The 57,671-nt window shown below is 55.0% G+C and carries 45 protein-coding genes and 1 pseudogene (1 of these 46 running past the window's edge); 15 read left to right on the top strand and 31 right to left on the bottom strand.

Annotation, left to right across the window (positions count from 1 at the left end; all coding sequences use genetic code 11):
• Positions 1–504: the final stretch of a glycoside hydrolase family 2 TIM barrel-domain containing protein gene (locus NB063_RS00595; protein ID WP_250926784.1), read on the top strand. The gene continues 2,031 nt to the left of window position 1, outside the view; only the last 504 of its 2,535 coding nucleotides appear in the window; its start codon lies off the left edge, out of view; it ends in the stop codon at positions 502–504.
• A gap of 178 nt (positions 505–682) precedes the next feature.
• Here the strand turns inward: NB063_RS00595 and NB063_RS00590 are convergent, their stop codons facing one another.
• From NB063_RS00590 to NB063_RS00560, 7 genes are all read right to left on the bottom strand, one after another.
• Positions 683–1,057 carry a hypothetical protein gene (locus NB063_RS00590; protein ID WP_250926783.1) on the bottom strand — a complete coding sequence of 125 codons (375 nt, stop codon included), beginning with the start codon at positions 1,055–1,057 and terminating at the stop codon, positions 683–685.
• Positions 1,017–3,305, bottom strand: coding sequence for a sugar-binding domain-containing protein (locus NB063_RS00585; protein WP_250926782.1), 2,289 nt, complete (start codon positions 3,303–3,305; stop codon positions 1,017–1,019). Before NB063_RS00585 ends, NB063_RS00590 begins: the two co-directional genes overlap by 41 nt.
• A gap of 12 nt (positions 3,306–3,317) precedes the next feature.
• Positions 3,318–4,610, bottom strand: a complete 1,293-nt coding sequence (eno, locus tag NB063_RS00580; RefSeq protein WP_250926781.1) for a phosphopyruvate hydratase — start codon at positions 4,608–4,610, stop codon at positions 3,318–3,320.
• The gene (locus NB063_RS00575; RefSeq protein WP_250926780.1) at positions 4,607–5,599 is read right to left on the bottom strand and encodes an aminoglycoside phosphotransferase family protein; all 993 of its coding nucleotides are present in this window, start codon (positions 5,597–5,599) and stop codon (positions 4,607–4,609) included. Before NB063_RS00575 ends, eno begins: the two co-directional genes overlap by 4 nt.
• Before the next feature lie 106 nt (positions 5,600–5,705).
• Positions 5,706–6,728 carry a beta/alpha barrel domain-containing protein gene (locus NB063_RS00570; protein WP_250926779.1) on the bottom strand — a complete coding sequence of 341 codons (1,023 nt, stop codon included), beginning with the start codon at positions 6,726–6,728 and terminating at the stop codon, positions 5,706–5,708.
• A 13-nt stretch (positions 6,729–6,741) separates the two neighbouring features.
• Positions 6,742–7,884: a carbohydrate kinase family protein gene (locus NB063_RS00565; protein WP_250926858.1), complete on the bottom strand. Its 1,143-nt coding sequence runs from the start codon at positions 7,882–7,884 to the stop codon at positions 6,742–6,744.
• Positions 7,885–7,886: 2 nt separating this feature from the next.
• Complete coding sequence (locus tag NB063_RS00560; RefSeq protein WP_250926778.1) at positions 7,887–9,401, bottom strand: L-fucose/L-arabinose isomerase family protein; 1,515 nt, start codon at positions 9,399–9,401, stop codon at positions 7,887–7,889.
• 116 nt (positions 9,402–9,517) lie between these two features.
• On the opposite strand from NB063_RS00560, the gene NB063_RS00555 reads away from it, so the two are divergent.
• The 8 genes from NB063_RS00555 (at position 9,518) to NB063_RS00525 (ending at position 17,840) form a co-directional block, all read left to right on the top strand.
• Positions 9,518–10,357 (top strand): helix-turn-helix domain-containing protein, encoded by an 840-nt coding sequence (locus tag NB063_RS00555; RefSeq protein ID WP_250926777.1) that lies wholly within the window; start codon positions 9,518–9,520, stop codon positions 10,355–10,357.
• A gap of 229 nt (positions 10,358–10,586) precedes the next feature.
• Positions 10,587–11,630: a DMT family transporter gene (locus NB063_RS00550; RefSeq protein ID WP_250926776.1), complete on the top strand. Its 1,044-nt coding sequence runs from the start codon at positions 10,587–10,589 to the stop codon at positions 11,628–11,630.
• Positions 11,631–11,807: 177 nt separating this feature from the next.
• Positions 11,808–13,271 carry a sulfatase family protein gene (locus tag NB063_RS00545; protein ID WP_250926775.1) on the top strand — a complete coding sequence of 488 codons (1,464 nt, stop codon included), beginning with the start codon at positions 11,808–11,810 and terminating at the stop codon, positions 13,269–13,271.
• Between the two features lie 163 nt (positions 13,272–13,434).
• Positions 13,435–14,565 carry a DUF899 family protein gene (locus NB063_RS00540; protein ID WP_250926774.1) on the top strand — a complete coding sequence of 377 codons (1,131 nt, stop codon included), beginning with the start codon at positions 13,435–13,437 and terminating at the stop codon, positions 14,563–14,565.
• Positions 14,566–14,593: 28 nt separating this feature from the next.
• Positions 14,594–14,728 (top strand): hypothetical protein, encoded by a 135-nt coding sequence (locus NB063_RS32155; RefSeq protein WP_261367152.1) that lies wholly within the window; start codon positions 14,594–14,596, stop codon positions 14,726–14,728.
• A gap of 233 nt (positions 14,729–14,961) precedes the next feature.
• On the top strand, positions 14,962–15,807 hold the full coding sequence (locus NB063_RS00535; protein WP_250926773.1) for a YciI family protein: 846 nt from the start codon (positions 14,962–14,964) through the stop codon (positions 15,805–15,807).
• A 349-nt stretch (positions 15,808–16,156) separates the two neighbouring features.
• Positions 16,157–16,549 carry a YciI family protein gene (locus NB063_RS00530; RefSeq protein WP_250926772.1) on the top strand — a complete coding sequence of 131 codons (393 nt, stop codon included), beginning with the start codon at positions 16,157–16,159 and terminating at the stop codon, positions 16,547–16,549.
• A 40-nt stretch (positions 16,550–16,589) separates the two neighbouring features.
• Positions 16,590–17,840, top strand: a complete 1,251-nt coding sequence (locus NB063_RS00525; protein WP_261367151.1) for an RNA polymerase sigma factor — start codon at positions 16,590–16,592, stop codon at positions 17,838–17,840.
• Positions 17,841–17,875: 35 nt separating this feature from the next.
• Here the strand turns inward: NB063_RS00525 and NB063_RS00520 are convergent, their stop codons facing one another.
• The 3 genes from NB063_RS00520 to NB063_RS00510 all read right to left on the bottom strand — a co-directional run bounded on the left by NB063_RS00520 (position 17,876) and on the right by NB063_RS00510 (position 21,270).
• Positions 17,876–18,061: a DUF1501 domain-containing protein gene (locus tag NB063_RS00520; protein ID WP_250926770.1), complete on the bottom strand. Its 186-nt coding sequence runs from the start codon at positions 18,059–18,061 to the stop codon at positions 17,876–17,878.
• A 474-nt stretch (positions 18,062–18,535) separates the two neighbouring features.
• Complete coding sequence (locus tag NB063_RS00515) at positions 18,536–20,713, bottom strand: dockerin type I domain-containing protein (RefSeq protein ID WP_407652516.1); 2,178 nt, start codon at positions 20,711–20,713, stop codon at positions 18,536–18,538.
• A gap of 113 nt (positions 20,714–20,826) precedes the next feature.
• Entirely contained in the window at positions 20,827–21,270 is a 444-nt protein-coding gene (locus NB063_RS00510) for a hypothetical protein (RefSeq protein WP_250926769.1), read from the bottom strand.
• Between the two features lie 304 nt (positions 21,271–21,574).
• On the opposite strand from NB063_RS00510, the gene NB063_RS00505 reads away from it, so the two are divergent.
• Positions 21,575–22,081, top strand: a complete 507-nt coding sequence (locus tag NB063_RS00505) for a MarR family winged helix-turn-helix transcriptional regulator (RefSeq protein ID WP_250926768.1) — start codon at positions 21,575–21,577, stop codon at positions 22,079–22,081.
• A complete protein-coding gene (locus NB063_RS00500) occupies positions 22,074–23,348 on the top strand; it encodes an NAD(P)/FAD-dependent oxidoreductase (RefSeq protein WP_250926767.1) in 1,275 nt (424 codons plus the stop codon). The genes NB063_RS00505 and NB063_RS00500 overlap by 8 nt, the downstream gene beginning before the upstream one ends.
• Here NB063_RS00500 and NB063_RS00495 read toward each other — a convergent pair whose 3' ends face one another.
• Positions 23,349–25,493 (bottom strand): FAD-dependent oxidoreductase, encoded by a 2,145-nt coding sequence (locus NB063_RS00495; protein ID WP_250926766.1) that lies wholly within the window; start codon positions 25,491–25,493, stop codon positions 23,349–23,351.
• Positions 25,494–26,323: 830 nt separating this feature from the next.
• Here NB063_RS00495 and NB063_RS00490 point away from each other — a divergent pair.
• On the top strand, positions 26,324–27,328 hold the full coding sequence (locus NB063_RS00490; protein WP_250926765.1) for an alpha/beta fold hydrolase: 1,005 nt from the start codon (positions 26,324–26,326) through the stop codon (positions 27,326–27,328).
• A gap of 509 nt (positions 27,329–27,837) precedes the next feature.
• Here the strand turns inward: NB063_RS00490 and NB063_RS00485 are convergent.
• From NB063_RS00485 to NB063_RS00475, 3 genes are all read right to left on the bottom strand, one after another.
• Complete coding sequence (locus tag NB063_RS00485) at positions 27,838–30,750, bottom strand: response regulator (RefSeq protein WP_250926764.1); 2,913 nt, start codon at positions 30,748–30,750, stop codon at positions 27,838–27,840.
• 151 nt (positions 30,751–30,901) lie between these two features.
• Positions 30,902–34,129 carry a S9 family peptidase gene (locus tag NB063_RS00480; protein ID WP_250926763.1) on the bottom strand — a complete coding sequence of 1,076 codons (3,228 nt, stop codon included), beginning with the start codon at positions 34,127–34,129 and terminating at the stop codon, positions 30,902–30,904.
• Positions 34,130–34,432: 303 nt separating this feature from the next.
• Positions 34,433–35,476: a hypothetical protein gene (locus NB063_RS00475; RefSeq protein ID WP_250926762.1), complete on the bottom strand. Its 1,044-nt coding sequence runs from the start codon at positions 35,474–35,476 to the stop codon at positions 34,433–34,435.
• Between NB063_RS00475 and NB063_RS32525 the strand changes: the two genes are divergently transcribed.
• Entirely contained in the window at positions 35,464–36,270 is an 807-nt protein-coding gene (locus NB063_RS32525) for an ArsR/SmtB family transcription factor (RefSeq protein WP_407652515.1), read from the top strand. The two genes, NB063_RS00475 and NB063_RS32525, sit on opposite strands and share 13 nt — an antisense overlap.
• An 85-nt stretch (positions 36,271–36,355) precedes the next feature.
• Positions 36,356–37,423 carry an ACR3 family arsenite efflux transporter gene (gene arsB / locus NB063_RS00470; RefSeq protein WP_250926761.1) on the top strand — a complete coding sequence of 356 codons (1,068 nt, stop codon included), beginning with the start codon at positions 36,356–36,358 and terminating at the stop codon, positions 37,421–37,423.
• Between the two features lie 165 nt (positions 37,424–37,588).
• Here arsB and arsA read toward each other — a convergent pair whose 3' ends face one another.
• The 17 genes and pseudogenes from arsA to NB063_RS00390 all read right to left on the bottom strand — a co-directional run bounded on the left by arsA (position 37,589) and on the right by NB063_RS00390 (position 55,935).
• Positions 37,589–39,373 (bottom strand): arsenical pump-driving ATPase, encoded by a 1,785-nt coding sequence (gene arsA, locus NB063_RS00465; RefSeq protein ID WP_250926760.1) that lies wholly within the window; start codon positions 39,371–39,373, stop codon positions 37,589–37,591.
• Between the two features lie 59 nt (positions 39,374–39,432).
• Positions 39,433–40,725: an arsenite efflux transporter metallochaperone ArsD gene (gene arsD / locus NB063_RS32725; protein WP_250926759.1), complete on the bottom strand. Its 1,293-nt coding sequence runs from the start codon at positions 40,723–40,725 to the stop codon at positions 39,433–39,435.
• 105 nt (positions 40,726–40,830) lie between these two features.
• On the bottom strand, positions 40,831–41,166 hold the full coding sequence (locus NB063_RS00455; RefSeq protein ID WP_250926758.1) for an ArsR/SmtB family transcription factor: 336 nt from the start codon (positions 41,164–41,166) through the stop codon (positions 40,831–40,833).
• Positions 41,167–41,485: 319 nt separating this feature from the next.
• Entirely contained in the window at positions 41,486–42,241 is a 756-nt protein-coding gene (locus tag NB063_RS00450; RefSeq protein WP_250926757.1) for an HAD family hydrolase, read from the bottom strand.
• A gap of 231 nt (positions 42,242–42,472) precedes the next feature.
• Positions 42,473–42,769, bottom strand: a complete 297-nt coding sequence (locus tag NB063_RS00445) for a hypothetical protein (RefSeq protein ID WP_250926756.1) — start codon at positions 42,767–42,769, stop codon at positions 42,473–42,475.
• 97 nt (positions 42,770–42,866) lie between these two features.
• Positions 42,867–44,423: a sulfatase gene (locus tag NB063_RS00440; RefSeq protein WP_250926755.1), complete on the bottom strand. Its 1,557-nt coding sequence runs from the start codon at positions 44,421–44,423 to the stop codon at positions 42,867–42,869.
• Positions 44,424–44,484: 61 nt separating this feature from the next.
• Complete coding sequence (locus tag NB063_RS00435) at positions 44,485–45,195, bottom strand: 3-keto-disaccharide hydrolase (RefSeq protein ID WP_250926754.1); 711 nt, start codon at positions 45,193–45,195, stop codon at positions 44,485–44,487.
• A gap of 14 nt (positions 45,196–45,209) precedes the next feature.
• The gene (locus NB063_RS00430; protein ID WP_250926753.1) at positions 45,210–46,484 is read right to left on the bottom strand and encodes a Gfo/Idh/MocA family protein; all 1,275 of its coding nucleotides are present in this window, start codon (positions 46,482–46,484) and stop codon (positions 45,210–45,212) included.
• 49 nt (positions 46,485–46,533) lie between these two features.
• Positions 46,534–48,000, bottom strand: coding sequence for a sulfatase (locus NB063_RS00425; RefSeq protein WP_250926752.1), 1,467 nt, complete (start codon positions 47,998–48,000; stop codon positions 46,534–46,536).
• The gene (locus tag NB063_RS32395; protein WP_322975031.1) at positions 48,001–48,513 is read right to left on the bottom strand and encodes a sulfatase family protein; all 513 of its coding nucleotides are present in this window, start codon (positions 48,511–48,513) and stop codon (positions 48,001–48,003) included. It abuts the gene before it with no gap.
• A gap of 18 nt (positions 48,514–48,531) precedes the next feature.
• Positions 48,532–49,371, bottom strand: a complete 840-nt coding sequence (locus NB063_RS32390; RefSeq protein ID WP_322975025.1) for a sulfatase-like hydrolase/transferase — start codon at positions 49,369–49,371, stop codon at positions 48,532–48,534.
• Between the two features lie 11 nt (positions 49,372–49,382).
• Complete coding sequence (locus NB063_RS00415; protein WP_250926751.1) at positions 49,383–50,819, bottom strand: Spy/CpxP family protein refolding chaperone; 1,437 nt, start codon at positions 50,817–50,819, stop codon at positions 49,383–49,385.
• An 8-nt stretch (positions 50,820–50,827) separates the two neighbouring features.
• The gene (locus NB063_RS00410) at positions 50,828–52,006 is read right to left on the bottom strand and encodes a twin-arginine translocation signal domain-containing protein (RefSeq protein ID WP_250926750.1); all 1,179 of its coding nucleotides are present in this window, start codon (positions 52,004–52,006) and stop codon (positions 50,828–50,830) included.
• A 14-nt stretch (positions 52,007–52,020) separates the two neighbouring features.
• Positions 52,021–52,950: a sulfatase-like hydrolase/transferase gene (locus tag NB063_RS00405; RefSeq protein WP_250926749.1), complete on the bottom strand. Its 930-nt coding sequence runs from the start codon at positions 52,948–52,950 to the stop codon at positions 52,021–52,023.
• Between the two features lie 38 nt (positions 52,951–52,988).
• A pseudogene (locus NB063_RS00400) lies at positions 52,989–53,732 on the bottom strand (alpha/beta fold hydrolase); the annotation flags it as partial.
• A 161-nt stretch (positions 53,733–53,893) separates the two neighbouring features.
• Positions 53,894–55,411 (bottom strand): LamG-like jellyroll fold domain-containing protein, encoded by a 1,518-nt coding sequence (locus NB063_RS00395; RefSeq protein ID WP_250926748.1) that lies wholly within the window; start codon positions 55,409–55,411, stop codon positions 53,894–53,896.
• The gene (locus NB063_RS00390) at positions 55,411–55,935 is read right to left on the bottom strand and encodes a sigma-70 family RNA polymerase sigma factor (protein WP_250926747.1); all 525 of its coding nucleotides are present in this window, start codon (positions 55,933–55,935) and stop codon (positions 55,411–55,413) included. The genes NB063_RS00395 and NB063_RS00390 overlap by 1 nt, the downstream gene beginning before the upstream one ends.
• Positions 55,936–56,571: 636 nt before the next feature.
• Between NB063_RS00390 and NB063_RS00385 the strand changes: the two genes are divergently transcribed.
• The gene (locus NB063_RS00385) at positions 56,572–57,381 is read left to right on the top strand and encodes an AraC family transcriptional regulator (protein WP_250926856.1); all 810 of its coding nucleotides are present in this window, start codon (positions 56,572–56,574) and stop codon (positions 57,379–57,381) included.
• Positions 57,382–57,671 lie beyond the last annotated feature (290 nt).

The following is a 57,671-nucleotide window of genomic DNA, read 5'->3' as shown; positions in this document are numbered from 1 at the left end:
ACCGATCGCGTCGAAGTGCTTCTCAACGGACGGTCGCTCGGCATCAAGAGTTTGTCGGACTTCCCCGACCGCATTTTTAAGTGGCTGGTCCCTTATGAACCGGGCGTCCTGGAAGCGAGAGCCGTTCACTGCGATGCGGTCATCCGCGATCGCTTAGAAACAGCCGGTCCACCCGCGTCCGTCTCGTTGACGCCCGACACAACCGATTTGGACGTCGACAACCGCGATGTCGCCCACGTGGTCGCACAACTCGTCGATGCAGATGGCATCCCCGTTAGAGACCAGGAGTTGGACGTGGTCTTTGAGATCGAGGGTGCCGTACGTGTCCTGGGCGTCGACAACGGATCAGGCAAGACCGTCACTCAGTATCAATCGAACCGAGTGGTCACGCACCAGGGACGTTGCCTGTTGTTGGTCCAGGCGACCGGAATGTCCGGCGTCGCAACCATCCGTGCTCACGCAGACAACCTCCAAAGTCGCCCGATTACGATCGACGTCCGGTAAACACGTTGGACGGTTGGCTCTCGCTCTGGTCGTAGAACTCGCCGCAGGACGTTGATTGTTTTAGTGCCTTTTTTAGCGGAACGGCGCAAGCCGTCCGGTCCCGAGTCACCGGACGGCTCGCGCCGTTCCGCTATATTTGAAATCCTTCAGTAATACAAACGACGTCCTCAGGCGAGACTCACCGCACGTTGAGAGACAGCGGTTTGCTGACGATGCCTGCCGCCGAAACAATCACCTCGCACCTTCCGCAATCGCGACCTGATCGAATCAATCCCAACGCTTGTCCATTGTGGGTGAGGACCGTTGATTGATAGTGAAAATCGACGTTCATCTCCCATCCGTTATCAACCGCGAGAAGTTCGGCGTCGCCGTTGACCTGGAACTGAACTTTTATCGCCGGATCATTGATTCGTCTTCCAAACGCGTCGAGTAATCTCACACGAACGTGTGCGATATCATACCCATCCGCCTTGAGAGTGTTTTTGTCGGACGACAACTCAATTTCGGCAAACTCACCGCTCGTGGCGAGAGTGTACTCCCGCGTGGACGCCATTCTCCGCGTAGCCTTTGACGGTCAACTCACCCGCAGCGTACGGAACCAACCATTTGATCACATGATCGTCCGGGAAGTCTGCAAGAGCTTGCTTTCCCAAACTCTTGTTATTCAGGAACAACTCTGCCTCGTCACAATTCGTGTAGACCTGAACGATAATGTCTTGATCGGGTTGGTAATCCCAGTGTTCGTTCACGCGGTACCATTCCCATTTCCTCAACGCACCCCAAAACGGAGGGTCTCGCATTTGCATCTCAAACTGCCATCCGTCTTCCTGCGAGAAAGAGTATTCCGATTCGGCAGACGGTGTTGTGACCATGTAAACCTTCGGCTCATCTTTCCACAAGCATTCGAAGAAGTGCCCTCGCGGCGTTTTGAACCCGGCATAGTCGAAGAACGATAGATTGAGTCCCTTTCGAGGCCACGGCCCTGCCTCGCCCAAATAGGCAAACCCCGTCCAAGCAAACATGCCGCTGACGAAGTCTCGATCCAGGACGTTCTTCCATTCGGAATAGGCTCCCCAATTTTCAGAGCCAATGATTTTCATTTCAGGGTACGTTTCGTGGGCCGCATCGTAGCATTCTGCTCGATAGTTGAATCCGGCAACGTCAACCGCATCGAGATACCCGCTGACCGCTGCCAGAGATGGACGAACGCTTCCGCACGTGACCGGACGTGAGGTATCGACTTCCTTCACCCATGCTGACAATTGCTTCGCGATTTTGGCGAGTGGATCGTCACCACCGGAAACTTGATCGAACACCGGTTTCACAATCGACGGGTCAAAGACGGGAATGGTTTTGCTTTCGACGGCATCCGGATTCAGCATCGCGAACGCTTTCGAATAGGCCGGGAAGGTCCACTCGATTTCGTTGCCGATGCTCCACATGATCACCGATGGATGGTTGAAGTCTCGTCGAATCAAGTCCTTCAAATCACGCTCTGCCCAACGCTCAAAACACTCGCTGTAACCACGTGCCTCGTTCAGGTCTTTCGCACCTTGGTCACCGATATAGCGAAGACTCTTGACCTTGGGCCGATCCCACTCATCGAAGAATTCATCCATGACCAACATTCCCATTTGGTCGCACACGTCCATCAACTCAACCGAATGAGGATTGTGCGACATGCGAATCGCATTCACTCCGATCGACTTCAGTTTCCCGACGCGGTATTCCCAAACAGACTTTGGCACCGCCGCTCCCAACGCCCCCGCGTCATGATGCAGATTAACGCCTTTGATCTTCATCGGCACTCCGTTGAGTGAAAACCCTTTGTCCGCATCAAACTCAAACGTTCGAATACCAAATTGCGTCTCGACGCGATCGACCACGATGCCGTTTTGCCGAATGGTCGTGATTAACGACGACAGGTTTGGCGAATCAACGCTCCACCGAGAGGGATTGAGCACCCTGAGTTGGCTCTCGTACAGCCCGTCTTTCATTTCGGCTTGCACCGACTCCGTGATCACGCCGTTAGCATCAATAACACGCGTTTCTACCTCGATGCCGTCGTTTTCGTCGCCAGCAATACTGGCCGGATCAACAGCCTCCTCTTCTCCGACAACCTCCGTCGTGACGTGAATGTCCGCAAAGGAAGAGGTGACCTGCGGGGTCGTGATCTGCACTCCCCATTGCGGTACGTTAACCGGCGAAGTCTTGACCAGTCGAACGTTTCGGTAGATTCCCGATCCGGTATACCAACGCGAGTCAACATAGGCAGAGTGATCGACTCTCACGGTGATCCGATTCGGTTTGCTGCCAAAACGCAGGTGTGGGGTGAGGTCGTACGAGAAACTGCTATATCCACTCGGACGGAATCCGAGATGGTGCTCGTTGATCCAAACGTCAGACTTGTAATACACCCCATCGAACTCAATCCGAATGGATCGGCCTCGATCCGATTCCGGCAACGAGAACGTTTTTCGGTACCAACCGATTCCACCAGGAAGAAACCCTGTACTCGCAGCAGTGTTTTCTTGTCGGTAGGACTCGCGAATGCTCCAATCATGCGGAAGCGTGACGGGGGTCCAATCAATTCCTTGGCGGTCGTTAACAAGAGCAGGTTGGCTGCGGGAATCGTGACGCAGAACATCCGAGTCCGCAAACTCTTGTAAGCCAAACTGCCAATCGAAATTGAAATCAACTACGGTTCGTGGCGAATCTTTCAAGGCCCGATCGGCGGCAATGCTTTCACCGCAGGCACATGAAACAACCACCAGAAACAGCGTTCGGATTGTCTTCATCATATTGTCTCGTCGTTAAACGCGTGCCAGTTGCGTGAAGATATTGCCGCCCTCGAAACGTGCCCGACGACCGAGTTGTCGTTCGATGCGTAGAACCTCGTTCCACTTCACCATTCGCTCGCTGCGGGCAAACGAACCAACCTTCAACTGACCGGCATTGGTCGCTACCGCGAGGTGACAAATAAAAGCGTCTTCGGTCTCACCACTGCGCGCCGAAACGACCGGTAACCAGCCCGCCTCCTGCGTCATGCGAATCGCGTCCATTGTCTCGGTCACTGTTCCGATCTGATTCAACTTGATCAAAACGCTGTTGGCGGCCTGGCGACGAATCCCTTCTCGGATGCGCGTGAGATTAGTCGTAAACAGATCATCGCCGACGATTTGGACGCGATGGCCTATCGCCCGATTGATCCGATCCCAGCCGTCCCAATCGGTATCCGCAGCGGGATCCTCGATCGAGATGATCGGATACTTTTCGCACCATTCGATTAATAGCGACGAAAACTCTTCAGACGTGAATAGACGATCTTCGAGGCGAAAGTGGTAAGTCCCCGTCGTTTCGTCATAAAGATCACTGGCCGCGATATCCAGCGAAATCGATGCTTCTTTGCCTGGCGTGTAGCCCGCTCGTACCATCGCTTCGGTCAACACGTCGAACGCAGCTTCGTTGGTTTCGAACTCAGGCCAATAGCCGCCCTCGTCTGCCAAACCGTAATACTTGTTTCGCTCACGCATGATATCACCCGCCGCGTGATAAACGTTGAAGGTGATCTCCAGCGTCTCGGCATAGTTCTTTGCTCCGGTCGCAATGACCAGGAAATCTTGAACATCGGTTCGCCAGTTCGCGTGAGCTCCGCCTCCGATAATTTGAATTTCAGGAAGCGGCAACAAATTGCCATCGGTCCCACCGAGGGATTCGTAAAGTGGCACGCCCTTTTCGGCGGCAGCCGCATTCGCCACCGCCATCGACACACCTAGAATCGCGTTCGCCCCCAAACACGCTTTGTTCGGTGTCCCGTCGAGTTCGATCATGGCGTGATCGATTCCGGATTGATCAAAAACATCGTGTCCGCGTAACGCGGTTGCGATTTTGGAACGAACATTTTCAACGGCTTGCAAGACTGACTTACCGCGAAAAAAATGCTTGTCACCGTCGCGAAGTTCCAAGGCTTCGAATTGTCCGGTCGATGCTCCGCTGGGGACAAGTCCATAACCTTTCTTTCCACTGCCCAATGTGACCTCGACTTCAACGGTCGGATTGCCACGGGAGTCATAAATCTGATAGGCGTCAATCGATTCAATTTTCATCTATTTATCAATGGCTGAAGAGTTTGGAACCAGTTCTCTGCGATTTGTTTTAAGGAAATGCCGTCACGCAAAATGTGTTCGTGTGTAAACGAGCGAACGAAATTTTGTTGATCGACGTTCAGGTACTCCACCGGACTCTTGCCATCGACACGTGCCAGCATGAGCATCGGCAACAACGTCGCGGCACGCGTTTCGACCTCGCGGTAATGCTCTGGATTACCGTCGCCGTAGCCCTCTCGCACGGCGGAGATTATTTCCGGCATCGGCAGTTCGACCGGGACGTGGAACAGACTTTTCAGAAACAGATGATTCAGCAAAAACGCGAGATCGAAAGCGGCATCGGCAAAACACGCGACTTCGCAGTCCAGCGGAACCAATCGGCCATTCAGATGCATGATATTCTTGGGACTGTAGTCGCCATGAATCAAACATTGACGGCTCCGTGTCAACCGATCCGCCTCCGCTAGTATTCTCGTTGCCAAATCAGCGTGCTTGTGTGCGGTCCCTCTGAGATAAGGATCAATCCGGAGCTGATCGAAATTGGGAATCGTGTCAAAGTCCGCTTTGACGCGAGGATCTCCCCACGTGCGTGAGTGAATTTCACCAACCAGAACGCCAGCTCGGCGCGCTAAGTCGACATCACAATGTCCCGCTAAGAGATCATCTTTCCAGTTTTGAAACTCCTCGAGATACTCCATCGAGAACAATCCCGCCTCGGCATCGCAGTGATAGATTTCGGGCATTGCGTCGGGACGAAAACTCGCGACGTATCGCATGTAGGCTTGTTCGGTTTGATTCCGCGACGTGTCGGCGAACCAGTCCTGCTGTACCTTCAGTTTCGCCAGTGCTCGCTTGACAACGAATCGTCGATCTCCGTCTTCAACAAGATAGATTTCACTGGAAACGCCACCGGTGAGCGGTTTCAAACTCGGCGTCGCGGTTTGCAGGAATCCGCGATCTCGCAACAGTTGCTCAAATGCGGTCGTCATGATCGGGCCCACTTGCAATCAGGCGGGTTCATCGAAATGCAAAATGCGTGGACGCACGCTGTTTGCGAAAATTCGAAAGACGACCTACTTGATCTCATGACGTCCCCTAACGCGCGTAGCTGAGTTCGGGGGCGGTCAGTTCGCTGTCTTGATCCAAGTCGCGTTTGGGTGCGATGCCGAGTTTTTGCAAATCGCCGTGATAGGCCTTCACGGCTTCTTCGGCAGAGACATCGCCATCGACAATCGCACGCAGATAGCGAACCATCGTTAACGGATGTTCGGCATCCTTGATTTTGCGACCATACAGAGCAACACGGGCGCCATACTTCTGAGCCTCGGAAAGCTGCTTGAATGCATCGTACGTCGTCCCGCTTCCGCCGCCCAAAATCCCAACGATCAACTCCGAGTCATACGCGGCCAGTTCCTCCATCGGCTTCGGACCGAAGTAGGGAATCTTTAGAAACTTGGGCCAGTGATCCCGTGCGACGCCCGCCAAAGCGCGAACGAGTGCGTCGTTCACAAACGAAGGAATGGCCTCCGGTGCGATCCCGCAATTTTCAACGTTGGGTGCAAAGACTTCCAGGAAGTACTCGAACCCGCACTGAGCCGCTTCAAAGCGAAACTCTCGAAACGCCATCAAATTGTTGATATCGGAATCGAGATCATTGTTGAACGTCATCGAGTACAACCCCAAGTTAACAACCGGTTTTTCGGTTACTGGTGCCGTTAGACTTCCGTACTGAGCTTCGTGCAAGAAACTCGTTCGGAATGGGCGTGACGGCTGGTCCCGATAATTTGCCGCACGACTGATCCAGACATCGGTGGTGTCGTTGGCACGTATCGCAGGCGTGACGGGGCTGTCATCAAACAAGCGTTCACGGTGCGCCAGCACACTCATCGCCGAGTTGGATGCCAACAGAATATCGATGTACCCGCTGCCTACCATCTCACGCATTTGGTCCATGAACTCCGGCATGGAATAGAACCGGGATTCACTCTGCGGTGGATAAGGCATCCCCGGAGAGGCGATCCCCCACGCCATGTCCGCATCCTTCGCATCCGCGATGATGAAGTCCGTCGCGTCCGGGTTGCTGCGCAGGTTATTGAGTTTCTGATCTAAGGTTTTCAAGAATTCGTTCCTCTTAAGAGACGATTGCGTCCGCCGCCCATTCGCGAAGGAACTGAATAAGTTGCGGCCATGAGGCGCTTTCGGCACGCCGCACGAAGTAGCCCGAACTGGCGTTGCCGAGTCGCAGTCGATCGGCAGGGTTGAGCTCTAACAACAGCCCGGCAAAGAATCCCGAGTTAAAACGATCACCCGCTCCGACACTGCGTTTGGGTTTGATGCAGTACGGACCGCTCACCGTTGTGACCATTTCCGTGGTTGCCGTTGTTGCCGAGTCGATGAGATGAATGCTGGTTTCGCTGATTTCGGCCCGCATCCGGATTTCGTTGGCCAGACGTTCCCAGGATTTCGCGTCACTTCCCGCTTCCTCGATCTTCAATGCTCTCGCGATCTGGTTCGCTTCGTTCCCGTTGACACTCAATGTGACCCGGCCGATGGATTCAAATCCCTTCAAGGCGTCGAGCATCTCAACCAACGCGTCTGCCGTCCGGCTCGCGGGATCCGCGAGATCGAAAAAGAAATGTGGGCGATGTGACATTCCCGCGAGGACTTCCTCAACCAGATATTTCCAACACTGCGTCATGTAGGGGTAGACCGACCAGCTCGTCAGCGCGATCCCCGACGCCTGCTCGCACGCGGTTCGGAACACGCCGTCGGCGAACTTTTTGCGGAGATACGAAGGTGTGAAGTTGGCAAAATGACTGAACGAACAGAACATCAATTTGCCGTCGTCGAATTCAGTGACGATCGCGCGTCCAGGGTCCATCCCGAGCGAGTCAACGGCCTCACACTTGGCAATGAAATCGGCGAACACTGGATGCGGCGGAGCCCCCACTCCCGAAAATGCAGTCAGCGGAAACCCCAACGTCGCGATGCCGTCGCCCATGTTGACCGTGCAACCGCCCGCGGTCACTTGCTCGCATACGAATTCTCGTAAACCGCTCTGTCCCGTAGCGGCGTTGGCCCACGCACCAAAGTCCGCAATGGTCGGCATCGGTAGATATGACTCCGGCGAGTGCCGTTGTCCAACAATGCGAATCGACTCATCGACGAACGCATCAAATCCCATCACCACCGGCAACCGATCGATCGTCACATCCGCTGACAAAAGCCGATCGGCCAATGCGTTGAGTTTGTCCTGATGATGGTGGCTCAGCATTTTCAACGACTCAGCCCATAGTTAGCGTTTGATTGGCGAAGTGGAATCTCCTTCAACCCACAGAAATGATTCAATATCCGAAGCTCCTCGTGCCAATGGCCGTACCCGACGCTCCAGTGATGATCGAGGCCGGCGTCAAAAATCGTTCCCATGATCTGTCCGACCGTGGTATCGCCCGTCGGCTTCATCAATCCATACGTACCTCGGTAGTCCAGTTCCGTGTCAACGAACTCACCCTCGAACGCGAACCAACGACTCGCATCGGGGGCGAGATACCGCATGACCGTGATCGGCCCGTTGGCCAAGAGAAACTCCAGCATCAAACCAACGGCCGTTTCAGGGTCACCATTTTCCAAAATCGAGTGACGCGTCGCGGCGAATTGAGTCCCCGGTTTGAGCAACCGGGTTGGAGACGCACCACAATGCCAAATGCCGAGTCGATCCTGCTTCAGTTTCCAAAGCGATAAATCCATCATCGTCGGTACGGCGTCACCGTTGGACAACAACCACAACGCCATCGACGACAGCAACCCGTTCATTTCGCCTTCTTCGGCAACGCAGAAACCAAAGTCGTTCATCATCGACACCGAGCCATCGATCGCGCAGTGATAACAATCAAACAGTTCAGGCCAACTCTTCACCGTGGCACCGATATAGCCGTGCTCCGCCGCGAGATCCAGCATTGCTAAACCGAATCGATAGGTTTGCAAAATTTGTTCATCAGGCACGCTCACCTTGGCGCAGTCAGGATGCCCAATCATGGCGTCTTTCAGACGAATAACATCGGCATCGGTGAAACGTTTGTTCGCGTGCTGAAAGACGGCTTCCAAATCTATCCGGTCGAAACGACACCCCAGGTTTCGCATGACCGCGAGTTCGTCGACTTCGCCGTCATAAAATGCCGTCACACGTGAGCCACCGGCATGCAGAAACTTAGAGTGTCGAAACTTGTCACGAGCAAACACAGCCCGCGCAAAGCATTGCAATATGCCGTGCGACGACGCATTAGTCTCTTCGTGCAACCAAGCGTAGGGCACCTCCATTTGCGTCCACATTTGCTGCAGGAAGTTTTGGCACGTCAGGCTGTTTGCTTCATTCGACGCTCGGTTGCCTGGCTCCGGCCACGCCCATGAAAGCAGTGGGACTTTGTGGTCGGTCAACCACCGGCCCAGATGACTTCCGATTTCACCCGCGGTATACGCGGCATGGAAGAACACGATTCCGGCCAGGCCCTCTCGCAGTTCTCCGTCGAGCAACTCACAGAGTGCGTCCGGATCCTCAAATGGCTCCGCGGCACGAACGATTTCAACCGGCAGATCTGCCGTGGCTTCGCACAACGCCGAGTACGCGGCATCGTATCGCTGACACGCCTTCCCCCACGGAAAATGGATCTTCACCCCACAGGCAACAATCAAAATCCTGCTCGGCGAGAGTGGACGTGGCGGACGCACTATCTCGGATAGCACATCGTTCAGAATGCCTTTTGTTGGCAACGCAAATGTGGAGTTGTTATTCATCCCATCAAGATCCCAGGTAGCCCCCGGCTCCACTACGCTTTGGCTCACAAAGACCTATACTATCTTCACCAGTTTTCGAAAAAACACGCCCGCAATGTGTTACCAGAGCAATTCACATGAAGATGATCTACGAGAAAGTCACCGTCGATGAGCAGGCGTCGTTTCGGTGCTTGGAGTGGATCGACAAGGACTTCGATTGTCCTCACCACTTTCATCCCGAAATCGAGATCACTCATATCATCGCGAGCAGCGGTGAGCGGTTGGTTGGGGATCAGTTCGATACCTATACCCCCGGTGATCTCGCCATGTTCGGGCCTCTACTGCCGCATCGTTACAAAAATTGGAAATGCAAGAAGTCGCACTCCCGGGTGGTGCAATTTCGCATCGACGCCCTGGGAGGTGACTTCTTCAATCTTGCGGAATGCCGTTCCATTCGCCAACTGATTCAAGACGCCTCACGCGGCCTGCAATTCTCCGATCCGGTTCGCAAAGAAGGCAGTCGCGTCATGACACGCCTTTTCAAAGCCCCCATCGGGCCGCAGCGACTCAGTCGCCTGATCGAGCTATTGGACGTTCTCAGCTCCGACACTCAGCGAGAACAAATGGCCAGTCATGATTTTATGGCGTCCGAAGACGTCGAACAGGACAAGCGACTCGAAAGGATTCTCAGTTACATCGACGCCCACTGGCAGGACACAATCCGCCTCGCCGACATCGCGAAAGTCGCGTGCCTGCACCCTCAATCGTTGAGTCGCTATTTTCGGAAACGGCTGGGCAGAACGTTCCAGGAATACGTTATCGAACTACGCCTCAGCCGGGCTGCTCGAGAATTGCTCGAAAGCAAACGCACCGTTTCGGACATCGCCTTCAGTTGCGGTTTCAACAATCTCGCAAATTTCAACAGACTCTTTTTGGCTCGCTACCACATCTCTCCGCGTGACTACCGGTCGAGATAACGCGTCGGCTACATTAGCTAACGCAAGAAGATGAACGTGAATCGATGACGCGTCATTCGCGGCGTGATCTGAGACCAGTTCATTGTCGACGACGTGGTCCGGGTAAGAAGCTCCAGTGACCACAGCCATGATGGCTACGTGACACTCACCGAGAGTTCAATATTTCACCGATTCAGTCGCTCGTTTTCAGATCCGCTGGCTTGGAATTGCCGGTCTGGATAGAAACGAAATGCGATTGATCCTCCAATCGGGGACCATCTTAACGGAATCCGTCTGCTCCCTTAGACTCCGCAACTGGAACATCCCGCAGGCACCGCGACATCCTTCGTCCGCTGTGAACGTAGGCGGGATTCCGATCTGCCTTCAATCGTTGGTTTCAGTGATCGACTATATCAAACTGCATTTCGTTATCTTGTTGTGGGGATTCACCGCGGTCCTTGGAAACCTGATCGACCTCAGCCCGACTCAACTGGTTTTCCTGCGCAGCCTGTTGTCCGCACTGATTTTAGTGGCAGTTTTACGATCGCGTTTGAAGATCGACACGAAGGTTGCTGCCATGCTGTTGGGCAACGGATTCCTGTTGGGGCTTCACTGGATCCTATTCTTTGTCGCAGTCAAAATCGCGTCGGTTTCCGTCTGCATGATCGGCATGGCGACGGTTTCGTTTTGGACTGCGGTTCTGGAACCAATGATGGTCTCGCGGGTCCGATTCAACGCGTTGAACTTGCTACTCGGCGTCGTTGCCGCAGGCGGTGTCGGGATTATCTACTACAGCCAAGCTCATTTTCAAACTGGCGTGATCGTTGCGGTTGTGGCGGCAGTCTTGGCGTGTTTGTTTTCAATCTTCAATGGACAACTGTTTCATCGTGCGCCGCCCATTGTCATCGTTACGTACCAAATGGCGGGATCGGCCATGTTTTGCGCCGCCGCACTTTTGTGTTTCGGTTCATCTGAACTAGGCCCCACCCTGAAACCATGGATTCCGCCGGTTTCCCAGTGGGGATGGATGATGATCTTGGTACTGGCCTGCACGATCTACGCTTATCACGTGTACGTGCGTCTGCTCGAGCGATTGAGTGTCTTCACGATCAACTTTGCGAACAACCTCGAACCGGTCTACGGAATCGCGTTGGGTTCGCTGCTCTTCCACGATCATCGTGACGTCAGTTTCAGTTTTTACGTTGGTGCCGCGGTCATCCTCATTTCGGTGTTGATTCAGCCATGGTTAAGCGAGGAGCGGATCGCGCCGCAAAGCTCTGAACCGCTGACCTGAATTCAGCGAACCGAAATTCAAAACCAACCCAATGATGCTCAAACGACAACGCTCGTCACCGCCGCGTTTGATGCTGCCTACACAAGTGATGAGTCGACATCAGCGAATGAGTTTGCCCGGCGGGTGCGCATTTCCATTTGGCACGAAACGTCGACTATGATGAGTGCGAAAATCCCCATGCCTCGAAACGAATTTGCCCTCATGAATTATCGGTATGTGATCTTAGCGTTAGGTTGCCTTGTCTTTGCGGCGGTTTCCGCGGCGGCGGATCCCAGCAACGTCGTGTTTCTGATTGCCGACGACATTTCTCAGGAGGACCTCGGATGTTACGGACACCCGAGTGTGCAGACTCCCAACATCGACGCGTTGGCCGCCCGTGGCTTGCGTTTTGACAACGCCTACCTGACGACGAGCAGTTGCAGTCCGAGTCGGTGCAGCATCATCACCGGGCGATACCCGCACAACACCGGTGCCCCTGAATTGCACACCGAGTTGCCCGCGGGATCCGTGTTGTTTCCCGAGTTGTTGAAAAACGCGGGGTATTACACCGTCTTGTCGGGCAAGCATCACATGGGCAATCACGCGAACGTCGCGTTCACCAAAATCTCCAAAGGCAAAGGCCCCGGCAAGGAAGAAGATTGGGTCGAAATACTGCGTGACCGTCCGAAAGACAAACCATTCTTTTGCTGGTTTGCCTCCACGGACGCACACCGTGCTTGGTCGATCAACGAGGACGCACCGAAATATGATCCCGCTGACGTGAAGGTCCCGCCTTATCTGGTTGACGGTCCGAAAACGCGTGAGGATCTCGCGAGTTACTATCACGAAGTCAGCCGGTACGACCATTTTGTTGGCGAGGTTGTCGCAGAACTCAAACGCCAGGATGTTTTCGATAACACGCTCATCATCGTGATGGCAGACAATGGACGTCCGTTTCCCCGCTGCAAAACCCGGTTGTACGACAGCGGAATTAAAACGCCATTTGTCGTTCACGATCCGCGGCGATCCGAACCGGCAGTCGTAGAGGGGCTGATCAGTTCCATCGACGTTGCAGCCACGATTCTTGAATTCACGGGCGTCGAGAAAGACCCTCGAATTCAAGGCGTCAGCTTTGTGAAAATCTTGAAGGATCCGAAGGCCAGCATTCGTGACATGGTCTTCGCCGAACATAACTGGCACGTCTACCGCAATCACGAGCGGTCCGTCCGATTCGGCGATTGGCTCTACATCCGCAACAATTTTCCTGACCAGCAAAACCTTTGCGTGGAAGCGTACATCGGCGGTGCGGGAGAGGAACTTTGGGCCGCACATAAATCCGGGCAACTGACGGACGCGCAATCGAACGTCTTTCAAAACCCGTGTCCCGCGGAAGAGCTTTATCACGTTGGACGCGACCCCGACCAGTTAAACAATCTCGCTTCGAATCCCGAGCAAGAGCAGGTACTCAACCAAGCTCGTGCATTGTTAACACGTTGGACCGACCAGACCGGCGACACGATCCCGACCAACCCTACCCCGCACCGGGATGCCGCCCCCGGGGGTTCCAAGCCGGACCGCAAAGCGTTTAAGCATCTGGAGATGCCCGGTGACGCCTCAAAGGCCACGGAAATCAACGAACCCGGTCCGATCTCGATGCCGTGATATCGTCTCCGCACCCGTTTGAACATGATGTACGGATAGGAACCTCTGGGCGGTGCGCGTTCTCTGGTAATTTTTATTGCAGTGATGTCGATTTGCTGCGGTGTGTTTCGACTATTCACAAAGTGGCGAGGAGTTCCGTTGGTCACACATGCGAGAGAGAACGATGAAATTCATTTGTATGGGATTCATTGACGAATCCAAACTAGCGTTTTTGGCCGAGGAGGATGGCCAGCGGATGATGGAAGAGTGCTTTGCCTACGACGACGAACTGCGTCGCGGCGGCCATTTTCTTGGGGGCGAAGCTCTGCAGGCGGCACAAAACGCGGTCACGTTGCGGATAAAGAACGGCAGCGTCGAGGTGACCGATGGTCCATACATCGAATCGAAAGAAATGCTCGGCGGCATCCTTTTGCTTGAAGCCCGCGACCTGAATCACGCGATTTCGTTGATGACTCAACATCCTGGCGTGAAGATGGGGCCGTTCGAAATTCGGCCCGCCGATGAAGAGGTCAACGCGCTGATCGCCGCCCGCGACGCCGCCATGGCGAACGCATCGCACGATGAATGCGACAAGTCACTGAAACCTAGCAGAGGGAAGCCCGCCGTGGTCTCGCGGAAAGAGTGGCAGTCTGCGATGGATCGACTGCGGGTCAGAGAAAAGGCGGCGACACGAGCTCAAGATGCACTCGCTGCCGAGCGAGGTCGGATGCCAATGGTCAAGATCGAAAAGGATTACACGTTCGAAGGTCCCGACGGCAAAGCCAGATTGATCGATCTGTTCGAAGGCCGTCAGCAGCTCGCCGTTTATCACTTCATGTTCGCCGAAAGCGTTTGTGGTTGGCCGGCGGCTGGTTGCGTCGGATGTTCCACTTTGGTCGACAACCTCGGGCACCCGGCACATATCAACGCTCGCGGTTTATCGATTGCGTTGGTTTCACTCGGGCCATTTCCGACTCTAGAAGCCTACAATAAACGCATGGGCTGGACGCTGCCGTGGTATTCCTCAGCAGGCACCACGTTCAATGAGGATTTTGGGGTGACGACTCCTGAAGGAGAATCGCATGGGCTGAGTATGTTTTTGCGAGACGGTGATGATATCTATCAAACCTACTTCACCGGACGACGTGGCTGTGAAGCGTTCATGACTTCATTCGCCTTGCTCGATCGGGCTCCCTTGGGAAGACAAGAGACTTGGGAAGATTCCCCGGAAGGCTGGCCTCAATCCGATCCGTACGTTTGGTGGCGGCGGCATGACGAATACGAGGCGCCCACTCTAACATCGTTGCAGAAATGAGTCGTGTTTGTTTTGGGGAACGTGGCCAGTGTCACCATGGACTCACGTACACAAGGCAGTCGTCAAATGGGCAATTCCCGGTATCCTGTTGTGCGTGATGCCGAAGTGTCCGTTCTTCGTCAACGCCTACCTGCGTGACCCGGCGTATGGCGGCGTCAAATGAAGGACATCGCTCAACGTTGATCAACAACGGGCCGCAGGTTTGATTACAAGAAACGACTGCTATTGAGCGAGTGCTTTGTCAAACCTGAACTTCGGGGTTGCCTGAACTGGAGGGCTCGCGCAATTCCGCTAAAAAACTTAGCGGAACGGCGCAAGCCGTCCGGTCACCCCTCATTTTCGATGGTGGCAAATCACTAGAGAAGAAACGCAATTTTTAAACATAGGGAGAAGAAGATGAAAGTCATGGTAATGGTGAAAGCGACGAAGAGTTCCGAAGCGGGCGAGTTGCCCAGTGAAAAGTTGCTAACCGAAATGGGGAAGTTCAATGAGCAATTGATCGACGCCGGAATTATGAAAACAGGTGAAGGGCTCAAACCGAGTTCGGAGGGTGTCCGCGTTCGCTTTTCAGGGGCGAACCGAACCGTCACTGATGGACCGTTTGCGGAGACCAAAGAGTTGGTGGCGGGCTATTGGATCTGGGAAGTCGCGTCGATGGAGGAAGCGATCGAATGGGTGAAGCGTTGCCCGAACCCGATGGTGGAGGAGTCCGATATTGAAATTCGCCAGATCTATGAAATGGCTGACTTTGCCGAGAGCGATCCGTCGGGCGAGATTGCCAAACACGAAGAACAGCTGGCTGCCAAACTCGCTACCAAATCCGCGGTCGTCCAGTCGTACCTGTTCTTCGAAGGTTGTTGCGAAGAGGCTCTGGACTTTTACGAGCACGCAATTGGCGCGACGGTAACGATGAAGATGCGATACAGCGAATCGCCCGAACCAATGCCAGAAGGAATGGTGCCGGATGGATACGAGAACAAAATCATGCACGCGTCCTTTAACGTCGGCGAGATGTCGTTAATGGCGTGCGATGATTGCACCGCAAAACCTACGCACGACGGATTCCGACTCGCGTTATCCGTCAAAACAGTCGCGGATGCGGATTTGGTCTTTGGTCAACTCGCCGAAGGTGGCAAAATCGATATGCCTCTCTCCCAAACGTTTTGGTCGCCTCGATTCGGCATGGTGACGGACCCGTTCGGAGTGGGTTGGATGGTGATGGTTGCCGGTGAATGCGAATGACCATTACCTAACTTGATATCGCCACTTTTCACGTAGCTCGGTCGCTCGGGACATTGATTGTTTTAGTGCTCCTTTTAGCGGAACGGCGCAAGCCGTCCGGTCCCGCGTTACCGGACGGCTTACGCCGTTCTGCTCCATTTGAAATCCCGCAGTAATAAAATCGACGTCTCGCGAGACCGAGGATTTCGGACGCTTCCCACTTTCAGAGCGCCGGAGAGACTCAGCTACGTGAAAGGCGAAAACTCCAATGCGTTCGCCAAAAAATGTCACTCTCCAGCTATCAAATCACACGTTTTTCCCGCTCAAGGCGGACTGCTATTTTGAAAACGATCGCCAAGGGAATTTAAAAATGAAATACATGCTTCTCATTTATGGAAACGAAGATTGTTGGACCGAGGACGAACGCAAGGAATGCATGCTCGAGTCGATGAAGATCAGCAATGAACTCCAGCAGCAAGGAAAGCTGATTTCGTCTGACCCGCTGTATTCGATCACGACGGCGACGAGTGTCCGAGTGCGTGAAGGAAATCGGCAGATCACTGATGGCCCGTTCGCGGAAACGTCTGAGCAATTAGGCGGTTACTATTTGATCGACGTCGAAAATCTAGACGAAGCGATCGCGATCGCGAGTCGATTGCCACCCGCGAAACTTGGGACGGTCGAAATCCGACCGATCTTTCCAAAACCCGAATTGCCCGAATCTTCAACCGAGATGGCATCCGATAGGAAAGCGAGCGTTTAGCATTGTTGCGGCCCTCCTTCCATTCGCCAACTGAATCGTGATGTCGTCACAGATGAACGCCGACGCCGTGGACCAGATCTACCGCAACGAATCGCGACAAGTGTTTGCGACGTTGGTGCGGTTGCTCGGCGATTTCGATTTGGCTGAAGAGGTCATGCATGAAGCGTTCGCGGCCGCGATTCAAAAATGGCCGGAACAGGGAATACCCGCTAATCCGGTGGCTTGGCTGGTTTCGACCGGGCGATTTAAAGCCGTCGATAACATCCGCCGGCGACGACGACTCAGTGAGTTGCAACCCGAGTTGGCACGCCGAGTGAGCGAGATCGAAGCAGCCAATGATTCGATTGCTGAGCAAGACATCAAAGACGACCGGCTACGTTTGATCTTCACGTGTTGCCACCCCGCGATCGATCCGCAAGTGCAAGTTCCGCTGACCCTACGTGAAGTTTGCGGACTGACGACGGAGGAAATTGCACGTGCGTTTTTGGTGCCACCTTCGACGTTGGCACAGCGGATTGTGCGTGGGAAATCGAAGATTCGCAACGCAAAGATCCCGTTTGCCATTCCATCGCTATCGGATCTTCCCGAACGTCTCGATTCGGTTCTTTCGGTGATTTACCTGGTCTTCAACGAAGGATACTCCGCATCGAGCGGGGAGAGTCTCACACGTGTGGATCTTTCGGACGAAGCAATCCGTCTCGCCCGATTATTGATGGATCTGTTGCCACAGCCCGAGGTCGCGGGTTTGCTCGCGTTGATGTTGCTGCACGAGTCCCGACGCACCGCGCGTACGGATTCGCTGGGCGATATTGTTTTATTAGAAGATCAAGACCGAAGTCTTTGGGATCAAACTTTGATCGGCGAAGGAAAGGATCTGATCGAACGATCCTTGCGGACGCGGCGCATTGGCGTTTACACGATTCAAGCCGCGATCTCAGCGGTTCACGCGGACGCAAGATCAGCGAGTGAAACCGACTGGGCACAAATCGTGGCACTTTACGATGTGTTGTCGAGTGCGGCTCCGTCCCCCATCGTGGAGCTCAATCGAGCGGTCGCGGTCGCCATGCGTGACGGCGTGGAAGTCGGGTTGGCGATCATCGATGAGTTGATGCAACGAGGCCAGATCAACGACTACTACCTTGCTCACTCCGCGCGAGGCGAGTTGCTGCGACGCCTGGGCCGAACCGACGAAGCGTTACAAGCATTCAAGCGTGCATTGAACCTTGCCAAACTGCAACCTGAACAGCGATTCCTTCGCAAGAAAATTGACGCACTGCGAGCGAACTCGTAGTCTCGCGTGCTTTTGATCGCGGATAACGCTGTGAATCAGGCCAAGATGCTATTGACAACACTTGCTAGTTCGACATCGGTTCGTTTGAAGTCGAGACCTTGATGACGATGTGTGAATCGCTCGTGGTCGCCGCATAGATGCAAGAGTGTGGCTTGCAAATCGCGGATGTGAAGGAGATTTTTGGCGACGTGGAATGCGAACTCGTCGCTATGACCGTACATGGTGTCTACGTTCAAACAAGGCTATCGCTTGCCTGCCAAAAATTCATCATGGACAAGACGTGTCGCTGTTTCTTTTGTGTTTAGTTGGATCCAGTGTTTCGGGAAATTAGTCACGATCGTGATGACATCCAAAAGCCACGGACGTGAGTCCGTAGTTTGGGAAGACAAATTAATGCAAGTCGCAACGCGACGACACCAAACGCGGGCGTGTGCTTACGAAGGAACTACCGGGAACGGCATCTGTCATTGCTCAGGGCGTCGATTTAATTTCTGCGGGACTTCAAATGTAGCGGAACGGCCCAAGCCGGCTATCGGTTTAGTTGTTTCGAAAAGTTTCGTGAGCCGGCAACGCGAGCTGCGGGCCTCCAATGACCGTGTTCTCACCGTTAGGCCCGCGGACAGCGCCGTCGGCTCATTAAAACAACAGCCCGCAAGCCGTCCGGTCTCACCCCCATTTAGACTGCTGAACAAGAACTAAAATCGATTTTCCGTGAAGATGGAATCGATCATAGCCAACCGTTGTTCGAGCGAATCCCGCCCGGACAATTCATCCTGACGAAGGCCCGACGCATCCAGTTCTGGGCTTTGGATTTCCGATTGGCTATTGGATGTCGAGCGTGATGCTGCCGTCGCGCTGGAATTCACTTGGTTGGCCGTTTGGCTCTGATCGAACAGCTCGAGATCCGCGTCATCGAGAGTGGTATCGAGTGGAGTCGTCGCCAGAGCACGAGAAGAGGTGGTGGAACGTGGGGAGTCACTATTATTTGTGTCCCTTTCGTTCCCCCTGCGATCACCTCCGTCGTTGTTTCCTACGTTTCCGTTTCCACCTTGGTTGTTGTCGGCGAAGCCTCCGCCTCCCGTATCGCTTCCTGAGTCGGCGCCGGTCAAAGCCGCGAATTCGGATGCAACGGTCGCGGCAACGGTTTGCCCGACTGCTTGACCGACGAGATCGTCGAAGTCGAAATGGATACCTAAGTACACACGACTGCGGCCGTTTTCAGCCATCGCTTCGCTGAACGAACTGAACGTGCGAGTTGCATCGTCAAGGCTGATTCCGTAGGCGTCTTGTAGCTCAGGATTTTCGAGCAAGATCTCCAGCTCCCTCGATGTCAACTCGAAGGAAATGTCATCGGTTCCGTAGAACTCCTGAAGCGTCCCGAAGAGGGCGCCGCCGAACGTCGCGTGTCCGGAAATATAGGTTGGGAACTGAGGTGTGAATCCGATCTCATCGTCGCCTCCATCGGGAGCTCCCAATGCGGTCCAGTCGGCGTCGCCTTCTGTGAGCCCGTTGCCGTCGATGTCGCCGGATTGAATCGCCGTGACGGGTCTCCAAAACTCTTCGCTGAATTTGGTGTCCCATGCCACAATCGCCGCGTCGGCCATCGCTACGGATGCCTGGGCGAACAACGCCGCGTTTTCCTCGAGCGTGTTCCCTTGTTGGACAGCGATCGTTAAGAGCACATCGTTGTAAAGTGCCAATGGCGTTCCCAAGCCTTCACGGTCGTACGCCCAGAAAAGGCCGGCTTCCGTTTGATCCTCCGTTCTGACGGTGCTGTCGGCCGCACCGAGTTCTTTGACTTCGTTGTAGGAGGCGGCGTACTCCTCGCTGGTCAGAGCCGGAGTGGTTTCAGGTAGATAATCGTCGCTGGAACTGATCGCGAACGTGTCCACCTCTCCCCAGCCCGGTCCCCACACCGGGACGTCGGGGTTGAGTGGATCAGCTTGGAACGAGCCGACTTCATCTGAGTAGGTGTATTGAACGATTTCGTCGGAACCGTCGTCGGCGCGGCTCGCGAGGATCTCGTTGCCGATTTCGGTACCCAACGCGATGCTGTCGGAGGTGTTGTCACCACTGCGGTAGTTTGCGAGGCTCGCTGCTAGGAACGAGTCGAGAGTATCCTGCTGGTCTGGGTAGAGTCCGCTGAGAACAGTGTATGCCGCTTGAGAGGCCACGATTTCCGTCGTGACGTTGTCAGTGCTGCCGCGGAAGTCGATCGCATAGTCGTAGAAGGTATTCGCGTCGGCACCATCGGTAGCGAGGGCAACGGCGTCGAAGATGGCGACGTTCAACATCGCCATCGACCGCGACGCGTAACCGGGATTCTGATTCTCGACGCTGCTTGCCAGGATTTCACCAAAAAGATCGTTCCATTGGAGTACCACATCGGAATCGCTTTCAAATGTGGGTAGATCACTGTCGTCGGCTGAATCAGTGGGTGAATCTTCGCTCGGTAGATCAAGAGACGTGTCGGGGTTGTCAACGGGATTTCGCAATCCGTCGTCCCCGCGATTGAGACGATTGATCACCATTAAGGCATCCAGTGCACTGTCGCGGCCGTCGTTGTTGACGTCGGTCATCCGTCCGCTGCCTCGTTGCTGCGACCCGGGTTCGCCCGCCCCACTGCTGTCCGCTTGATTGATTTGATTGATAATCGTTAACGCGTCAACGGCTGAAACGATCCCGTCTTCGTTGACGTCTTCGGGCATCGCTTCGTTGTGAAAGATGTTAGCCGCCATCAATTGTCGATTCTCTAGCGTCTCGGGACGGAGTCGTCGACGCGTTGATTTGCGTTTGCGACCATTGCTTTTCAATGGTGTCGAACTTTGGGGGGAGGGGGAGCGTCGAACCCAACGATTCATAAAACGGGCCATGCGTGCACCTGTAGTGGAGAAGGGGGTGGCGAGGACCACCGCGAAACGGCCTGGACCAGCCGCTGTTTGTGTCCTTCTTTAGGTGCGAAAACGCACACTGAATGTCACGCGTTTCACCGAACTTTATGCCGATCGATCGAGCTTCGGACTTTTGCCGCAATCATCGGGCTGAAGAAGAGTGTTAGCAGACCGAGAGGCATCAGCCCTCCCTTGAACAGGTTGTAGTCTGACGCAATGCGTTCCCATGTCAGTCCCATCGCGAACCGACCAAACAACACCTCGAAGGCAACCGTCAACACCAGCCAGAGCAAACCAATCATTAGCAGTTCATTACTTCGGCGAGCGCCGATCCATCGAATCGTTATCGACGCGATGAGCAGGATGATCAACGATCCGCTGAAAACACCCAGTTGATTGGATCGGAATTCGCCTATCAAAGGCATGAGTGCGATTGTTCGAAAAACACCGTGGAAGATTTCCGCGGCGATCAGCATCAGCCAAATCACGAAACCTCGAAAAGCGATTCGCCATCGATTGTGAGCGTGCGATTCATTCATCGCGGATGGAATCCACGGAAGTTGGAAAACGAAATCGGAAGCAGCCGTACGTGTGCTCAAGATCCGAGCGATGCAGATATCTGCGTCAAGTTGCAATGATAGGCTCTGCCGGAAGCTGCACGCAAGTTGCCCGTGCGATGCCTGCCTAAGAGGTCCGGCCGTTTCGATGTCTCGAAGTTTTGATGCAACCGTCCGGTCACGTCATTGAAATCCAGCTCTCATCGATTCACGGCGCACACGCGTCCATACGTGTCGACATAACACTTGTCTTGACGATAGTTGTTGCGACGAGTAATTTCGAACCATGGCCAAAACATCGACCCGCACCGCGGTGACGCCGACGAAACGAACTTACGATTCGTTGGAACAAGAAGTCTTCTTGAACCTGTGGCGGACGTATGATCGCCTCAAGACGTTGGAGGATGACGTGTTCGGTCGAGTCGGTTTGTCCGCCCAACAGTACAACGCGCTCAGGTTGTTGCAGTCGATTTATCCGGACGCGATGCCGACGTTGGTGCTGGGGAGTCGGCTGATATCGCGTGCCCCCGACATGACGCGTCTGCTCGATCGTTTAGAACGACGCGAACTTCTCAATCGCGAGCGGAAGCCTGAGAACCGCCGCGTGGTCGAAGTCCGGATCTCTAAGAAGGGCGTAACGCTGCTTGACGAAATTCACGATGCTGTCCAGGAATGTCATCAACAGCAGTTGGGGCACCTGAAGAAGAAGGATTTGCGTCAGTTGGCCGACTTGCTCCGACAGGCCCGCCAACCCCACGAGAATCCCAGTCATCTATCGGTCGCCGATGAGTAACGGTGAACGCATTTTCAATACATCAAACTTCAGCACGGATAAAACGATGGCGGGTAACCAGGATCTTGATGTCGTTGTGATTGGTGGCGGTCCAGCCGGTGCGACCGCTTCGACATTGATCGCTCAGCAGGACTATCGTGTGGAACTATTCGAGCGAGAGCGGTTTCCACGCTATCACATCGGCGAGTCGCTAATTCCGGAAACCTATTGGGTGCTCAAACGGCTCGGGATGCTCGACAAGATGAAGTCGAGCCACTTTGTCAAAAAACACAGCGTTCAGTTTGTGAGTCCGTCGGGCAGGATTTCGGCGCCGTTCTACTTTCATGACAACAAACCGCACGAATGTTCGCAGACGTGGCAAATTCGCCGGAGCGAATTCGACGTCATGATGCTCAATAATGCCGAGGAACATGGCGTCGTCGTTAATGAGGGAGTACGGGTTCTCGACGTCTTGTTCGAGGGTGACAAGGCTGTCGGCGTACAGATTGTGGATGAAGCCGGGAACCAAAGAGAAGTTCGAGCCGATGTGGTTATCGACGCCAGCGGACAGAGTTCCATGCTGATCAACAAGTTCCGACTGCGAGTCCCCGATACGCAGCTGAATAAGGGAGCACTCTGGACATACTATGAGGGGGCCGATCGGGATCAAGGCAAGGACGAAGGGGCGACGATCGTCCTGAGTTTGCAAAACAGGAAAGGTTGGTTCTGGTACATCCCGATGCACGATGACCTCGTCAGCATCGGTGTGGTGGCAGACTTCGACTACTTGTTCAAAGGCCGGGATAGCAACGAGTCCACCTATTTCGAAGAAATGGAAAACTGCCCCGTCGTCAAAGAACGGGTGGCTGGCGCCAAACAAGTTGCCCCGGTCAAGGCGACGAAGGACTACACTTCCAGTGCCAAACAAGCCGCTGGAGATGGTTGGGTGTTGGTCGGTGACGCGTTCGGATTTCTCGACCCGCTTTACTCATCGGGAGTGCTGCTGGCGATGAAGTCGGGAGAGCTTGCCGCCGATGCGATTGTCGAAGGTCTGCGAATCGGTGACACGTCTCGGTCGCAGATCGGCAAATGGGAAGCGGAGTATGTCGAGGGAATGAACCGAATGCGGCGACTGGTTTGCGAATACTACGACGGCTTCAGTTTCGGGGAATTTATTCGTCGCTTCCCGCATCACCAAGGCAGCGTCACTGATCTGCTCATCGGCGACCTTTTCAAGAAGGAGCTGGATCAGGTGTTTGTCGACATTGACTCGATGAAAGTCTCCTAATCACCACTCCCATGCACCAAACGGTTGGGGATCATCCAGGTCGTGAACGCCATCTGCGTCGGCGTCGTTGCTTTCATGGCGTTGCCAAGCCGGTGCGGGCTGGTCTTGGATCGCGTTCCAAAGTCTATGAGCAAATTCGCCTCGCGTGAGCTCTTCACCGACGCGCAGCTCAAAATCATAGCCGCTGCATCGCGTAAGCACTTCATCACGCCAGGCTTTTTCCGCTGGCGCATCGGGACGAAAGTCGACTTTGTCACGTTCGGTGGGGATGAGGCCGCGGGCACTCAATCGGTTGATCGCGACAAAGGCGGCGTGATCGGCGGGCAGATCACGCCAGGGCCAGAGCAGCATGGGGGTGGTCTCGGTGCCGCCGCAAATCGCGTGTTGGATTTCTTCGAGTCGTTCACGGCTCCACGCGAGATCACGCGGCTGGCTTTGATGATGCAAGGCGACCATGGCGAGCGCACCGGCGGCTTGACCAATATGCACGCGATGATCGTGCAGGCGAATGGCGCTGCTGACGATGCTGCTGAAGCCCACGTTCCCTTGTGCACCGATCAAACCATCCATCTTTACGGGGATCAGGCTGCGAAGCGGAAAGACGCTGCGGTCGCTGAGATTGTGCACGCCACGCCCCGGCTTTTCGTAGTGAGTCCACGGGCCGGTATCGCCCTCATCCTTCAGATACGTCCGCCCGGTATCATGGAAGTCGTAGTGGAACTGCCACGCGAAGACGCTATCGGGATACATGATGTGGGCGAAGGATTCCTTCGCATTCTTGGCCGTTTTCCCTCGGGTCAGGCCGTCCTGCTCACGGATCATGTAGAGTGATTTGAGACGCAGGCTCTCGCGGATGTAGGGTTTCATCGGCAGACGATCAGGCGTGCCAAACTCGGTACTGAGATGGAAATGACGCAGGCTGTTCGCCTTATCTGCTGCGCGATCATGAACGGTCGTTTGCAAATGATGCAGCAGGCCGAGGGAGTGTGCCTTGCAGTTCTCGAAAACGATCTGGCGTTGCTCGCGTGTCATTAAAACAATGTTCTTCATTGACGCGCCTGGTTCCGTAGCCTCCAACGCGTCGCATACATGCCGTGGTAGACGCTCGAGCGGGTAGTCTTGGCCGTTCGCATAGCAAATCAGTGCCGAGGTAATACCGTCGGTGCTCGTGGTGCCTTCCACGAGGCGACGCATGGTGAGAACAGTTCCCTGGCGTCGGCTTTCGGTGCCCTTGGCGGGCCACGGCGAGTTGTTGCCCGCTTTGACCCGTTGTTCCCACTTCAACTTCATGGCGTCTTGACGTCCGAACGAGGTGCAGCGGAAGTAACTGCGCTCGTCGTACCCCGGAGGGGCCGCGATCGGCGAGTCGTCTTCCCCTTCCTCCACGATGAGTGTCCAGGTGATGGGATTCATCTCGTTGGGTGGATTGACGGACGTGTCGGCTTGAGCGCTGGGCTCGCCGTAGCGTGACTTTGGATCCGGACCGACTTCGAATTCGGCGCCGCTGAGCTGCACGACGTCGCCCCAATCGCTCGCGTCGATGGTGATGGCGGCCTGCACCTCCAGCGTCTTACCTTCCTCCGAGCGAAACGTCATGCCGGTGACCGCATTCGCCGAGGTCAACGCCGCAATGGGTAGGTGATTCAGCTTGAGCGTCACCTGCCCGCTCGCGATGTAAGGCTGGAGCATGTCACGAAAAATCGCCTCTGCCTCCGCGGGGCGAAAAGTGGTCGGCCCGTGCATCGGTTTACCCGGCATCGGCGAACCGTATTTCGTCGTGTTGAAGGCCTCGATGCGATCCATCAATTCTTTGAAGAGACCGAAGCGATGAAACGATCGCTTCATCGGATGCCACGCTGGTCCCCAGCCCACTTTGCCTGGCCCCTTGCTCTCATCCACGCATGCGAGGCCCTGTTCGGTGTATTGCCCTCCGAGCCATCGACCGTCATGCACGATCGTGATCGACTCGCACCCCATTCGCGCCGCCTGAATCGCTGCCGCCCAACCGGACTCGGTGCCGCCCACGATGAGGATTTCGGTTCGGATCGTTTCCCCAGCGTGCAACGACGACGGAAATCCGAGCAGTACCACGGTGAGGAGCGTGATGGCGTATTTCATGTTGGCTTTATCGAAAGTCGTTTTCATTCGCGAACCAAATGACTTTGCCTGAGCTGGCGATCGTGTTCATGTGGGTCGCATCAAGACGGCGAACATGAAATTCTAGCACGGCAGCAGATGTGTTTGTTGTTGTCAAACACGCGACCAGTATAGAGCTGACCTCGCCTGCGAACTGAGTGCCGAAGGCATGGCATGCGCAAGCCATGGACACAAGTCCATGGTCGATGGCAGTACCAAGTAGCACAAGTGCGGAAGGCATGGCGTGTGTCGTCGCGGCTTTCGTGAGTCGCCTCCCGGTTTTCTAGACAGACGTGACTACTCGTAACGCAACCGTATAGCCGGCGATCTGCTCAAAAACGCGTTGGGTTGTGAATTGTCTGTTAAGTACAGGGGCTTGAGTCAATCAATACGCCATTGTTTCCTTTGTTGGCTACGGCTAATGCGGTTCGCTAGGTCAACGTTTAAAAAGGGACAGAGGTGCGAAAGTTGCAAACGACCAAGATGAGCGGAGACATGCTCAGCGTGACAACAAAACGGGTGGACGTTCGGTCATCGGCCAGTGAGGACCTCCTCGCTCCCCCGGGCAGACTTGTTGGGGAATATCCGTTGAAAAAGCGGATGGATGACAGGTCCAGACAACATTTTCGTAGTGCAGATCAGACAATCAACGCAAACGGGGGCAAAGTTTTGCTGCGTGGGCTCGCCAAATGGAACACGGATTTGCCGGGTTACTACTCTGCTTAGAAACGTTGAGATGAACTCGTTGCATGTCGCAGTCAGTATCTCAAACGCTGTTTTCCACATAAGTCACTTCTGCGTTCCAATCGTACGAACGTATAGCAAACAAGGAATGTCAAATGAAACAAAGTGCCCGATGCGTGCTTGCCAGTTTATTCGCGATGGTTTTCACGTCGGTAGCCGCAGTTGCTCAAGAAACGCCTGCATTTGATGCTCAACTGGATGGGTATTCCTATCCGTTCCCCGTTGGGACGTTTGAATTCACTTCGCAGCGACAGACCTTGCAGATGGCGTATATGCATCTGAAGGGATCTGACGGGATGCCAACAGTCGTCTTGCTGCACGGCAAGAATTTCTCCGGATCGTACTGGGAGCAGACAGCGAAGTTCTTGCAATCGAAGGGTTACTCAGTCTTAATTCCTGATCAGATCGGGTTTGGCAAATCGTCCAAGCCTGCGTACTACCAATTCGGTTTTCCTCAATTGGCTCAGAACACGCGGCAATTAATCGAGAAACTTGGGATCGAAAAACCGATCATCGTCGGGCACTCGATGGGCGGCATGTTGGCAACTCGGTACACGCTGATGTTCCAGCCCGATGTCGAGCGATTGATTTTGGTCAATCCGATCGGTTTGGAGGACTATCTCCAATTCGTGCAGTACAAGGACATTCAATTCTTCTATCAGAACGAAGTCAAAAAAACGCCCGCTGATATCAAAGCGTATCAGTTGAAAAACTATTACGATGGCAAATGGGAGCCGGCTTACGACGCTTTGATGGCGATTCACGTCGGCTGGATGAATGGGCCGGACTGGGAGCGGGTCGCGTGGAACAATGCGATGACCTACGACATGATCTTCTCACAACCCGTTTGCAATGAATGGGCCGACCTCGCGGTTCCCACGCGACTGATCATCGGCACCCGCGATCGAACCGGGCCGGGACGTGGCTGGATGAAGACGGGAGTGGAACGGGAACTAGGCCAGTATCAAAATCTCGGTAAGGAGACTGCCGCGGAAATCGAGAACGGTGAACTGTATGAGCTGGAAGGGCTTGGCCACATGCCCCAAATCGAAGCCTTTGAGCGATTCCGCGTCGAGTTTGAAAAGGCGTTAGCTCGCTGACCACGGCTTCCAGCAGGAATGCCCAATCATGGTTCGGTTGGTGGGATGAGTGGCAATGACACCTTCGTCAGTTAATCCGTATGACAGTGCCATTCGTGCCACCCATTGCCAGACGGTGGACCGCGTTCTGGCAGACGCATTGGCGTTTTCGACTCTCATCTAGCAGGATTTCTGTGGGGCTCCGAAACCGAGTGACGCCCGCATTCAAATTTTAGCGGAACGGCGCAAGCCGTCCGGTCCCGGGATACCGGACGGCTTGCGGGCTGTCGAGTTAATCGTTTCGCAAAAATCAATGAGCCGACAACCCTAGCCCGGATATTGCGTAGGCCGGACCGAGGTCGCGAAAAACCCTGCCGTATCCACATCAACCTGATTTGCTCGAAATACAGTCTGTGATTTTCAATATCAATCGATTTGCGACCGAAGATCCGGCTTGGCATTAGCATCAAATGGCCGATATACCGAAACACTCCAGCCTACGTGCTCAGGTAAAAAGCGACACTGTCCAGTTAGGTGGGTGGTCCGGTCCCATCGTTGTTGGTCTTTTGCTTGATTTCTTCGGCCAGACGCAACGAATCGTCAGCCAGGACATCGAGTCGTTCGGCGGCGTCGGTGAAATCAGCTTCTTTCGCCTGCTGCTCGAGGCACTTCGCCATTTTCACGATCTTATGGGCGCCAAAATAATTCGATGATCCCTTCAGCGTGTGAGCACTGCGTTGCAGCAGTTCTGCATCACCCGTTTTCAGGGCGCTGCGCATGTCAGCAATCAGCTTTCTTGCTTCACCGACGTACACTTGGGCAAGCTCCATCGCCATGTTCTCGTCGTCTCCGGTCTCGTGGAGTGTGCGCGACCAGTCAAGGAGTTTGTTGTCCGTTTCGCCGTCGCCGTCGACACTCGAAGGCACTTGCGACGTCTCCAACTTCGGTTCGGATACGGGAACGACGTCGGCTTGCGATATCAAATCTTGCCCCGATAACACTTGAGCCGGCGCCTGCGAGATTACCCGTTGCAAATCCACGGGATCGAACGGTTTGGAAACGTAGGAGTCCATTCCGGCCTCGAGACATTTTTCGCGGTCCCCCTTCATCGCCTCTGCCGTCATCGCAACGATGAAACGGTGCGTGTCGGTGCCGGCCTCCAGTTCGCGGATGGCCTTCGTCGCTTGGTAGCCATTCAATTCCGGCATCTGAATATCCATTAACACCAAATCGAAGGGCTCCCGTTGGATCGCCTCGACCGCCTCTTGCCCGTTGCGGGCCAACACCACACGGTGCCCCCACTTTTCTAAAAAACCGATCGCCACACGTTGGTTCACCAGACCGTCTTCGGCGAGCAAAATCTTCCGCGGTGGCTCGCTCGAAATCTGCCCGTGTTCCGGCTCCGGAGCAACTTCTGGGGTGGAAACCCCCATGGTGTCCAACACCGCATCCAACAACTCAGACGAGATGACTGGCTTGGTCATGTAGCGAGCGATACCGCATTGTCGCAACCGTGGTGAATTCAAGCCGCCGACCGCTGACGAGAGCATGACGATAGGGCTATGAGTGATGTCCGTGCTCGAGCTGAGTTGCTCAGCGAACTCCAGCCCATTCATTTCGGGCATCTGGTAGTCCAATAGAATGAGCTCAAACGGAAGCCCTTTCTGTTCCGCGTCGGCGATCGCTTGCAATGCCTGATTGCCGTTGGCCGCTAACACCGGCTCCATCTTCCACTGCGTGAGAGTTTCTCGCAGGATTCGCCGGTTGGTCGAATTATCGTCCACCACCAGCACCCGCGTTCCGGCGAGCCTGGACAACTCGGCTCGTCGTCGGATGGTTTGGTCTTCGGACACGCCGAGGTGAATGATGAAATGGAATGTCGACCCGACGCCGAGTTCACTTTCTAGCCAAACACGACCGCCCATCATTTCGATCAATCTCGCCGAGATCGTCAAACCCAATCCCGTGCCACCGAACCGCCTGGTCGTCGATGTATCGACCTGCGAGAACGCCTGAAATACTAGCTGCTGTTTCTCTGCGGGGATTCCAATCCCGGTGTCGCGGACACTGATGTGTAGCACCGCAAGGTCCGGCGATAGCTCCTCCGGATTGACGTCGACGACAATTTCACCTCGCTCGGTGAACTTCATCGCGTTGCCAACAAAGTTGACGATGATTTGGCGCAAACGTCCTGGATCTCCGACCAGCCTATTAGGAATCGTCGGATCGATACGGCCGGCCAATTCGATTCCTTTGTCGTCGGCTTTCAATGTGAACAGTTTGATGGCGTTTCCGATGCAATCACGCAGTTCGAAGTCGATATGCTCGAGCTCCAAACGACCCGCCTCAATCTTCGAAAAATCCAGAATGTCGTTTAGCAGCCGAAGCAATGAATCGGCCGACTGCTGGACCAAACCCAGGTACTCTTTCTGTTCGTTGGACAGCGGTGTTTCGGAGAGAAGTTCCGCCATCCCTATGATTCCGTTCATGGGTGTCCGGATTTCGTGGCTCATGTTTGCCAGAAACTCGCTCTTGGCATGGTTTGCGGCCTCCGCTTCGACTTTGGCTTTCTGTAACTCGGCATCGGTGCGGTTCAGCGAAGCCGCATTCCACCAAATCAGCAGGCTAAAGGTCACGATGTTGGTTAGCACGAAAAGTGACAGCCCCATTACTTGATCGAAAATGCCGAGCTGTTGTGCCCACCATCTGACCCATCCGACCAGAAAGGGGATCAGGAGTGCCGCCGGTAACAATCGCCGCGTCATGACACCACCCGCGCCGGTGTCGCTAACGATCGCCATCACCCCTTCACTGGGACGAGCGCATAAGATCCCAACACTCAACATCGCAAAGCAGATGGCCGTGTTCAACGCCATCGGGATGTATGACTTAACGCCAATCAAACTGACCGAGCTGTAGGCATAGCCGATGATCGCCAGCAACGACACCAACGCCGAGCCCAGTGCCAACCATTCGGCAGGCCGACATATTTGAGCGAACTTCAGATTCAGCGTCATCAACGCTAATCCGGTCAGTAAAAAGCTTGCCGCCGTGTTGGGCGCCATCCGGTTCGGTATCGCGTAAGACTCAAGCTTCGCAGAGAATAGCCAGCGATCGGGGCCATGGTCGAACTGCCAAAGGTAACCCGCCAGCCGCACGAGGGCCAGCAGCACCACCAGGCCGGCCAAACCGATGCCAAGTCGTTGTCGGCTCGGCGTGATCGGCTCTCGCAATACCCACAACGCGGCCCCACCCAACAGAAAACCCAACGCGGTACCGCCGGGGTTCATCGCAACGAGTCCCGGAACGACCGTTTTGAGCGTCTCGACGTCCAGCAGCCATCCCGCTAAGACCAGCCCGCTGACCGCAATCACGGCGATACTCAGCACTCGAGATACCAAGTGGAATCGCGAAATTAAATGCGGCTGGGGGAGATCGTCCACAGCACGACCTTTCCGGTGAATGTCCAGGGAAGACGCGCCGGCGAAGTTCGCAGACGCAGGCTTGATCCATGCATTCTACCCGGATCGATGCGGCGATGGTCCGTCAGTGGTGCCTCTGACCGCTGCGAAGGGAGTAGTATTTTACCACCATCTACTCATCAGCCGGTTCGAGTAAGTCGAGACCAAAGTTGTCTCCCTTCTCGACAGCAGGAACTCCGACCGCCATCCATTCAGGCTCGGGGGCGTCTTGGAGATAATGATCAAAGAACTGTTGCATGCGAATTGCAAAGTCGCGTCGATTGGGTTCGCCCATGACCCAGTGAGGATCTCCGTTGTAATTGAGCATCCAAGCGGGCTTTTCCAGACGCCGGAGGGCCACAAAAAGTTCGATCCCCTGATACCAGGGGACGGCGCCGTCTTGATCATTGTGCAGGATCAATAACGGGGTGTTGATTTTGTCGGCGAAGAAGAGCGGTGAATTGGCAATGTATTTCTCACGTGCGGACCATAGGTCTTCGCCGATCCGGCTTTGAGTCCGTTCGTATTGGAACATACGACTCATGCCGGTACTCCAACGGATCCCACCATACGCGCTGGTCATGTTACTTACCGGCGCCCCAGCTTCCGCACACGCGAACCGATCCGTCTGCGTCACGAGGTAAGCCGTTTGGTAGCCGCCCCAACTATGCCCTTGCATTCCGATTCGGTCATTGTCAACGAAACCTTGGGCAACCAAATGATCCACGCCCGGCAAAATGGAATTGGCTGCACTCTGGCCGGGCTCGCCCGTGGTGTAGGGGATGTCCGGAATGAACACGAGGTAGCCACGGCTAACGTAAAAGCTAAAACAGATAATCGACCGACCCGCCGCGGGTGGGTAGTACTTGTGCAGATTGTCTGAGTTGCGTTCGTAAAAATAAACGAGCATGGGGTATTTCTGTGACGGATCAAAGTCATCCGGTTTCAGCAGAATCCCGTCCAAGTCTTGGCCATCCTGAGCTTTCCAGTGAGTCAACTCTGCGGTGCCCCAGGAGTATTTCTCTTGCTGTGGGTTCGCGTCGCTGACACGTTGAATCTTGTCGAAGTCGGTCGTGCTCGTCCAAAGATCCGGAAACCGCCGGAAGGTGCTGCGAGTGAACACGACTTGGTCGCTCTCCTTGGCCTTCTTTAGTTCGGAGAGATTCTCGTCCAACATGATCAACGAACGCAGGGTATCCACGTTCACGTGTTTCGCGTTCGTATCACGGCTTGGTTCGTTCCAATCCAGGGCATAGAAGCCACTTGATTTGCTGCCTCGATGAAACGCACTCAAGATCAAAGGTTTGGACGCGTCAATGCAACGCTCTTTGCGATCGAGCCGAAGGTAGCGGAAACGAAGATCATTTTTCCGGCCCTTCCCGAACGTGATACACATCGGTTTCGTTTTGCCGCTTGGATCGAGTTTCCAAATGTCGTGCGAATCGTAAACCAAGACGGCTCGATCATTTTCCATCCATCCCGCGACTCCGTAGGCAGACGGCAAAGTGGGCCGGTCGTCGAGTTCGTCAAATAGTGGATACTTGATTCCTTTGCTGATCTCGATATTTTTGGCGTCGTTCCCTTGCGTCGCCTTGGCGAACCACTTTCTTTGCTCGGAATCGAACCAAAACAGATACTTGCCTTGAGGTGACAACGACGCGTCCCAACGAACTTTGTCGAGGACTCGCTCACGACGACCCGAGTTCAAATTGACAAGGTAGACGTCTTGGTAACCCGGCACTTCCCACGAGAGTGTTTTGCGATAGGGAACTTTGGTGTTCGCGACCGCAATGTTGGCGGGGGAGCGAATGTCGAGACTCAGCGATGGGATTTCACTGTCCTCGAGTTGGATCATTCGTTTTGATTGGATGATGTAGGCGGCTTGATAACGCCGGTTGCGTTCGCGTTCGGCTTGGAGGAGTTGCTGCGGTTGAAGTTCAGGGTCCTGCCAATGCCAGATGTCCAGTTTGGCTTGATCGTCGGCGTCTTGATCTTCGACTTCTCGGCCTTCTGTTTTGGCGAGACGTTCTTCCAGGACCGCATCAGGAATGGGCATGGTCTCGAAGTACAACCGGCGACCATCTTCCGAGAAACGTTGGTCGGAATCAGGTGCAATCCACCATCCCGAAGGGATCTCTTTATCGGCTTCGCTGGCAATTCGCTTTGCTTTCTTCTGACCTGCGTTCCAGGCGTATAAATTCCAAGACGGTGTTTTTGATTTGTAGTCGTCGGCGTTGCTGATGAACGCCAGGCGGGAGCCATCCTCGTTGAAGGCTAAGTTTTTGTACTCGCCGACTCCGCTGGCGATGGTGACGCGATCTAGCGATTTGAGCGTGATGATGTGAACACCGTCGATCGGACCGCGATCATTTGTTGCCTCCGAATTTGAGTCCGCAGCCCCCTTGGGTTTCTGTTCGATCGGGGCTTCGTTTGGCTCGCGTGATTTTTTTATTTCACTCGATTGTTTGGTTTCAGTTGACTCAGGTACTTTAACCGACGTCACAAACGCAATCCGCTTTCCATTCTTCGAGAACTGGAAAGAGCGGACGGCAGGAAACGTCCGCAGTACCTCGGTGTTGAGGTTGATCAATCGAAGAGCGGTGCCGACGGTCTTTTCCTTTTCCTCGTGATCATCCTCCTCAACTTCCGATTCTTGTTTGGCTGATGGAGTCTCTGCCGTTTCGTGCTCGCGTTTGTCTTTCTTAGCGGTTTCGAGCTTGCCACGCTGGCGAGTCGCCTCTTCACGGCTTTTCAGCTTTAGCTTCTTCTCGGGACGTCGCAGTCCGTCGGGCGTGACCTCATAAACTTCGCGATCCTTCACGGTGGTCTTGTCAATTTCGCTGGGGTCGTTCGTCTTCTCCATCAGGCAGGCAACCCAATCACCGTTCTCTTCAGGCAGCTGAAAGGATCGCACGCCATGCAGCATTTGTAGATCACCTGAATCGAGTTCTAAAATTTGCAGTTCCGCCTGAGGCATCTCGTCAGGTTGTTTTTTCTGCTTACGCAGCTGTTTCACCTTCTTCTTTTCCGGTGTGACGCGGTAGATCACGAACCGGCTGTCGTGGGTGATTTGCGCATCGGCGCCCCGCTCGACGACGTACTCTTGGGCCGTTGTCGTATGTTGAACGTGCAATGTCCCTTCGCCATCAATCTCACCACTTTGCACCGTGTATAAAATCCAATTCCCGTCGTTGGAAATTTCTGTACGCGATAGGGTGTTCCAGAGGTCATAATCGCTGTGGTCGAGCATTCGCCGCGTGATGTCTTGCGAATGGAGGCTGTCACAAATGGCGAGAACGGCGAAAGTGAACACCGATGCATAAATGACAGCGCGGCGTCCAAAATCGAAAAAAGAAGTCATGGAGTGGGTCCCAGGAAGCAAGTCGAACCAAGCGTCCTAGGATAATCACGTTCCAAAAATTGGAAAGTTAACTCGAGCGAGCGATAGCAGCCCGAAGGGGGTGAAAGCAATCACTCTTCAGCCGTTATTGGCATCGGGCGTTTGTGTGAGCGGCACGCTAGGCGTGATCTGATTCAACGTCCATGGCGTTTGCATGTGTTGTCTGCCCCCGCGTTTACCGGTAAACGCAACCCCATTGAATTGGAGATGGCCACTTCGGTCGCGAGATGCGAAGGGGGGAGAATGTGATTAGGGGGTGGCGTATTAGGAGCGAGTGAGGGCGTTGAATTCTTGTAGGGCTTCGTCGCAGGTGTGGTTTTCAAATTCGTAGTTCCAGGGTTCGATGTACCGCATGCCGAGTTCTTCGGCCTGTTTGAATACCGTGTTGTAGTCTCGATTCTGAAAGCGGTCGCGTTGGTCGGAGCGACCGATGACTTGGCCGTAGAGGTCTCCTTCGTAGTTTTTTAGGAGGCTGATCAAGTTGCCCTGGTAACTCGATTTGCCGGAAATCCACCACATGCCGATGCCGACTCGGTTCTCATACTGCGGCTTTTCGAACTCATTGATGAGGCGATTTGGGATTTCGGTACTACCGAACAGTTCGTGAACTTCGAAGGCGACGGCTTTTTGGGGAAACGCTTGAAGTACACTTTGTGTGGCCTCGGTGGATGCTTTGAGCCAGAGGTCACCGAACTTCTCTTCCGCGTTTCGATCGCGTGGGTTAATACCAGCTGCGTGGAGCAGTGTCTGTGAGGGGACGCCATTGAAATGCCCTTCGGTGCCGTTGCTCGTCATCTGTGGGACGTAGATCAGTTTTAAACGTTGGTCGGATCGGTATCGGTTGCCGACGGCGCGTAGCATTTCTTTCAGCCGCTTTTGAACAAGTGGATCCCAGTATTTGGGCATCTGGACGGGGTTGCCGCGAAAGTTCATTGCGAAGGTTTCCACGTCAAGATCGGAGACGAGCCATTCAGGTGAGAGCGATCGCGGGCGTCTCCATGCTCGGGCAGAAGTGTCGGGGGCTTGCGTGGAAGTCCAGCCTCCGTGGATGGCGAGCGTCCAGTTCATGCCGGGTTTGAGGAGACGAACTTGTTGTTCGATCGGCGTGAAGTCGAACCTTCCAGGCGTGTGCTCGATTTCGCTCCAAGTGACCCGGACGAGTCCACCTTGCATGTGTTTGTTTTGGACGGCGGCGGGAGTGATCTTGCTGGCATAGGTGCCGGTCGGTTTGTCGATGTCCTTGCCGAAAGCACTGGAGGCGAGCAGGACAGGCAGGATCAGTCGCGAGAGCGTGTATGGAGTCATCATGCTGGTTTAACCCACAACATGGTCAAAAAGTTTCGGTGGTCGAGTCGGGATTAGAGTATTTGCACTGCATTCTTGATGCTCGGCTTTCTTTCGATGGCGAAACGGTTTCGCGGAGGCAAACAAACGTCGCTCAATCATGGGGCAAGTCACCCCGGGCAGTTCGAAAAGGGGCAGAAGTGTATGTTCACCTGGGTGGGAAGGCGAAAAGTTGTATCGGCTCCGTCGTCAGTTCGGTCAATCGAGACTTTATCCGCCGGTGTCGGCAGTCGCTACGCCGTTTGAAGTCGCCGTGTTTTTGGGACGCTGGCGGTGTTTGGTCGGCCCACGACGCAGATGAGACCCGGTCGCGGGGGATGTCTCGTTCCAGCACTACTCAACAGGTTGACGTCAAATGCGGGGTTGCGTATGTTTGCACGGGCATGCAAGTATGTGTGAAAAGAGAGTCAAGCATGAAACCACTCGAAGCTTCTCAGTGCTGCGGGCCGATCGATGAACTACTTGATGCCGACCTTTTTAAAGCGTTGGGCGAGCCGACACGATTGAAGCTCCTTTCTTGCTTGGCAAAGTGTGGACGGCCGTGCTCGGTCACCGAGCTGGCAGAATGTTGTGCCGTCGATTTTTCCGTGGTGTCACGCCATCTCAATGTGCTCGAGAAAGTGGGCGTTCTGACGGCGACCAAGGAGGGGCGAACCGTTTTTTATGCCGTTAAATACAGACACCTTTCAAACGCTTTTCACGCAATAGCGAGCGAGATCGAAAGTTACCGTCCGAAACGCAGGTCCGCGAAAACGTAGAGTGGGCAGGTGTCCCTGGGCCGCATAGGTCGTTAGGGAAAACAGTCGAAATCTACATTTCAAATGAATCAAAAAGCAACGCGATATGGTCAAGGAAGAAAAGGCTGAAATCAGCTTCTTTGAAAAGAATCTCACCTACTGGGTCGCCTTGTGCATGGTCATCGGGGTGCTGATCGGAAAATTCGTGCCTGCGGTTCCCGCGTTTCTTGCGAAGTTTGAATATGCCAACGTTTCGATACCGATCGCGATTCTGATCTGGTTAATGATCTACCCGATGATGATGAAGGTCGATTTTGCTAGCGTGAAAAACGTTGGGAAGAATCCGAAAGGCCTATTCGTGACCTGGGTCGTGAATTGGCTGATCAAGCCGTTTACCATGTTTGGTATCGCAGCCTTCTTTTTCTATGTCGTTTTTAAACCCTGGATCTCGGCTGAGTTGGCCAAGAGTTATCTGGCTGGCGCTGTGCTGCTAGGTGCCGCACCGTGCACGGCAATGGTGTTCGTTTGGAGTCATTTGACACGTGGAAACGCGGCGTATACCGTCGTTCAAGTGGCAACCAACGACTTGATCATTCTGATTGCGTTTACGCCCATTGTCGCTTTCTTGCTCGGCATCGGTGGGATCACAATCCCGTGGCTGACGTTGATCGTGTCCGTGGTCCTGTTTGTGGTGGTGCCGTTGCTCGGTGGTGTCGTGACCCGAAATGTGGTCATCCGATCCAAGGGCGAAGATTATTTTCAAAACGCCTTCATCCCCAAGTTCAATAACATCACGATTGCCGGACTGTTGCTGACGCTGGTTTTGATCTTTTCGTTCCAGGGCGAAGTGATCATTAACAACCCGCTGCACATTGTGTTGATCGCCATCCCGCTGATTATCCAAACGGTTTTGGTATTCTTCCTGGCCTATGGAGCCTGTTACCGACTCCACTGTCGTCACGACGTTGCTGCCCCGGCGGGTATGATTGGCGCATCCAACTTCTTTGAGCTAGCCGTCGCTGTCGCGATCACATTGTTCGGCGCGTCGTCGCCGGTTGTCCTGGCAACGATTGTGGGCGTGTTGGTGGAGGTTCCCGTGATGCTTGCGCTTGTCGCTTACGCCAACCGAACCAGCGGATGGTTCTCGCGATTCGAAGCAAATCACGAGGGTTAACGCGGCGTGAGGCAGGTGGACGTTTCGTGTACCGGAGAGACAGTCCGTAAGGGTGCGTCTCGCGATCCGCGAATGGTTAGTCGCGGTGTCGGCGTTCTCGGATAAGTGGGCAGGTTTCGTGTAGCCGGTCCCGAGGGCTTGAACTTCCGCGTTGGCGAAGTCGCCTTAAGAACTTGAAGTGGCTAGGTCGGCGTGAGTTAAACGGTTTAGCCCCTGAAGGCCAGTGGGTGGTTGCAACTGCCAAGGCACGATGGCGGTGCGACTGGCGTGGGTATCGTCGACCTCACGCAAGTATCTCTGCTCGTGCGATTGGCGCTGTTTCATCAACGGATCGGTGATCGGCAAGGGGCTGAGCACTTGGTTGATCACCCAAGCGAAGGGTTCGATCTTGGCGCGTCGCAGATCTCGCTGCAACGCTGCGGCTTCATGCACTGGAGTCGCTTCAGGCAGTGTGACGATCAGGACTCTTGTAAAGTCGGGATCGCGGAGTCGTGGTAGCAGGTTCTCAACGGCCTCGGGCATTTCGCTCGTCTGTCGTGTTACTTCGCGGTGATAAGCAAGTGCCGAATCGAGTAGCAAAACCGTGTGACCCGTGGGCGCCGTGTCGAGTACAACAAATTGGTCGGTGCCGGTGGAAACGGCATCGGCAAAAGCTCGGAACACCGCAATCTCTTCGGTGCACGGTGAACGCAGGTCTTCCTCCAGAAGTGCCTTGCCCTGTTCGTCGAGGTTGGCACCCGCCTTCCGCAAGACTTCGGCCGAGTATCGGGCGGTTTCTTCAGCCGGATCGATGCGGCTGACCGAAAGGTTCGGCAAGCGTTCGTCATTCATGGCTGCCGCGATGTGTGCCGCAGGGTCGGTTGTCGACAGATGGACTTTGTAGCCGCGTTCGGCTATCGCAACAGCTACCGCCGCCGCCACCGTGGTCTTGCCAACACCCCCTTTGCCCATTGCCAAGATCACGCCATGACCAGGTGCCACAAGGTCGTCGATCAAGTCGGAAAGTGGCGGAAGATCATCATGCTTGTTGACGGCATCTTCGCTGTCTGTGTGATTGCCGGATAGCGCATCGGCTGCACCGAGACGTCGGAGCGAATCGATCCCCATCATGCCATGAGGACTGAGCGGTATAATGGACTGTGGGAACGTATTGAGTTCCTCCGGCATCGCTTCGAGTGCCGCGGCGCCCCGTTGCTGCAACGCGATCGCATACGGGTCGCTCGCGTCGATTGCTCGAAACACTCCATTGACCACGAGGTGTTGGTTGCCAACTCCTAGATCTGCTAGCTCAACGCTGGTTCGTGCCGCTTCCCGTAACGCACTGGGCTCGGCGCGAGCAACCAAAACGAGGGTGGTCACGGCCGAATCGCTGAGCGCCTTGACCGACTCTTGGTAGAGCTTCTGCTGCGTCTGCAATCCAGCCAACGGACCGAGGCAACTGGTGCCTGTTGTGTTCTGTTCCATGAAGCCATCCCAAGCCGATGGCAGCGTCAGCAGCCTCAACGTGTGACCCGTGGGGGCGGTATCGAAGATGACGTGGTCGAATGTTGCCGTGGCGGTGGGATCTCCGAGCAACCTTGAGAACTCGTCAAAGGCAGCAATTTCAAGCGTGCAAGAACCAGAGAATTGCTCCTCCATGCTGGCCACCGCCGCATCGGGAAGAACTCCGCGGTACGGCCCCACCATTCGTTCGCGATACTCGGCTGCTGATTTCTCCGGATCCAGGTTCATCGCGAACAGCGATGGTACCTCGGGAATCGCCGTGGGACGGTTTTCAAGCGTGACGCCCAACACCTCGTCGAGGTTGGAAGCAGGGTCCGTGGACACGAGCAGAACCTTTTTGCCGGCATCGGCGAGCCGTACGGCAGTCGCACACGCCACCGACGTTTTTCCGACGCCGCCCTTACCCGTGAAGAACAAGTTCCGAGTTGGGTGATCTAAAAACTTCATGATTCGTGTTCCTTGTGTTGGTCGTCAAATTCGAGAGATACCGTTTCGGCTTGTCCGCTCTAGCAGCAGCCGCTCGACCCGCAGCATCCTCCACCTGGTTTGGTGACGGGCAGCAGTTGTTTGGCGGGTGATCCAGCGACCCAGCTCGCGAGATCTTCACGCGATGGGTAAACGGCTTGACTAACGATCTCTCCGTCCATGATCACGACGGGGAGGCAATCCGTTCCGGCGGTGCCCAACAGTTGATGAATCGTCTCGTTCTCGATGAACGCCTGTGGTTGTTGAGCCAAGTTGTATCGCTCAACATGGTGTCCTTGGTTTTTGAGCCAGTCGAGATCCGCAGCGAACTGGGGTAAGACCGGATCCACCTCGGGACCACACACGCCGGTCGAGCAGCACATCGGTTTGTCGTAGACTTGTACCGACTTCATTGTTTTCTCCTCCGAGATGGGTTGAAGATTCGAAACGGGCGCCGTGTTCGCGTCGTGTGTCGAGGAGGGCTTGAGAGCGTGCACTCGTACGCTGGCGGCGTACGCGTTGGCGTCGAACGATTGCATGACGGAAGCGAGTCCATCATGCAATGATTTTTGCGAGGTGTCGCTAGTTGCTTCACTCGTATCGGAGCAACACGAAACTTCGCCACAGCATCCGCCCTCGCTGGCCATGGCATACGCATTGAGGTCGGCACCGGTATCCGTCACGACCACGTCCGCCAGGCCAGCTTGTTCGAGGGAGCTGCGATACTGATCGATAAGAATCGCACCCGAGACGCAACCGACATAAGCTTCCACACTTTGTTTCACTGCTTCTGGCAGCGGTTGCTTGAGAGCAATGTCGCTCAACGCAACTCGACCACCTGGTTTGAGCACTCGTTGGATCTCACGAAAAACAGCCAGCTTGTCGGGCACCAAGTTGATCACGCAATTGCTGATCACGCAGTCGACGGAGTTGTCAGGTAGCGGCAATTGATCGATGGTCGATTGATGAAACTCGACGTTAGTGAGGCCGAGTTTCTGTTGACCGGCTCGAGCTCGCTCGAGCATCTCCGTTGTCATGTCGATCCCGATGACTCGGCCGGATGCTCCCACTTTGCGAGCAGCCAAAAAGACGTCCATGCCACCGCCGCATCCGAGGTCCACAACCACTTCGCCTTCGCCAATCCCGGCCAGTGCCAATGGGTTGCCACAGGACAGCCCCATATTGGCTTCGGCGGGCAATTGGCTCAGTTCCACTTCGGAATAGCCGAATGCGGACGCGATCGACCGGACCGAATTCGAATCGTTTGATAGGGCGCCTTTGGCCACGTCAGCGTACTGGTCTCGGACATCATCGATAATCATTCGCTCTTTCATCTCGTGCTTCTCCGTTAGTTATCGTCTATCGTCGAAATGCGATAGAAATGGTAAGGGTTTTGGGTTGAGTTGTTTCAATCGCCCACTGGGGATTGACGACATGGTCTAAAGTTCGGCGATCAACTTCTTCAGTTTGGTCATCGCATCTTGGTTGATGCAGTAGCAGACTCGAGGTCCATCGATCTCGCCCTGGACCAGGCCCGTTTCCTTCAGGATTTTGAGGTGCTGAGAAACTGTCGACTGGGCCAACGGCATCTCTTCGACGATTTCGCCGCACACGCATGACGATTTGTTGAGCAATAGCCGAACGATCCGCACCCGCGCGGGATGAGCCAAGGCCCAGGTCAGTTTGGCCATGTCTTCGGCCCATTCGACGTCGGGTAACGCCAGATTCTCATTGGTGGTGCAGCACTTTCGCGAGTCTGCTTTGGTTCGGGCCATGATCAATCGTCTGCGAGAATGAATTGCCGTTCGCTGTTAAATTGTCTATCGTCGATTGACGATAGGACTCTTCATCTTTTTTGTCAAGCTTGACGCACGAAACGGTCGGAAATGCCTTGAAAACGTGGGCGAATTCTCGCCTCTTTTCTTGCCAATCCCGAGGCATTGACGTCTTAAACGCCCGCGCGACAAAGCGTTATCGCGTTGGGAAACAACTCTCATAAGTGACGCTCTTCCAACCCAGGACGGCCAGTATTTCCCGTCGTGGACCGTGCGGCTCCTCAAGCCAGCGAGCTATTACGACATAACGTCAATTTTGTCAGTGAGCGAGCTGATCAAGGATGTCCAGTACGCCTTCGACTTCGTTGTGTGTCGAAACATAGGTGGCCGCCTCTTTAATTTCGGCTTCGGAATTGGCTGGACATCCGAACCATGACACACGCTCGGCGATAAACCTGTCGCCCATCGTATCGCCAATCCCTGCCGTTCGTTCTCGTTGAAATCCAGTTTGCGTCATCAGTCGATCTATCGCGGTCGCCTTGTTAACGTGCTGAAGATCGCAATTAATGTACAGCCACGTCATCAATACCCGTATCGGCCAGTTCCGTTTTTGAAACTCTTCAGCAATGGTCGGCACGATGGACCGGAGATAATCCGTATCGGGATGGTACAACGCCACTGATGCAGACTTCCCCGGCTGTTGAATCACGCCACTGGCGTGGAAGAGCGATCGCAAAAGTTTGCGGGCTTCGTGAACGGTTTCGAGATGCTCATCAGTGATGGCGGGGTCACATTCAAACGAATTGTCTGTCGGACGCCAGAGCCAAACACCGTTTTCACCGATGCAGGGAACCTGCGTGTTTTGGATGAGCCGACAGAGACACTCGACAAAGCCTATCGGTCTGCCACTGCAAAGCGTGACGACGGGGCGATCACGATTTTGGATTGCGAGACGATTATGCTCGGCGATCCGCGATAGTCCTGCAATGTTGATCGGGGCGTGTGACTCGGGGGACAGGCAACCGTCAATGTCGCAGATGACGAGATCATACTTCCCTGTTGTTCGAAACGGCATGGGGCGATTTGTTTTCGAGGAACTCGGGCTTCAATTCAGGCACTTTTTGCAGCACAAGTCTGATCGATAACGCTGGATTGAGGAAGGCAGCGCGACGGCACTTCTCGAAAAATCAGCCCAGCGGCAATGAAAGAAGAGCCGGTGCGTTTCGTGATCGCGGATGACGATGGTGGGCTGGAAGACGCAATCGGGCCTGCACTGCGGAAGCCTCATGCAAAGCGAATCCACTCGCTAGTCATCGATACCAACACTTCCACCAAAAAGAGTGAAAACGGTTTTGACATGCGGTGCCAAAATGCCGAGCAGCTTCGAGTCATCGGCTGAAACGGGGGCGGATGCGTCGATCTCACCATTGCGATTGGCCAACACAAGTGCGGCAACGACATGCTCAATATCGACTGGCAAATTTGTCGATTCTTCGAGGTTGATGGCGAGATCAAAAAGAACACTTGCGATTGCTGGGGCAACGGTTGCCTGACCCGTTGGCCCAATCGTGATGCCAGGAATGATCTGCTGATTTGCGTTCATGATTGAGGTTGGAAGCTGTCGCCCATCGTCGCTAGCGATCCCAGGCAATGCAAAGTCGGCAGCGGAACACTATGTTTCACGGTGGCACAAAAACCAGTCATCTCTCATCCTCTTCTAGTTGTCTGCTGCCGGCAAACGGTCCCCATTGGACGCGTTTCTCGTGCTCCTTCGAGTTCTCATAGACAGCAGCATCGTAATTCGGATTTCGTTTCGGGATACGGGCGCCGACTTGGTCAAAGTATTTCATCATATCGTCATGGAGTCGGCGGTGTTCTTCCGGATGAGTCGGGGCGATGTTGTGGACTTCACCCATGTCTTGAGACAGATCGAAGAGCATGGGGATTTCCGGTCGCTCGTAGAAGTGCAGCAGCTTGAACGTGCCAGAAACGACGGCGGAGTGTGGCATGCTTGATCGGTAGTGGGGGTAGTGGAAATAGAGATTTCGGTTGAGGAAGGCGTCGGTCGGCGGCTGCCCGGCCATGTAGGACGCGAGACTGACGCCGTCGATGTTCTGCAGTGTGGTCGGATCACCACCGGCCCAGTCGACGAAGGTCGGCAGAAAGTCGTAGTTGACGACATTGCCCTTGAAGACAGAGTCCGCCTTGATGCCGGGGCCTTTGACGATCATCGGAACGCGAATGCCTCCCTGCCAAGCCCACCACTTGGCACCATGGTGTGGCTGATTGAGTCCCTTCGTTAGCAGGAGTTCTTTGTGCCGGTAACCGTTATCTGACACCAGTACGACGTACGTGTTGTCCTGGATTCCCAGCTCGCTGATACGGTCGAGCACGGCTCCGATACGTCCGTCGAGGTCGTCGCCCATGCCCAACCAGATGGCCGGATCTTCCTTGCGTTTGATGGTGTCGGCCGTCTTCCCGATCTTCCGGTAATAAGCCTGCACCAGCGGATGCCGAGTATACTTTTCGCGTGTCGCTGGCAGGCACTCGCGGCCTTCGTGCATCGCATAGTGTGAGATCTGCAGGTAGAACGGTTGGCCGGCTTGCGCCTGCTCGCTCATGAAGCCAAGTGCCTTTTCGGTGACGCTGAACATCAGCTTGGGATCGGTCAGGTCGTCAGGCAGGCGTTGCTTTGCGCTGTCGGGCAGTGTGTTGCCGGGAGTGTTGCTGGTATCACCGTCGTGCAGCACGTATCCCTCGTCGCCGGGATCACCTCGCATGTGCCATTTGCCGATGTGGGCGCTGACATAACCGAGCGGCTTCAGGGCTTCGGGGATTGTCACTGCATCCTTGTCAATCGTCATGTCTGAGATGCAGGGAATGACCGGGAAGTCGGGGTAGCCCTTTTCGTCGAAGTAGTCCTGCCTGCCGTCGTTCATGAACACGGTGAAGCCGCTGCGTGGCGAGGACTGTCCGGTTTGAACGCAGACTCGTGACGGAGAACACTGCGGCGACGCATACGCATTGGTGAACTTCATTCCCTCGCGAGCCAGTCGCTCGACATTTGGCATTTGCAGAACCGGCATACGTGAGTTTTCCATGCCGTCGTTCATAGGGACCGGAGTGCCGTTCCAAGCCCAGTCGTCAATAAACAGCAACACGATGTTCGGCTTCTCAGCGGCCAAGCCTGTGCCAGCCAGCAGAAATGCGAATAACAAAGACAAACTCGCTTGAGCGATTGTTCCCGCTGGATTCATGGAAGTTCCTGGATCGTTATGACTAATCGTTGTTGTTTAAAGTTTAAAGGAATTCAAATTCTTATTCATTGGTCTTCGATTGAAACTTGCGAACACGAATCGATCGAAACGAAACGTGGCGTGCTTTCTCTGGTGACTTCTTGACACCGTGTACCTGCAGCGCGATCACGCCAGAAGGATACTTCGCGTACGCTTCATCATCGGCGACATCCGCAACTTGTTTGCCATTGATCCAGGTTTGAATTCGCGGGCCAACGGCCAATACACGCAGCTTGTTCCATTCTCCGTTGACCATCAGCTCGTTCCGAGTCAGATTTTCTTGGGGCGTGATCCAGGCACCATTGCCCTGGTTAAAGATGTGTCCGGAACGCCCCGGAGATTTTCCAATATCGACTTGAGGGCCATGGATCGATTCCCTCGCTTGGCCTTTCGCGTTCTTGCGAGTCAACCCGGTCCGGATTTGAATGCCCGAGTTTAAGTCCGTGTCGTGAAGTTTGACTTCCAGTTCGAGTTCGAAATCACCGTACTCTTCGACCGTGTGCAGAAACTGAGTCTGGCTGGAACTTGCACCAACGATGACTCCGCCGGACAACGTGAACTGCGTGTTGTCGCGAGACGCTTTCCAGCCGTCGAGGCTTTTGCCATCGAACAGGGTGGTCCAATCATCGGCGAAGGCGGAACTACTGCAGAACGAGATTGCAACGAGCACAATGGTCGAGAAATACCGGCGCGTTGTCGCGCGATCAGAACGACAGATTGAATCGGAATGCATTTGAAGTCCTTGGGCTAAACCGTGGGAAGTGAGAATTCGGGACGTCGTTCTTTGGTCAGCAATGCATTGGCCGCGTCATCGCCGATGATCTGCTCTTTGGTCGCATCCCAGTTGATCGTGCGTCCGGTAATCCGGCAGATATTGATCAGGTGCGCGACGCTGGTAATCCGATGGCCGACTTCCACCGGTGCATTGGGTTGTTCGCGGGTTTCAATGCAGTCCAGCCAGTTAGCGACGTGCGATTCCGTTTCCGACCCGTTGAATGGAGCGAGCAGATCCTTCGGGTTGCACGCGAACCGTCCACGATTGATTTCAATCTTGCCCTGCTGGCCAATAAAGATGCCGCCGAATGCGGGACCGCCCGTGCTTTCCAGTCGAATGACAGTGCCATCGGGGTAGTAAAGTCTCACGCCGCGGCCCCAGTATTCTTTCGCTTCGGTCGTAGGTTCGATCCGTGTTGGAGCGACATTCTCCCACCCCATGGCAAGGTGAACCATGTCCAGTGCGTGCGAACCACGATCGCAAATGGGTCCTCCCGTAAAGGCGTTGAAGTTTCGCCACCGACGGTGTAGCTGTTCGTGATAATCGAGCAGCTTTGCCTGGTCACAAAAACGATTCCAATCCGTGCCTTCGGGGATGGGTTGCTGGTCGAGACCCGTCGCAGGCCGAGAGCCTGAGTAATTCTTCACCAGGATCGTCGAAACTTTGCCCAGTCCCCCTCCGCGTACGAACTCGCAGGCATATTGATTGATCGGGGTGCTGCGTTGTTGCGTACCAACCTGCAGCACACGTTTGTGTCTTTGCACGGCTTCGACCAATGCGCGACCCTCCGGAATGCTGAAGCTGAGCGGTTTTTCCGCGTAGACATCCAGACCCTTGACACAGGCGATGATTGCCGCCCGCACGCGTACGTGATCGGGCGTCGCGATCATGACCGCGTCGAGTTCTTCCTGGTCGAACATCTGCTCGTAGTTCTGATAGAGCTTCCAGGAATCACCGGCCCGTGGATTGTTCTTGTTGTCAGCCGCAAGAACATCGATCTGCGGCAAGTAGCAATCGCAGACGGCGACCAGTTCGGCTCGATGGGATTCGCGGGACAACGCACGCGTCAGCCATTTGGCTCGATTGCCCGCGCCGATCAATCCGACTCGCAACTTGTCATTCGCCGATGCGGGCGGGGCAGCGTAGATTGCTGATGGCAACAGACCTGACGCAGCCAGCGCGGTGGTCGCGCCGATCGATCTCAACACGGATCGACGTGAAGTCTTGTTGTGCGGGGAAGAGTTCATTTTTTGATCCTGTTTGTTCAGCTTGTTCTCGTGATGTAGAAGGACTGAACTATTTCTTCTTTTTCTCTTTTGGGGTTCCCCTACGCGTCTTGGTCAAGGCAGAGGGAAGGGGCTGAGCGGCATCCTCGAAACCTGGGACCAGGGCGCGGAGTTTTTCGACGGTCATGGCGTATATCGGGTTATCGATCTGGTTGGTCCATTCGTGTGGGTCCTTGGTCGTGTCGTAGAACTCCTCTTCTTCGGCCCCATAGCGGGTATAGCGTCCGAGTTCGTGGCGGATGCTGATGTAGGCAAAGTCCGTTTTGGTCTTATCGCACAATCCGGTGACGGCGGTGCTTTGCCAGGGAGCCTTCGGGTCTATAAGCAGGGGGACCAGCGAGCGTCCATCGACGTAGGCTGGAGGCGTCAGTCCGCAGAGTTCAGCCAGGGTGGGGTAGATGTCCATCAGGGAAACAAACCGCTCCGACACGCCTCCGCCTTTGGTGACTCCCGGCGCGCGAAACATCAACAAGGTGTGCGTTCTCTCCTCCCAGAGGGTCGTCTTTTGCCAGTGATGTTTTTCGCCCAGGTGAAATCCGTGATCGGTGAGGAAGACGACAATGGTGTTTTCCTTGTAGGGGCTATTCTCGAGGGCATCGAGGACGCGCCCGAGTTGAGTGTCGACATAAGTGGTCGTGGCCAGGTAAGCCTGCACCGCCTCTTTGTGTTTACCAGTCTTGATGACTTTGTCGGCGAAGCTCCCGATCCCGTCACTGACCGCTTTGGCCAGGGGAGGAAGGTCGTCCAGGTCATCCTCGTTCAGCTCGGGAAGGACAATTTGGTCCAGGGGGTACATGTCAAGATACTTTTGCGGAACGTACCAGGGCATGTGGGGATTGAAGGAGCCGTAGGCCAGAAAGAATGGCTTGTTGTGTTTTTTCTCTAAGACCGCGATGGCTCTATTGGCTCCTCCGGTGTCATTCATTTGTTCCTCGGTGAGGTGGATAGGTCCCCAGTCCTGCTCGCCCCCGCTCAGTCCAGCCAGAGGAGCACCGGGAGGAGCCGGATCTCTTTTGTGGCCGACCTTATCATCCCAGTGTTCTTTCTGGTCCCAGCCGTGGGTGATTTTTCCGTACCCGAAAGTGTCGTAGCCGCCCTTCTTGAACAACCCGGCAAGAGATAGCACCGCATCCTGGTTAAGTGCCTCGCTCTCATTGATGATCTGCGCGTTGTTGTAGATACCCGATTTCCAGGGTGCGACACCCGAAAAGAACGCCGTGCGAGAAGGCGAACAAACCGGCGCGGCGGTGTAGGCTCGCGTGAAGTTCACTCCACTGCTGGCGAGCTTGCGAAGATTCGGTGCGACCACCTTGCCTGCATAGCGATCCGCGTCTTCCAACATCCAACTGTTTAAATCATCGGCAACCAGAAAGAGCACGTTCATCGGTCTTTCCGTCGGTGTCGCTGCCCCGACCGACTGTGTGAACAGCGCAATGATGGCGCCGGCGAAGATGAATTGTATGAGTCTGAAACGCATCTATTGTTTGCTCCTTTTCTTTCTGTTCTTCTTTGTCGCTGGATCTTCTGCACTGGGGAGTCTACCAATCGGTCGGCTGTTGGATTCGAATTCCCTGACCGCTGCATCCATCTGACGTCGCAGGTCTGCGACGATTTCGGGATGGTCCGCTGAGACGTCTCGCGTCTCGCCGGGGTCGACCTGCAGGTTAAACAGCGATCCTGCCGGAGCTGACGGACGCTTTCCCTCTCGACCGCTCTTGCCACCCGGCGTTAGATCTCGAACAAGCAGCTTCCACTGCCCGTGACGAATCACCGAACCAGGCACGATGAATGATTCGTGGATCGGTTTCTCAACCTTCTCGCCCCTCATGTACGGGAGAATGCTTCGACCGTCGATGACACGGTCGCCCGGCGAGTCGACTCCGGCGATCGCACAGAACGTCGGCAGCAAGTCGATGATTCCGGTTATCTGATCGTTGGTTGAACCTGGCTCGATCGTGCCTGGCCAACGCATGAGGCACGGGACGCGGATGCCTCCTTCGAAGTCAGTCTATTTGCCATCGCGAAGCGGGCCAGCATCGCCGCCTCCCGCGCCAAGCACCGGGCCGTTGTCTGATGCGAAGACGAATAACGTGTTGCTGGCAAGCCCTTGCTCGTCGAGCGTCTTCATTAACTCACCGACCTGCCAGTCGATCTCACGGGTCACGTCGCCGTACGCACCGCGCTTTGAAGTTCCCTTGAATCGTGTGTTTGGAATCCACGGCGTATGCGGCAGCGGCGATGCATAGTAGAGAAAGAACGGTCGCGCTTTGTTCTCTTTAATAAAGCCAATCGCGGCGTCGAGCAGCTTCGGAGAATGTTCTCCGTCCGTCTTGTGCTTGATCGATTCAATGCGTTCCAGGTTCCGATAAATCCCTGCGCCGTGTTCGAGATTGATCATGAAACCGTAAAAGAAGTCGAAGCCGTGACGCGTAGGATTAAACGCGTCCCATTCGCCGAGGTGCCACTTACCCACGATCCCCGTTGTGTAGCCGCCGGTTTTCAGTAGCTCCGGCGTTGTGACTTCGTCGGCGTGAATCCCGATGCGATCCTTGTTGTAGATGACTTTGGTGCAGTCCGCACGGTGCGCGTGAGAGCCGGTCATCAATGCCAGACGCGTCGGCGAGCAGCGCTGATGCACATAAAAGTCGGTGAACTTCATACCCTGTGTGCAAAGATCGTCGATGTTCGGTGTTTCAAGTGAATCCGACCCAAAACAACCGAGGTCACCGTAGCCTTGATCGTCCGTCAGAAAGACAACGATGTTCGGTTTGTCGGCAGCCTCAGTTTCTGCGACCCCAATGAGCACAGCGGTCCAGCACACGGCGAGCGTGAATGATCGTTTCACCATTATCGATACCACTATTCCAGTTCCTTTGGCGTCATGTTTTCACGATACGCATTCAGTTCCTTGACCGCCTGGTGCAGGCCGGGCCGCTCCGCCAGGCCGTCGTCAAAGAATCCCTGTTTGACTCCAGGGTTACCAAATCCCTTCGGAGTATCGACCGGATTGCACCAGAAGACGCCGATGATGTAGTCCGTGTTGATCGCTGCTTTCACGTAATCAGAATATGCCTTGCCTGCGACAACGGAATTCTCTTCCGCCTTCCAGCTACGGATGTCTTTGTCACCATCTTTGAAACGAATGGCGAAGTCGCACAGGAGAATCGGCTTCCCCGTGAGCTTGTGAATCTCGTCGAGTTTCTCTTTCGGAAACGGAGCCCGGAACGGCGGCTGAATCGCGACCCCGTCGATATAGGGCAGCATCTCCTTCACGACATCGGAATCGAATGTGTTAAAATCAAATCGATCACCAAAGATCAGATGGTCGGGATCGTATTTCCGCTGGGCGCCACCAACGACGCGGAAGTACTCGCGGGCGATGAGGCGAAGAAAAGCCTGGTCCCGCGATTTGTCGTCACCACCTTCCCATGTGCTGAGATACTTCTGATACGCCTTCTGACCGGGAGACTCTTCAGGCAATCCCCGGATGAAGTCCACCCAGTTCCTGCCGGATGGATTGTCGAGCGGCCACGAGCCAAGATCCGTCCAGCAATAACCGATGACATGGTGCGGGTGGCTAAGACTGCGGAAACAGTTGGCTTTGACACCTGCTTCAAGCCGAGCCTGTTCCTTCGGATCAAAAACATCGATGAACTTGACGCCGTTTTCACCTCGGTAATACGAAATGGGAACCAGGTGATTCCAGCTTTCGATGTAAGGCATATCATGCCGCAGTTGGTCCGGGCAGCCGTAACCATAAGAGTTAAAGCCGAGCTTTTGGCAGGCTGCGGACATTTCGGCAAAGTCGAACTTCGCCCTGTTGTTGCTCACATGAGTGATGCCGTGGGCAAAGAAAGGCTTGCCGTCCGGGCCGACAAGCCAGTGCCGGCCATCGATTCTGGTTAAGCGAATGTTTGGGAGTCTCTTCTCCCGCCCCGTCGCATTCGTACCTGCCGTCCCTCCAGCCCGGATCGCCCGGTACTTTGCCATCTGCTCCGGGGTGAGAAGTTGGTCAAGTTCCTCGAACCGGGCCTGATAGAAAGCCTGTTGTTTCGGCTTCCGCTCATTGGCTGGCAGTTTTTGGAATTCCGCCCACTTCGTGGTCATCGCTCTCTGGATGGCCAGAAACTCTGGCTTCTGCTTTTCGGAGAGATTCAGTTCCTTCAGAAACGGCTCCATCCGGGCGTTGAACGTTTTGTCCTGGCGGCTGGTGCTTTCTGCATTCGGCGGGTCGTCCGCAGCTCCTGCAGAGCTCAATGCAACAACGCTTATCAGAATCAAAGTGATTGTCTTCATGTTTATGATCATTGACCAAACTCCTGCTGCATCCACGCGGTAATCTCTTGATTGGCAGTCTTCATCAGAGCCACATTTTCCTGATCGGGCTTTTCTTGTTCATCCAGCAGACCGTATCGCCGAGCCCGGTTGCGTTGGTAGGCTCCGCAAAGATGGAATCCAATACATCCCGGATTCTTGAATAACGCCTCCAGCGTCCTTGCATACCAATCGCCTTCGTTTCGAGTGAACTCACCCGGCTTGGTGAGCCAGTTCATTCTCGCGGCGTCTGCCAGCAGGGCAGGCTTGCCGGTTTTCCGGTGCCACTCGTCGAGATGTTTCACCGGATCACGGAAGTCCTGGAACGACAGCACGTCGACATAGGGCTTCGACGCATCGATCACTTCCATTGCGATGGGAGCGATGGCTTCGTACCGATCGCCAAGGATCAGATGATGCTTGTCGTAGCGTCGGATGGCGTCGTGCGTGGTCTTGTAATAGCTGTGAGCCAACTCGGTCAGTTCTTTGCGGCCGGCTTCTGTTTTGAGCTGTTCAGGATCAAAGATTGGGCCGCGCCATTCGTTGTCCGGCCTTGAGTGCGTCCATGTCGGACAATCGCTGTAGAAGTAGCCAATCAGGTTTCGTTCGTCGCTGAGCTCAGCACAGTGAGAGCGTGCGACGTAATCGACCCATTCCTTCCAGTCGTCGCTCCGAAAATCGTAGTGGACGGTGTGCTTTTCCCACTGGTGCGATTCGGTGAAGGGAAGCAGGTGGCAATAGGGCATGTCGAGCGCGCGGTACTCATCGACTGTGAAGGCGCGCGAATGTCGCCACTTCCGCACGGTCACTTCCTGCACCCATCCGACCGTGTTGAATCCCCACTCCCTGAGATTCGGAGACACAGATTCTTTGATCCAGCGAATCGTGCTGCCGCCATACTTCTCCCGCCAAATGTCAATGTTCTCCGGGTACCGCAAACTGGCCGGATCGATGTGGTTCAGGCCCATCGTGAAGAACGGTTTTCCATCCGGCGTGATCAGCCACCAATGATCTTGCCGTTTACCAAGCGTGAAGAACCCGTCTGGCTCGGGCTGTGTAGTCTTAGTTGGTGCAGCCAACGCGTACTGCGAAAGCGACGCCGCAGACAGACTCGCACCGAGTGCGGCCGTGCGTTTTATAAACTCGCGTCGAGAAGTGTTGTCAATCATCGTCAGTTCCCGATTCATCGTTCGCCCGCAACACCGGCGGGACGTAAGTTCTTGCGGAGTTCGGCCTCGAAGGTTGCCAGTTGTCGCTTCAGACGCCGGGCGATTTCCGGATGCTCACCAATTACGTTCGACTGCTCGCCGATGTCATCGCCCAGGTTGTAAAGTGTCTCGACGTTGACCTTTTTGGGCTTGGGGGCGCTGTTGGGCTGTCGCTTTGATCCCTTTTCCTTCGGCGGCTTGTCGGTTGCCATTCGGTACTTCCAGTCTCCCATGCGGATGGCATCAACGCCACGGCCTCGCAAGTAGTAGATAGCTTCATGGGGTGACTTCGCATCCGGGGTTGCGGAGAGTAGCGGCGAGATGTCCTTTCCATCAATCACGCGGTCATCCGGAACTTCGCCGCCCGCGAGTTTGGTCAGCGTCGGCAGAAGATCCATGCTGGTGATGGCTTCGTCAGTTTCGATTCCCGCCGGTATCTTCCCCGGCCAGCGAGCCACAAACGGCACTCGAACGCCACCTTCCAGAGTCGAGCCTTTACCTCCTTTCAACGGGCCGGCACTGCCACCTTTGCCGGTGTTGGGGCCGTTGTCTGACGTGAAGATGACCAGCGTGTTCTGATCGAGTCCAAGTTCCTTCAGCGCCCGCAGAATCTCACCGGTGCTCCAGTCGAGTTCCTGAATTGTGTCGCCGTAGATGCCTCGCCGGCTGCTGCCCACGAATTTCTCGGACGCATGCAGCGGGATGTGCGGCATGTTGTGCGCAAGGTAAACAAAGAACGGCTTGTCTTTGTTTTTGGTGATGAAACGAATGGTCTCGCGAGTGTACCGCTGCGTGAACTGCGTCTGGTCTGCGGGGACTTCGATGACGATGTTGTCGCGAACCAGCGGACATGCCGCTGTCTCCCGCTTGAGGATTCCGTCGCGAGTGTAACCTTCGCGAAACACACAGTCGGCTGCGTACTCCTTAAGGGGTGCGGAGCGTCTTTGATGATAGTCAGCCCGTTTAGAATGCCGAGTTCGTCCATTCTCTTACGCAGGGACTCGGCACGCGTGCTGGGGTCATCCTTCTCGCCCGTGATCAGCCACACTGGTGGATCGTCCTTGTCGAGGTGGAAAAGCGGTGATGCCAATCGGTAGGCTGCGGGGACTTCGTCCTGGGAGCCGCCCATGAACTGCTGCCAGATCTCTGCACTCGCAGATTTCTGACGATTGCGTTCCGACATGAAGTCCGTCTGGCCGCCCATTGGCACAACAGCCTGGATCGCACTGCTGAATTCGGAGTTCCCACCGTCACCTTCCAGTTCTGCTACGCCAGCGGAAGTCGCCAACAAAGCCGCCAGATGCCCGCCCGCTGAGTGACCTATGGCGCCGATGCGATCGGAGTCGATCCCGTACTGACTCGCGTTTGCGCGAAGAAAGCGAACCGCCGCTTTGCAGTCGTGGATGTGAGCCGGAAAGGTCGCTTCTTCGCTCAGCCGATAGTCGATGGATGCCGTCACGTAACCTTGGGCTGCAAGAGCTTGAGCAACTTTGCGATGATTGAGTTTCGATCCTTTTCGCCAGCCACCACCGTGAATGCAGACGATCGCCGGCAATTCCTCCGACGCGTTCTTTGGACGGAATATGTCTAACTGCAAAGTTCGGTCACCGTATTGGGCGAACGTCACATCGAGGTGTTCGTCCAACTTGTCCAGCACGGCTTTCGGGATAACTGTCTTGCCTTCCATGCGAGATTGCTGACCCCGAGGCATCTGGGCACGAGGTTGCTGCGCCCGGGCAGTTGTCGCACACCCGATTGCCATGATGCACAGAGCGGACCCAATCGCCGCGGGCAAGCGCAGGCGTATGGTGGGTAATGGTTTGCGGTGCCACAAATTGCTTAATGATTTCATCTTGATCTGGTGATCTCCTCTTGCGCCAGTCGGTACAGCGTTAAAACTTCTTCGTCGTCGAGTGCTCGGTCGAACAACGCCACTTCGTCAATTCGTCCATCCCACACTTGTGTTGTACTGGCGTTGGTTCCAAACCAGATTGGATCCGATTCGCTCGTGGCCAATTCCGCACAGGGCTTCGACTGAACCAGCTTTCCGTCTTCGTAGAAGTGCATGTTGTGACCGTCAACCGTTAGAACCACATGTCGCCATTTGCGCAGTGGAAGAACCAATTCGCCTAGGACCGTTGATTGACTCCCATCGCGACTCCTGACAGTGGCTTGCAGCCGCCCGTCGTCATCCAGCAACACGTCAAAGTTACCGTGATCATCGTGCATGTTTGTGGCAGCAGTCGCGCCACGATCATCCGATTCGCGGTAGACAAACAAAGTCACCGAGAATTGCCCGGTATTCAGTGCAGGTGGATTGTTCACGCGTCCTCCACGCCCGATTGAATCCGCTCCAACTCGTAGCGAACCGCCGACGAACACGCCGCGTGCGTGCGGCGGACGTTTTCCTTCTCCGGTTAAGACGACGCCGGAATATTTTGGGGGTTCCGATACCAGGCCTTTGTCGCGGATTGGCATGCGGTAAAACGCGAGCGGCGACTTCTTTCTGACAGCGGGCGCGTATTTTCGAGCATGCTCTTCAAAATCGCGAATGAAGCGATCGGTCGCGATGGAAATGTTTTCGGGATCAGGCGTTCCTTCCTTAATCCGAACTGCTTCAGACGCCTGCACATCAACGGACCTGGATGCATCGCGCCCGTTCGACGCGCCGGGATGTACCCGAACGAGCCCGTCAAACACATGAACTTCGCTCGCGCCGCCTTCCACATCGACGGAAAACTCGGTGCCAAAATCAACGACTTCCGCTTCGGGGGTTTCGACGGTGAATCCGATCCCCGCGGGAGGAACCGTGGCCGACAGCCGTCCGCTGTGCAACACAACACGTGAATCGCTGATAGCATCGAATCGAGCCGGAGCTTCCAGGTAAACCATCACTCCGCCGCCGAAGTGCAGATGCAACAACCCCTTTTGCAATTCGTACTCGCCGGTCGGTAGATTCGTGTCATCCCAACGCTCGTCACTCTTCGTTAGCAACCCGTTCACATCGCTGACGACATTGGCCGCAAGAGTGCCAGCCGTGCCCGGGGCGTCTTCTGCTGCAGGCCACATGAATGCGACGATCAGGCAAGCGGCAATCGCGACGCCGGTCAGCAGCAAAGCTTGTCGCGAGTGGAAAATGGAGGGTGAAGTCGTCGTGCTGGTTTCGGGATCACGCCTCGCCTCCAACGCACTGTTCTGAATATCCCTGCGGCGCAACGAACGCCGTAAATCCGCATGCAACTCGGCTCGAAGCGCAAAGCGTTCCAAGTTGGCGGGAATCCTGAGCCACTTCTGAAATTCAGCAGCCTCAACGGCGGTCGCCTGTCCCTGAAGAACGCGATCGATCAAATCATCGTTGATGTCCATCACGAATTCTCCATCGCAAGCCGACGTTCAATGCAACTGGTGAGCACCGTTCGAACACGAGATAACAAGACTCGCACTGAACCGCTGGTCGAACCGACCGCTCGTGCCGTCTCTTCGGCGGAGAGCTCGTCGACGTAACGCAAGTCGAGCAGCCGCCGCGACTTCGCAGGAAGTTCATCCAAACACGCATCCAAAGCCTCACGCCTGTGACTCCGACCGTCAGCCTGCCGTGCGATGGTGTCAGCAAGTTGGCTGAGCAGTTCATCCGAAAAGATGATCCGAGCGCGATCCTGCGTCCGGTAGAAATCAATCACCCGCGATTTGGCGATCCAAAGCGTCCACGCCACGAACGATCGACTTGAGTCATATTCGTCGAACCGACGAGCCAGCTCTTGAGCGATCCGCTGGACGACATCTTCAGCATCATGAAATCCGGAAATTGACGCGAATACGTACGCCGAAACCGAAGGCTCGGCCTGCAGCCAGTAATGGGTGAATTCTTCGCGTTTCTGATTTTCGTCCATACGCACGGCCAACACTAAAGCGACTGTCTGTTAACCGTATGCCGAATGGCAATCGAAATCATTAACAGGAATCCAGAAATATTTTGATCCTACTTTATTTCACTCGACGCAACGTCGCGCTAATCCTCTGGCTGGCCGACTAGTCGGTGGTCGGATGGTCCTCAATCCGCTCCAAATCCGGAAAACCCCTTGCTCCGATGACACGTGGATTTCCGACAAATCCGGCTGACAGCAAATCAAGCTTGGGTCCGGTGCACTCGCGATTGGCCGTAATCGCCAAATCAATGTTTTGGGGATTCATCGTCGGTGAACAATTCGACCTCAGGCAAAGATAACGTCACAATGAAGTCGTCCGTCTTCAACAGCAGTTGCTCATCCGCTGTTGTGCAGACAAGTTACGGCCGTACTTGCGTAATCTGTTAGAGGCGGTTCAGACCGCTGTTAGAATGTCGCAGGTGGTGTTATCTCTCGATGTCGGGTGTTAGCGGTCTAGTGGCGTTTTCCGGGTAGAATAGGAAGCCCCCGACAGGCCACTCTTCGTCCTGCTTGCTCGCACTCATCCCGCGACGTAAACTCTCCGTTGCCTTTCACGTTGTTTGCATCGCCACCGAGGACAATATGGCTTCCGGGTTAAAAGTGAAGCATTTCAAAGTTCGTGGTTCTGCCGATGACGGGATTACGGTGCATCAATGGGAGTCGGTCGAACACACTTGGCCGAATCACTCGCACCCTGAATACAAACTGGGCGTTTCCGAAGGCGGAACGGGGACATTTTTCTATCGTGGCCAGCGATACTTCACCGGACCGGGGAAGCTGCTTGTCATTCACCCCAATGAAGTGCATTCGTGCACGGCTACCGGAGCGTGGCGTTATCTCTATGCTGCCCCGAACGTCATCGCCAGTATCGTCAGGACGTTTGACCGCAACGGTGATATCGAACCATTATTGCTGCCCCCGGTCATCGACGACACGCAACTTGTGGAGCTCGTTTTGCAGGCTCACCGGGCGATGGACGAGGGAGATCCGCAGTTGGATCAGGAATCAGCCTTTTATGAAGCCATCTGCGAGCTGTTAGTGCGGCATGCATCCATGCCGGACATTCCGAAAAAGCGGGGACGGGCGAACATTCGCAGAGTCAAGGAGAGCTTGGAAGCAAAATTTCGCGAGAATGTCTCGCTTCACGAACTCTCGCAATTGGCTGGGACCTCCGCCCCGTATCTAAGCCGCGTCTTCTCCAAAGAGGTCGGTATTCCCATCCAGGCTTATCTCTCTCAAATCCGAGTGCGTCGTGCGCAGCAGATGTTGATGGCCGGTGAGACGCTCGCTGATGTCGCCTACGCTGCCGGATTCGCGGACCAGTCGCACTTCACGCGGCATTTCAAACGATTCATCGGGGTCGCGCCGGGAGCGTATTCCAAGGCGGTGAATCCATCGAGCAACTCCTGACGCGCCGTTTCCCGTAGCCGAAGTCGCCGGGGTTTGGAGCTTCCTCTCAAACGTTGGTGATCCCATCGACGAGGGTTTTCCTCAAGCTGCATTCTTTTCTTTTGACGGCGCGCAAAATCGTTCAAGAAACGTCTCGTGCACCTTCCTAAACTCATGAGGTCGTGTGGCTTTGCTTCACACTTTGAGAGGATCGGTCCGCTCCGGGCTGGGGAGGATTACGCGCTGGAGCCGATGCTGGACCCTCCCCTCGCTTCACGCGACCCTCCCGGAGGGCATTGGTATCTACACAA

The organism is Aporhodopirellula aestuarii (assembly GCF_023701485.1).
Lineage (GTDB): Bacteria > Planctomycetota > Planctomycetia > Pirellulales > Pirellulaceae > Rhodopirellula > Rhodopirellula aestuarii.
Note: the sequence above shows the minus strand (reverse complement) of the source record. Positions and strands in the feature narration are given on the sequence as shown.

Bases quoted from the DNA above. Each gene is read 5' to 3' on its own strand.
- NB063_RS00590 (WP_250926783.1), bottom strand. From the start codon at position 1,057: ATGGCGTCCACGCGGGAGTACACTCTCGCCACGAGCGGTGAGTTTGCC.
- NB063_RS00585 (WP_250926782.1), bottom strand. From the start codon at position 3,305: ATGATGAAGACAATCCGAACGCTGTTTCTGGTGGTTGTTTCATGTGCC.
- eno (WP_250926781.1), bottom strand. From the start codon at position 4,610: ATGAAAATTGAATCGATTGACGCCTATCAGATTTATGACTCCCGTGGC.
- NB063_RS00575 (WP_250926780.1), bottom strand. From the start codon at position 5,599: ATGACGACCGCATTTGAGCAACTGTTGCGAGATCGCGGATTCCTGCAA.
- NB063_RS00565 (WP_250926858.1), bottom strand. From the start codon at position 7,884: ATGCTGAGCCACCATCATCAGGACAAACTCAACGCATTGGCCGATCGG.
- NB063_RS00560 (WP_250926778.1), bottom strand. From the start codon at position 9,401: ATGAATAACAACTCCACATTTGCGTTGCCAACAAAAGGCATTCTGAAC.
- NB063_RS00555 (WP_250926777.1), top strand. From the start codon at position 9,518: ATGAAGATGATCTACGAGAAAGTCACCGTCGATGAGCAGGCGTCGTTT.
- NB063_RS00550 (WP_250926776.1), top strand. From the start codon at position 10,587: ATGCGATTGATCCTCCAATCGGGGACCATCTTAACGGAATCCGTCTGC.
- NB063_RS00545 (WP_250926775.1), top strand. From the start codon at position 11,808: ATGCCTCGAAACGAATTTGCCCTCATGAATTATCGGTATGTGATCTTA.
- NB063_RS00540 (WP_250926774.1), top strand. From the start codon at position 13,435: ATGAAATTCATTTGTATGGGATTCATTGACGAATCCAAACTAGCGTTT.
- NB063_RS00535 (WP_250926773.1), top strand. From the start codon at position 14,962: ATGAAAGTCATGGTAATGGTGAAAGCGACGAAGAGTTCCGAAGCGGGC.
- NB063_RS00530 (WP_250926772.1), top strand. From the start codon at position 16,157: ATGAAATACATGCTTCTCATTTATGGAAACGAAGATTGTTGGACCGAG.
- NB063_RS00525 (WP_261367151.1), top strand. From the start codon at position 16,590: ATGTCGTCACAGATGAACGCCGACGCCGTGGACCAGATCTACCGCAAC.
- NB063_RS00520 (WP_250926770.1), bottom strand. From the start codon at position 18,061: ATGTACGGTCATAGCGACGAGTTCGCATTCCACGTCGCCAAAAATCTC.
- NB063_RS00515 (WP_407652516.1), bottom strand. From the start codon at position 20,713: ATGGCCCGTTTTATGAATCGTTGGGTTCGACGCTCCCCCTCCCCCCAA.
- NB063_RS00510 (WP_250926769.1), bottom strand. From the start codon at position 21,270: ATGAATGAATCGCACGCTCACAATCGATGGCGAATCGCTTTTCGAGGT.
- NB063_RS00505 (WP_250926768.1), top strand. From the start codon at position 21,575: ATGGCCAAAACATCGACCCGCACCGCGGTGACGCCGACGAAACGAACT.
- NB063_RS00500 (WP_250926767.1), top strand. From the start codon at position 22,074: ATGAGTAACGGTGAACGCATTTTCAATACATCAAACTTCAGCACGGAT.
- NB063_RS00495 (WP_250926766.1), bottom strand. From the start codon at position 25,493: ATGAAAACGACTTTCGATAAAGCCAACATGAAATACGCCATCACGCTC.
- NB063_RS00490 (WP_250926765.1), top strand. From the start codon at position 26,324: ATGAAACAAAGTGCCCGATGCGTGCTTGCCAGTTTATTCGCGATGGTT.
- NB063_RS00480 (WP_250926763.1), bottom strand. From the start codon at position 34,129: ATGACTTCTTTTTTCGATTTTGGACGCCGCGCTGTCATTTATGCATCG.
- NB063_RS32525 (WP_407652515.1), top strand. From the start codon at position 35,464: ATGGAGTCATCATGCTGGTTTAACCCACAACATGGTCAAAAAGTTTCG.
- NB063_RS00475 (WP_250926762.1), bottom strand. From the start codon at position 35,476: ATGATGACTCCATACACGCTCTCGCGACTGATCCTGCCTGTCCTGCTC.
- arsB (WP_250926761.1), top strand. From the start codon at position 36,356: ATGGTCAAGGAAGAAAAGGCTGAAATCAGCTTCTTTGAAAAGAATCTC.
- arsA (WP_250926760.1), bottom strand. From the start codon at position 39,373: ATGAAGTTTTTAGATCACCCAACTCGGAACTTGTTCTTCACGGGTAAG.
- arsD (WP_250926759.1), bottom strand. From the start codon at position 40,725: ATGAAAGAGCGAATGATTATCGATGATGTCCGAGACCAGTACGCTGAC.
- NB063_RS00455 (WP_250926758.1), bottom strand. From the start codon at position 41,166: ATGGCCCGAACCAAAGCAGACTCGCGAAAGTGCTGCACCACCAATGAG.
- NB063_RS00450 (WP_250926757.1), bottom strand. From the start codon at position 42,241: ATGCCGTTTCGAACAACAGGGAAGTATGATCTCGTCATCTGCGACATT.
- NB063_RS00445 (WP_250926756.1), bottom strand. From the start codon at position 42,769: ATGAACGCAAATCAGCAGATCATTCCTGGCATCACGATTGGGCCAACG.
- NB063_RS00440 (WP_250926755.1), bottom strand. From the start codon at position 44,423: ATGAATCCAGCGGGAACAATCGCTCAAGCGAGTTTGTCTTTGTTATTC.
- NB063_RS00435 (WP_250926754.1), bottom strand. From the start codon at position 45,195: ATGCATTCCGATTCAATCTGTCGTTCTGATCGCGCGACAACGCGCCGG.
- NB063_RS00430 (WP_250926753.1), bottom strand. From the start codon at position 46,484: ATGAACTCTTCCCCGCACAACAAGACTTCACGTCGATCCGTGTTGAGA.
- NB063_RS00425 (WP_250926752.1), bottom strand. From the start codon at position 48,000: ATGCGTTTCAGACTCATACAATTCATCTTCGCCGGCGCCATCATTGCG.
- NB063_RS32390 (WP_322975025.1), bottom strand. From the start codon at position 49,371: ATGGTGAAACGATCATTCACGCTCGCCGTGTGCTGGACCGCTGTGCTC.
- NB063_RS00415 (WP_250926751.1), bottom strand. From the start codon at position 50,819: ATGAAGACAATCACTTTGATTCTGATAAGCGTTGTTGCATTGAGCTCT.
- NB063_RS00410 (WP_250926750.1), bottom strand. From the start codon at position 52,006: ATGATTGACAACACTTCTCGACGCGAGTTTATAAAACGCACGGCCGCA.
- NB063_RS00395 (WP_250926748.1), bottom strand. From the start codon at position 55,411: ATGGACATCAACGATGATTTGATCGATCGCGTTCTTCAGGGACAGGCG.
- NB063_RS00390 (WP_250926747.1), bottom strand. From the start codon at position 55,935: ATGGACGAAAATCAGAAACGCGAAGAATTCACCCATTACTGGCTGCAG.